The organism is Bradyrhizobium sp., from assembly GCF_050014615.1.
GTDB lineage: Bacteria > Pseudomonadota > Alphaproteobacteria > Rhizobiales > Xanthobacteraceae > Bradyrhizobium.
Genome location: NZ_JBEKCZ010000010.1, coordinates 1 through 48,254, shown reverse-complemented (window position 1 = coordinate 48,254; position 48,254 = coordinate 1). Strand labels below are relative to the sequence as shown.

Annotated in this window: 52 protein-coding genes; 28 read left to right on the top strand and 24 right to left on the bottom strand. The window is 62.1% G+C overall.

The window, feature by feature from the left end:
• The 5 genes from ABR948_RS03190 to ABR948_RS03170 form a co-directional block, all read left to right on the top strand.
• A partial coding sequence (locus tag ABR948_RS03190; protein ID WP_428113991.1) for an amino acid ABC transporter substrate-binding protein occupies positions 1-630 on the top strand: 630 nt, incomplete at its 5' end.
• A 110-nt stretch (positions 631-740) separates the two neighbouring features.
• Positions 741-1,472 carry an amino acid ABC transporter permease gene (locus ABR948_RS03185; protein WP_428113990.1) on the top strand — a complete coding sequence of 244 codons (732 nt, stop codon included), beginning with the start codon at positions 741-743 and terminating at the stop codon, positions 1,470-1,472.
• 6 nt (positions 1,473-1,478) lie between these two features.
• On the top strand, positions 1,479-2,171 hold the full coding sequence (locus ABR948_RS03180; protein ID WP_428113989.1) for an amino acid ABC transporter permease: 693 nt from the start codon (positions 1,479-1,481) through the stop codon (positions 2,169-2,171).
• A gap of 9 nt (positions 2,172-2,180) precedes the next feature.
• The gene (locus tag ABR948_RS03175; protein WP_428113988.1) at positions 2,181-2,912 is read left to right on the top strand and encodes an amino acid ABC transporter ATP-binding protein; all 732 of its coding nucleotides are present in this window, start codon (positions 2,181-2,183) and stop codon (positions 2,910-2,912) included.
• 200 nt (positions 2,913-3,112) lie between these two features.
• The gene (locus tag ABR948_RS03170) at positions 3,113-3,970 is read left to right on the top strand and encodes a D-amino-acid transaminase (RefSeq protein ID WP_428113987.1); all 858 of its coding nucleotides are present in this window, start codon (positions 3,113-3,115) and stop codon (positions 3,968-3,970) included.
• Between the two features lie 150 nt (positions 3,971-4,120).
• Here the strand turns inward: ABR948_RS03170 and ABR948_RS03165 are convergent, their stop codons facing one another.
• Complete coding sequence (locus ABR948_RS03165) at positions 4,121-5,191, bottom strand: peptidyl-alpha-hydroxyglycine alpha-amidating lyase family protein (RefSeq protein ID WP_428113986.1); 1,071 nt, start codon at positions 5,189-5,191, stop codon at positions 4,121-4,123.
• 187 nt (positions 5,192-5,378) lie between these two features.
• On the opposite strand from ABR948_RS03165, the gene ABR948_RS03160 reads away from it, so the two are divergent.
• From ABR948_RS03160 to mctP, 5 genes are all read left to right on the top strand, one after another.
• Positions 5,379-6,368: a tripartite tricarboxylate transporter substrate binding protein gene (locus ABR948_RS03160; protein WP_428113985.1), complete on the top strand. Its 990-nt coding sequence runs from the start codon at positions 5,379-5,381 to the stop codon at positions 6,366-6,368.
• 203 nt (positions 6,369-6,571) lie between these two features.
• Positions 6,572-7,186, top strand: a complete 615-nt coding sequence (locus ABR948_RS03155) for a hypothetical protein (RefSeq protein ID WP_428113984.1) — start codon at positions 6,572-6,574, stop codon at positions 7,184-7,186.
• 62 nt (positions 7,187-7,248) lie between these two features.
• Positions 7,249-7,794: a GlcG/HbpS family heme-binding protein gene (locus ABR948_RS03150; protein WP_428113983.1), complete on the top strand. Its 546-nt coding sequence runs from the start codon at positions 7,249-7,251 to the stop codon at positions 7,792-7,794.
• A 194-nt stretch (positions 7,795-7,988) separates the two neighbouring features.
• On the top strand, positions 7,989-8,168 hold the full coding sequence (locus ABR948_RS03145) for a DUF3311 domain-containing protein (protein WP_428113982.1): 180 nt from the start codon (positions 7,989-7,991) through the stop codon (positions 8,166-8,168).
• Positions 8,169-8,211: 43 nt separating this feature from the next.
• Positions 8,212-9,702: a monocarboxylate uptake permease MctP gene (gene mctP / locus ABR948_RS03140; protein WP_428113981.1), complete on the top strand. Its 1,491-nt coding sequence runs from the start codon at positions 8,212-8,214 to the stop codon at positions 9,700-9,702.
• Between the two features lie 75 nt (positions 9,703-9,777).
• On the opposite strand, the gene ABR948_RS03135 is transcribed toward mctP, so the two are convergent.
• The 8 genes from ABR948_RS03135 to ABR948_RS03100 all read right to left on the bottom strand — a co-directional run bounded on the left by ABR948_RS03135 (position 9,778) and on the right by ABR948_RS03100 (position 18,745).
• Positions 9,778-10,578: a fumarylacetoacetate hydrolase family protein gene (locus ABR948_RS03135; RefSeq protein ID WP_428113980.1), complete on the bottom strand. Its 801-nt coding sequence runs from the start codon at positions 10,576-10,578 to the stop codon at positions 9,778-9,780.
• 3 nt (positions 10,579-10,581) lie between these two features.
• Entirely contained in the window at positions 10,582-10,863 is a 282-nt protein-coding gene (locus ABR948_RS03130) for a hypothetical protein (RefSeq protein WP_428113979.1), read from the bottom strand.
• 55 nt (positions 10,864-10,918) lie between these two features.
• Positions 10,919-11,386, bottom strand: a complete 468-nt coding sequence (locus ABR948_RS03125) for a cupin domain-containing protein (protein WP_428113978.1) — start codon at positions 11,384-11,386, stop codon at positions 10,919-10,921.
• Between the two features lie 227 nt (positions 11,387-11,613).
• Positions 11,614-12,618 carry a UDP-glucose 4-epimerase GalE gene (galE, locus tag ABR948_RS03120; RefSeq protein WP_428113977.1) on the bottom strand — a complete coding sequence of 335 codons (1,005 nt, stop codon included), beginning with the start codon at positions 12,616-12,618 and terminating at the stop codon, positions 11,614-11,616.
• 10 nt (positions 12,619-12,628) lie between these two features.
• A complete protein-coding gene (locus tag ABR948_RS03115; RefSeq protein WP_428113976.1) occupies positions 12,629-13,441 on the bottom strand; it encodes a WecB/TagA/CpsF family glycosyltransferase in 813 nt (270 codons plus the stop codon).
• Positions 13,434-15,728 (bottom strand): exopolysaccharide transport family protein, encoded by a 2,295-nt coding sequence (locus ABR948_RS03110; RefSeq protein ID WP_428113975.1) that lies wholly within the window; start codon positions 15,726-15,728, stop codon positions 13,434-13,436. Before ABR948_RS03110 ends, ABR948_RS03115 begins: the two co-directional genes overlap by 8 nt.
• A 423-nt stretch (positions 15,729-16,151) precedes the next feature.
• A complete protein-coding gene (locus ABR948_RS03105) occupies positions 16,152-17,603 on the bottom strand; it encodes a lipopolysaccharide biosynthesis protein (RefSeq protein WP_428113974.1) in 1,452 nt (483 codons plus the stop codon).
• Complete coding sequence (locus tag ABR948_RS03100) at positions 17,597-18,745, bottom strand: DUF6492 family protein (protein WP_428113973.1); 1,149 nt, start codon at positions 18,743-18,745, stop codon at positions 17,597-17,599. The genes ABR948_RS03105 and ABR948_RS03100 overlap by 7 nt, the downstream gene beginning before the upstream one ends.
• A gap of 45 nt (positions 18,746-18,790) precedes the next feature.
• Between ABR948_RS03100 and ABR948_RS03095 the strand changes: the two genes are divergently transcribed.
• Both ABR948_RS03095 and ABR948_RS03090 read left to right on the top strand, forming a co-directional pair.
• Complete coding sequence (locus ABR948_RS03095; protein ID WP_428113972.1) at positions 18,791-19,900, top strand: endo-1,4-beta-xylanase; 1,110 nt, start codon at positions 18,791-18,793, stop codon at positions 19,898-19,900.
• Positions 19,901-19,950: 50 nt separating this feature from the next.
• On the top strand, positions 19,951-20,934 hold the full coding sequence (locus ABR948_RS03090; protein ID WP_428113971.1) for a glycosyltransferase family 2 protein: 984 nt from the start codon (positions 19,951-19,953) through the stop codon (positions 20,932-20,934).
• Between the two features lie 25 nt (positions 20,935-20,959).
• On the opposite strand, the gene ABR948_RS03085 is transcribed toward ABR948_RS03090, so the two are convergent.
• The gene (locus ABR948_RS03085; RefSeq protein WP_428113970.1) at positions 20,960-22,057 is read right to left on the bottom strand and encodes a glycosyltransferase; all 1,098 of its coding nucleotides are present in this window, start codon (positions 22,055-22,057) and stop codon (positions 20,960-20,962) included.
• 370 nt (positions 22,058-22,427) lie between these two features.
• On the opposite strand from ABR948_RS03085, the gene ABR948_RS03080 reads away from it, so the two are divergent.
• Complete coding sequence (locus ABR948_RS03080; RefSeq protein ID WP_428113969.1) at positions 22,428-23,591, top strand: GNAT family N-acetyltransferase; 1,164 nt, start codon at positions 22,428-22,430, stop codon at positions 23,589-23,591.
• A gap of 207 nt (positions 23,592-23,798) precedes the next feature.
• Positions 23,799-25,148 carry an O-antigen ligase family protein gene (locus ABR948_RS03075; RefSeq protein WP_428113968.1) on the top strand — a complete coding sequence of 450 codons (1,350 nt, stop codon included), beginning with the start codon at positions 23,799-23,801 and terminating at the stop codon, positions 25,146-25,148.
• Here ABR948_RS03075 and ABR948_RS03070 read toward each other — a convergent pair.
• The 6 genes from ABR948_RS03070 to ABR948_RS03045 all read right to left on the bottom strand — a co-directional run bounded on the left by ABR948_RS03070 (position 25,145) and on the right by ABR948_RS03045 (position 30,697).
• Positions 25,145-26,350, bottom strand: coding sequence for an SGNH/GDSL hydrolase family protein (locus ABR948_RS03070; protein WP_428113967.1), 1,206 nt, complete (start codon positions 26,348-26,350; stop codon positions 25,145-25,147). The genes ABR948_RS03075 and ABR948_RS03070 overlap by 4 nt on opposite strands.
• Positions 26,351-26,354: 4 nt before the next feature.
• Positions 26,355-27,440 carry an acyltransferase family protein gene (locus ABR948_RS03065; protein WP_428113966.1) on the bottom strand — a complete coding sequence of 362 codons (1,086 nt, stop codon included), beginning with the start codon at positions 27,438-27,440 and terminating at the stop codon, positions 26,355-26,357.
• 252 nt (positions 27,441-27,692) lie between these two features.
• Positions 27,693-28,640: a DUF5996 family protein gene (locus ABR948_RS03060; protein WP_428113965.1), complete on the bottom strand. Its 948-nt coding sequence runs from the start codon at positions 28,638-28,640 to the stop codon at positions 27,693-27,695.
• Positions 28,641-28,752: 112 nt separating this feature from the next.
• Positions 28,753-28,923 (bottom strand): hypothetical protein, encoded by a 171-nt coding sequence (locus ABR948_RS03055; RefSeq protein WP_428113964.1) that lies wholly within the window; start codon positions 28,921-28,923, stop codon positions 28,753-28,755.
• 309 nt (positions 28,924-29,232) lie between these two features.
• A complete protein-coding gene (wrbA, locus tag ABR948_RS03050; RefSeq protein WP_428113963.1) occupies positions 29,233-29,832 on the bottom strand; it encodes an NAD(P)H:quinone oxidoreductase in 600 nt (199 codons plus the stop codon).
• 166 nt (positions 29,833-29,998) lie between these two features.
• Positions 29,999-30,697, bottom strand: a complete 699-nt coding sequence (locus tag ABR948_RS03045) for a pirin family protein (protein ID WP_428113962.1) — start codon at positions 30,695-30,697, stop codon at positions 29,999-30,001.
• A 110-nt stretch (positions 30,698-30,807) separates the two neighbouring features.
• Between ABR948_RS03045 and ABR948_RS03040 the strand changes: the two genes are divergently transcribed.
• The 3 genes from ABR948_RS03040 (at position 30,808) to ABR948_RS03030 (ending at position 33,392) form a co-directional block, all read left to right on the top strand.
• The gene (locus ABR948_RS03040) at positions 30,808-31,725 is read left to right on the top strand and encodes a LysR family transcriptional regulator (protein WP_428113961.1); all 918 of its coding nucleotides are present in this window, start codon (positions 30,808-30,810) and stop codon (positions 31,723-31,725) included.
• 196 nt (positions 31,726-31,921) lie between these two features.
• Positions 31,922-32,908, top strand: coding sequence for a Bug family tripartite tricarboxylate transporter substrate binding protein (locus tag ABR948_RS03035; protein WP_428113960.1), 987 nt, complete (start codon positions 31,922-31,924; stop codon positions 32,906-32,908).
• 163 nt (positions 32,909-33,071) lie between these two features.
• On the top strand, positions 33,072-33,392 hold the full coding sequence (locus ABR948_RS03030; RefSeq protein ID WP_428113959.1) for a hypothetical protein: 321 nt from the start codon (positions 33,072-33,074) through the stop codon (positions 33,390-33,392).
• 6 nt (positions 33,393-33,398) lie between these two features.
• Here the strand turns inward: ABR948_RS03030 and ABR948_RS03025 are convergent, their stop codons facing one another.
• A complete protein-coding gene (locus ABR948_RS03025; RefSeq protein ID WP_428113958.1) occupies positions 33,399-33,872 on the bottom strand; it encodes a YbaK/EbsC family protein in 474 nt (157 codons plus the stop codon).
• A complete protein-coding gene (locus ABR948_RS03020) occupies positions 33,862-34,608 on the bottom strand; it encodes a haloacid dehalogenase type II (protein WP_428113957.1) in 747 nt (248 codons plus the stop codon). Before ABR948_RS03020 ends, ABR948_RS03025 begins: the two co-directional genes overlap by 11 nt.
• A gap of 120 nt (positions 34,609-34,728) precedes the next feature.
• Between ABR948_RS03020 and ABR948_RS03015 the strand changes: the two genes are divergently transcribed.
• Complete coding sequence (locus tag ABR948_RS03015; RefSeq protein ID WP_428113956.1) at positions 34,729-35,796, top strand: quinone oxidoreductase family protein; 1,068 nt, start codon at positions 34,729-34,731, stop codon at positions 35,794-35,796.
• 33 nt (positions 35,797-35,829) lie between these two features.
• Here the strand turns inward: ABR948_RS03015 and ABR948_RS03010 are convergent, their stop codons facing one another.
• The gene (locus ABR948_RS03010) at positions 35,830-36,714 is read right to left on the bottom strand and encodes an amidohydrolase family protein (RefSeq protein WP_428113955.1); all 885 of its coding nucleotides are present in this window, start codon (positions 36,712-36,714) and stop codon (positions 35,830-35,832) included.
• Between the two features lie 109 nt (positions 36,715-36,823).
• On the opposite strand from ABR948_RS03010, the gene ABR948_RS03005 reads away from it, so the two are divergent.
• The 4 genes from ABR948_RS03005 (at position 36,824) to ABR948_RS02990 (ending at position 38,885) form a co-directional block, all read left to right on the top strand.
• Complete coding sequence (locus ABR948_RS03005) at positions 36,824-37,300, top strand: MaoC family dehydratase (RefSeq protein ID WP_428113954.1); 477 nt, start codon at positions 36,824-36,826, stop codon at positions 37,298-37,300.
• Between the two features lie 12 nt (positions 37,301-37,312).
• Positions 37,313-37,750 carry a MaoC family dehydratase gene (locus ABR948_RS03000; RefSeq protein WP_428113953.1) on the top strand — a complete coding sequence of 146 codons (438 nt, stop codon included), beginning with the start codon at positions 37,313-37,315 and terminating at the stop codon, positions 37,748-37,750.
• Positions 37,751-37,986: 236 nt separating this feature from the next.
• On the top strand, positions 37,987-38,112 hold the full coding sequence (ykgO, locus tag ABR948_RS02995; RefSeq protein ID WP_002718645.1) for a type B 50S ribosomal protein L36: 126 nt from the start codon (positions 37,987-37,989) through the stop codon (positions 38,110-38,112).
• A 119-nt stretch (positions 38,113-38,231) separates the two neighbouring features.
• Entirely contained in the window at positions 38,232-38,885 is a 654-nt protein-coding gene (locus ABR948_RS02990) for a tetratricopeptide repeat protein (protein WP_428113952.1), read from the top strand.
• A 20-nt stretch (positions 38,886-38,905) separates the two neighbouring features.
• Here ABR948_RS02990 and ABR948_RS02985 read toward each other — a convergent pair whose 3' ends face one another.
• The gene (locus ABR948_RS02985; protein WP_428113951.1) at positions 38,906-39,088 is read right to left on the bottom strand and encodes a hypothetical protein; all 183 of its coding nucleotides are present in this window, start codon (positions 39,086-39,088) and stop codon (positions 38,906-38,908) included.
• 289 nt (positions 39,089-39,377) lie between these two features.
• On the opposite strand from ABR948_RS02985, the gene ABR948_RS02980 reads away from it, so the two are divergent.
• Entirely contained in the window at positions 39,378-40,340 is a 963-nt protein-coding gene (locus ABR948_RS02980) for an alpha/beta fold hydrolase (RefSeq protein WP_428113950.1), read from the top strand.
• A gap of 132 nt (positions 40,341-40,472) precedes the next feature.
• Here the strand turns inward: ABR948_RS02980 and cycA are convergent, their stop codons facing one another.
• A complete protein-coding gene (gene cycA / locus ABR948_RS02975; protein ID WP_428113949.1) occupies positions 40,473-40,865 on the bottom strand; it encodes a cytochrome c-550 CycA in 393 nt (130 codons plus the stop codon).
• Between the two features lie 248 nt (positions 40,866-41,113).
• Here cycA and ABR948_RS02970 point away from each other — a divergent pair, with 248 nt between their 5' ends.
• The gene (locus ABR948_RS02970) at positions 41,114-42,607 is read left to right on the top strand and encodes an FAD-linked oxidase C-terminal domain-containing protein (RefSeq protein ID WP_428113948.1); all 1,494 of its coding nucleotides are present in this window, start codon (positions 41,114-41,116) and stop codon (positions 42,605-42,607) included.
• 29 nt (positions 42,608-42,636) lie between these two features.
• Here the strand turns inward: ABR948_RS02970 and ABR948_RS02965 are convergent, their stop codons facing one another.
• From ABR948_RS02965 to ABR948_RS02955, 3 genes are all read right to left on the bottom strand, one after another.
• Complete coding sequence (locus tag ABR948_RS02965) at positions 42,637-43,350, bottom strand: antibiotic biosynthesis monooxygenase family protein (protein ID WP_428113947.1); 714 nt, start codon at positions 43,348-43,350, stop codon at positions 42,637-42,639.
• A 22-nt stretch (positions 43,351-43,372) separates the two neighbouring features.
• Positions 43,373-44,365, bottom strand: coding sequence for an alpha/beta hydrolase (locus tag ABR948_RS02960; protein WP_428113946.1), 993 nt, complete (start codon positions 44,363-44,365; stop codon positions 43,373-43,375).
• 98 nt (positions 44,366-44,463) lie between these two features.
• Positions 44,464-44,802, bottom strand: a complete 339-nt coding sequence (locus ABR948_RS02955) for a putative quinol monooxygenase (RefSeq protein ID WP_428113945.1) — start codon at positions 44,800-44,802, stop codon at positions 44,464-44,466.
• A 40-nt stretch (positions 44,803-44,842) separates the two neighbouring features.
• Here ABR948_RS02955 and ABR948_RS02950 point away from each other — a divergent pair, with 40 nt between their 5' ends.
• The 4 genes from ABR948_RS02950 to ABR948_RS02935 all read left to right on the top strand — a co-directional run.
• Positions 44,843-45,022: a hypothetical protein gene (locus tag ABR948_RS02950; protein ID WP_428113944.1), complete on the top strand. Its 180-nt coding sequence runs from the start codon at positions 44,843-44,845 to the stop codon at positions 45,020-45,022.
• A gap of 199 nt (positions 45,023-45,221) precedes the next feature.
• Positions 45,222-45,908: an ArsR/SmtB family transcription factor gene (locus tag ABR948_RS02945; protein WP_428113943.1), complete on the top strand. Its 687-nt coding sequence runs from the start codon at positions 45,222-45,224 to the stop codon at positions 45,906-45,908.
• Positions 45,909-46,025: 117 nt separating this feature from the next.
• On the top strand, positions 46,026-47,264 hold the full coding sequence (locus ABR948_RS02940; protein WP_428113942.1) for an FAD-binding protein: 1,239 nt from the start codon (positions 46,026-46,028) through the stop codon (positions 47,262-47,264).
• Positions 47,261-48,254 (top strand): 4Fe-4S dicluster domain-containing protein (locus ABR948_RS02935; protein WP_428113941.1); only part of this gene is annotated, 994 nt, incomplete at its 3' end. The genes ABR948_RS02940 and ABR948_RS02935, both read left to right, overlap by 4 nt.

Genomic DNA, 48,254 nt, shown 5'->3' with positions numbered 1-48,254 from the left:
TTGCTGGCCAACGGGACCATCGATCTCGAATGCGGATCGACCACCAACAATCCCGACCGCCTGAAGCAGGTTGCCTTCGCCAACACCCACTTCCTGACCGCAACCCGCTTCGTCTCGAAGAAATCCAGCAAGCTCGGCTCGATCGAAGACCTCAGGGGCAAGACGGTGGCCTCGACCTCGGGCACCACCAACATCAAGCAACTCACCGAGACCAATGCCGCCCGCAACCTCGGCATCAACATCATCCCGGCCAAGGAACATGCCGAATCGTTCCTGATGGTGGAGACCGATCGCGCGGTGGCCGCGGTGCTGGACGACATTCTGCTCGCCAGCTTCGTCGCCGGATCGAAGGATCCGGATGCCTATGTCATTTCCACCGACGCGTTTTCGAAGCCGGAGCCCTACGGCATCATGCTGCGCAAGGACGATCCGGCCTTCAAGAAGGTGGCCGACGAGGCCACCGCCGCGCTCTACCAGAGCCCGGAAGGCGAGAGGCTGTACGACAAATGGTTCATGCAGAAGATTCCGCCCAAGGGTTTGAATCTCAACGTGCCGATCGGAGCGGAGCTGAAAAAGGCATTCGCCAGGCCTTCCGATTCGCCCGATCCCGATTCCTATAAGGCGATGTAGGGATATCCGGTTCATCCGATGGCCCGGTCATTGCATATCCGATCATTGCATACGCTGGTTGGCGCGGGCGCGGCTGGCGGCGGCGCGGCTGTCACAGGTGGGGAGCCGTAGTGAATTATCACTGGAACTGGCGCATCTTCTGGGAGCCGGCCCCCAACGGGACCGGGACCTATCTCGACATGCTGTTATCAGGACTGCTGTTGACGGTCGAGACCGCGATCTGCGCCTGGATCATTGCGCTGATCACCGGATCCATCGTCGGCGTGTTGCGTACCCTGCCATCGAAGACCGCGTCCCGGATCGGTTTCGCTTACGTCGAATTCTTCCGCAACATGCCTCTGTTGGTGCAGCTGTTTCTCTGGTTCTTCGTGGTGCCGGAAATCCTGCCGCATGCGTGGGGGCTGTGGCTGAAGCAAATGCCCAACGCGCCGTTCCTGACTGCGACCATCGGGCTTGGCCTGTTCATGTCGGCACGGGTCGCCGAGCAATTGCGATCGGGTATCGGCGCGTTGCCGCGCGGCCAGATGCTCGCCGCGACCGCGCTCGGATTGACCACGGCGCAAGCCTATCGCTACGTGCTGTTGCCGATGGCATTCCGCATCATCCTGCCGCCGCTGACCTCGGAATTCCTCAGCACCATCAAGAATACATCGGTGGCCATCACCATCGGTCTGATCGAACTGACCGCGGAAGCGCGCGCGATGCAGGAATTTTCCTTTCAGGTGTTCGAAGCCTTTACCGCCGCGACGGTGCTGTATCTCCTGGTCAATGTCGTCGTCGTCATCGCCATGCGCTTTGTCGAGCGCGGATTGGCGGTCCCCGGCTACATCACGGGGAAGTAGCCAGCCATGTTCGCCAATTTCGACTTCGACGTCATCCGCCGCTCGTTGGCCTATCTGTTTTTCGACGGCATGACGTTCACGCTGACGCTGACGGGATTGGCCACCGTCGGCGCGCTCGTGTTCGGAACTCTGCTGGCGTTGATGCGGCTGTCGAATTCGAGGCTGATGGGGCGGATTGCAGGCGTCTATGTCGACCTGATGCGGTCGCTGCCGCTGGTGCTGGTGATCTTCTGGTTCTATTTCCTGGTGCCCTATATCGGGCAGTGGCTGACGGGATCGTCGCGGCCGGTTCGCGTCGGAGCGTTTACTTCCTCGCTCGTCACCTTCATCCTGTTCGAAGCGGCGTACTTCTCCGAAATCATGCGCGCCGGCATCCAGTCGATCTCGAAAGGGCAGCCTGCCGCGGCGCAGGCGCTCGGCCTCACCTACAGCCAGACCATGCGCTACGTCGTGCTGCCGCAGGCCTTCCGCAACATGCTCCCGGTGCTGCTGACGCAGACCATCGTGCTGTTCCAGGACACCTCGCTGGTCTATGTGCTGTCGATCCCCGACTTCCTCGGCGCAGCGAGCAAGGTGGCGCAGCGTGACGGACGGCTGGTCGAAATGTATCTGTTTGCGGCTGTGGTTTATTTCGCGATTTCCTGTGTCGCGTCGTTCGGCGTCCGGCGCCTTCAGACGCGCATCGCCTTTGTCCACTAGCGAGGCTTCATGATCGAGATCAGCCATGTCGATAAATGGTACGGCCCCGGCTTCCAGGCGCTGAAGGACTGCACGACCAGCGTCGCCAAGGGTGAGGTGGTGGTGGTGTGCGGCCCCTCGGGTTCCGGAAAGTCCACGCTGATCAAATGCGTCAACGCGCTGGAGCCATTCCAGAGCGGCGAGATCATCCTCGACGGCATCAAGGTCAATGATCCCAAAACCGATCTGCCGAAACTGCGGGCCCGCGTCGGCATGGTGTTCCAGCATTTCGAATTGTTCCCGCATCTGAAGATCATCGAGAATCTCTGCCTGGCGCAGGAAAAGGTGCTGGGGCGATCGCATGATGAGGCGATGGCCAAGGGCGCCAAGCTGCTCGACCGCGTCGGCCTCAAGGACCACGCGCGCAAATATCCTGCCGAATTATCCGGCGGACAGCAGCAGCGCGTCGCGATCGCACGGGCACTGGCGATGGATCCGATCGCCATGCTGTTCGATGAGCCGACCTCGGCGCTCGACCCCGAAATGATCAGCGAAGTGCTTGACGTGATGGTCGACCTCGCCCGCGACGGCATGACCATGATGGTCGTCACCCACGAGATGGGCTTCGCCAGCAAGGTGGCGCATCGGGTCATCTTCATGGACCAGGGCGAGATCGTCGAAGATGCGCCCAAGACCGAATTTTTCGGCAGTCCACGCAGCGACCGCGCCCAAAAGTTTCTGTCCAAGATTCTGTCGCATTAGACACCCGTCATTCCGGAGCGCGTCGAAGACGCGAACCCGGAATCTCGAGATTCCGGGTCTGGTCCTTCGGACCATCCCGGAATGACATCCAGTCTGAAGATGGCCTATCGTAAATTCCATTTTCCAATTCGTCGATCAGGCTTTAAGAACGCGCCTGTGCTATTCGACAAAATCACTTCACTGCCTCCTGGAGAATTCGCGTGGATCAGATCGCCTACGTCAACGGTTCGTTCGTGCCACTGGCCGAGGCCAAGATCTCGGTGCTCGACCGCGGGTTTCTGTTTGCCGACGGCATCTATGAAGTCTCGGCGGTGCTGGACGGCAAACTGATCGACAATGCTTCGCATCTGGCGCGGCTGGAGCGTTCGGTCGGCGAGATCGCACTGGCGTTGCCGGAAACGCTCGACCGTATCAGGGAGATCCAGAAGGAGCTGATCGCGCGCAACGGGATCGAGAACGGCCTGGTCTATCTGCAGGTAACGCGCGGCGCCGCCGCCGGGCGGGACTTTGCGTTCCCAAAGGGCGTCAAGCCGACGCTGATTTTGTTCACCTCGGTCAAAGACATCGTCAACGCGCCGTCGGCCAAGTCGGGTATCGGCGTCATTACCGTGCCGGATATCCGGTGGGCGCGGCGCGACATCAAGAGCGTGGCGCTGCTGGCGCAGGTGCTGGCCAAGCAGGCCGCGGCGGAAGCGGGCGCCGGCGAAGCGTGGATGATCGAGGATGGCAAGGTCACCGAAGGCGGATCGTCGTCGGCCTTCATCCTGACGCAGGACGACGTGCTGGTGACGCGGCAGAATTCCAGCGCGATTCTGCCAGGCTGCACCCGCAAGGCGGTGATCGCGCTCGCCGAAGAGCGTCAGCTGCGCGTCGAGGAGCGGCCGTTTTCGATTGAGGAAGCCCTGGTTGCGAAAGAAGCCTTCATCACCAGCGCGAGTTCGTTCGTGCAGGCGGTCGTCACCATCGACGGCAAGACCGTCGCCGATGGCAGACCCGGCCCGATGGCCAACCGCCTGCGCGAGATTTACATCGACTTCGCGCGCAAGACCGCGGAGTAAATCTTGCGGTGCTGAGCCGTCATTGCGAGCCAACGGGTCGCGCGAACGCGCGCCCGATGACAAGCTCCGCGAAGCAATCCATTTCGTCGCGCAAAGAAAGAATGGATTGCTTCGTCGCTTTCGCTCCTCGCAATGACGAGCAATGGGCGGCTACGGCTTCAGGATCAGCTTCTGCACCCGCCAGTTCAGCAATTCCGCGGCGTAGATCACGTTCTCGGAGGGACACGCCATCGCGTGAATCCAGCCGAACTGCTTCAATTGCTTGCCGGATTGTCCGAGCACGCCGAGCACTTTGCCATCGAGGCTGAGCTTGTAGATGCGGCCGGGCCAGGAGTCCGAGCTGTAGAGCACTTGATGGGGGGGTGGCGTGATGCAGATCGCCCATGGCGATCCCGGCACGAAAGTACCGCTCGCCATGCCGGCTTCGTCGGGAATCTTGCCGATCGCGGGCCTGGCGTCCGGCGGCACCGGCACGTCGATGGTAAATTGGCGCAGAAATTTCCCATCGCGGTCGAATACCTGAATCCGGTGGTTGCCGCGATCGGCGACGTAGACATTGTCGTTGGCGTCGGTTGCGATCGAATGCGGGGTGTTGAATTGACCGGGTTCCTTGCCGCGGTCACCCCATGATTTCAGCCAGTTGCCGTCCTTGTCCACCTTGGCGACGCGGGAGTTGATATAGCCATCGCTGATGAAGGTATCGCCGGCCTTGTCCCACGCCACGTCGGTGACCTGACGAAACCGGCCGTCCTCGGCGGGCAGCGGCGGCTTGGGATGTTTGAGCGGCGCGGTGTCTTCATCGGATGCTTCCTGCTTGCGGCCGAACACCATGACGACGCGGCCCTCGGGATCGAACTTGATCACCATGTCGGAGCCCTTGTCGGTCACCCAGATGTTATCCTGGGGATCGACCTTGACGGTGTGGCCGAACGACCAGGCATAAAGGTTCTTGCCGATTTCTCTGACGTATTGGCCCTTGGCATCGAATTCCATGAGTTGCGTCGCCGCTGCCGCATAGGCCGGCCCGCTGGTATTGCCGCGCGACACCACGAAGATATGGCCTTTCGAATTGACCGCGACGCCCGACACTTCGCCGAAATACATGTTGGGAGGCAGCCGAAGCGGATTAGGAACGGAGTCAAAGGCGATCGAGGGCACGGCCTGCTGCGCAAGGGCAGGCGATCCGGTCAACAACAGCAGTCCGATCAGCCAATGCCGCATAGTATCCTCCCGAAAACATTCATTGTGTTGATGTGTTTCGAGCGGATGCTAGTCTATGGAAAGTCCCGGCGTCCATATTCGCGCATGCATTCCAGATCCCGTTCGCAATCGCCCAGCGCATGGCACTATGCTGGCAACGTCAATCTGCTACTGCATTCTCACAAACGCCGGTCGCAAGCGGATGCTCATGCACTTGGTACCCAACACGAGAAGGCGAACTTTTCTGACGGCGCTGGCGGCATTGTCGCTCGCGGTGTTTTCGGCCGGCGTCGCCATGGCTGTGTATCCGGAAAGGATCGTCAGGATCGTGGTTCCCTTTGCGCCAGGTGGCGGCACCGACGTGGTGGCGCGCACGCTGGCGCAGGACATGGCGAAGGATCTGGGCGTTACGGTCATGATCGAGAACAAGCCTGGGGCGGGTACCATTATCGGGACCCAGGCCGTCGCCACCAGCGCGCCGGATGGCTATACGCTGCTGATGGGAACCTTCTCGCACGCGGTCAATCCAAGTCTCAATGCAAAGCTGCCTTATGATCCGCACAGGGATTTCGCACCGGTCGCCCTGATCGCGTGTTCCTTCAATGTCGTCGTGGTCAGCCCCAAATCGCCGATCAAGTCGATTGCGGACCTGATCGCGGCGGCGAAGGCCAGTCCGGGCAGATTGTCCTATGGAACGTTCGGCATCGGCACGTCGGCGCATCTCGCCGGCGAACTGTTCAAGGACATGGCCAAGGTCGACCTGACCACGGTGCCCTACAAAGGCGCCGCGCCCGCCATCACCGACCTGCTTGGCGGCCAGATCGACGTGATGTTCACGACGGTGGCGAGCGCAGCCTCGCTGGTCGAGAGCGGGCAGTTGCGGGCGATCGCGGTGACGTCGGCGCAGCGCTCGCCGGCCTTTCCGCAATTGCCGACCGTCGCGGAAGCCGGCGTTCCCGGCTATGCCGCGGAGAGCTGGTACGGCCTGTTTGCGCCGGCCGGGACTCCGGCCGGTGTCATCGATCGCCTCAACCAGTCGGCGGCCTCGGCGGTTCAATCCGAAGCTTTCAAAAGGCTCGGCGTGAACGAGGGGCTGGTCATGATCGCGCGTCCTCCGGAAGAGCTCGATCGATATGTCCGCGACGAGGAGGAGCGCTGGCGCCGGGTGATCCGGGATGCCGGGATCAAGGTCGAATAGGATGCCGCTTGCTGCAGTGCGGTAGCGTCAGCACGCTGCCGGCCTCAAGCAGGAATAATCGCGCACCACCGGGGTTGCCGAAGAAGCGCCTTTGACGGCATTTGTTCGAGGGCCCTTGGCGGGACGGGCTGCGTCCCGCTAGTAATCCTGCGTCCCGCTAGTAATAACGTCAGTCGGCAATCCAGAACCCACGGAGAATGACAATGTCCAGTACGCTCCAGCGCATGCTCGCTGCTGCCGGTTTTGCCTTGGTCTGTATCGCCTTGCCGGCATCGGCGCAGGAAACCGTCCGCATTCGCGGCACCATCGAAAGCGTCGATGGTGACGTTTACGTGATCAAGAATCGCGACGGCGCGGAAATGAAGCTGACGATGACCGACAAGCCGCTTTTTGTGGCCATCGTGAAGGCGACGATGGCCGACATCAAGCCGGGCATGTTCGTCGGCTCGACCGGAATGACGCAGCCCGACGGCAGCCAGAAGGCGATCGAGGTCCATATCTTCCCGGAATCGATGCGCGGCACCGGCGAAGGCCACTATGACTGGGACCTCAAGCCGAACACCAAAATGACCAATGCCAATGTCGAGCAGACCGTCGGCGGCGTCGACGGACAGATGCTGTCGGTCAAATACAAGGATGGCGAGAAGAAGCTGCTGGTGACCCCGGAGACCGCTGTTGTCACCTACGTCGTTGGCGACAAGAGTGATCTCAAGCCGGGCATCAAGATCTTCGTCGGTGCCGGGAAAAAGCAGCCTGACGGTAGCGTGCAAACCCCGCGCATTACCTATGGCAAGGACGGGTTGACGCCGCCGATGTGACGCGGCATCGATTTTGGCGGAACTAAAAACGAAAACTTCAACCGGAGGATGTTATGCGTTCAATGCGTTCAATCGTTTCGATGACACTGGCGGCTTGCGCCGTTGCGGCACTGGGCTCGTCAGCTCTTGCACAAACACCGGCACCGGCGACCCCGCCTGCGCCGCCCTCGGCGGGCGGCACGCCCGATGCGATGCCATTCGATATTCCCTATGGCATGTCGATCGGGCTTGAGCGTGCCAAGCAGGTCATGGCCGCGGCTGAGGCTGAAGCCAAAAAGCGAAACTGGAAGATGAATATCGCTGTGGTCGATACCAACGGCGAACTCGTGCAATTCGAGCGAATGGAGGGGGCGCAGATTGCATCCGGCTCGATTTCGATCGGCAAGGCCCGCACCGCGGCACGCTTTCGCCGTGAATCCCGTCTGTTCTACAATGCCTATGAGACCGGCCACACCTTTGCCGCCACGCTCGATCCCACCCTGGTCGCAAGCCCGGGTGGATTTCCGCTTGTCGAAAATGGCAAGCTGATCGGCGCGGTGGGTTGCAGCGGCGGCACCGGCGATCAGGACGCCGCGATCTGCAAGGTTGGCGCTGAAATCGTAAAGTAACGCCGTTGTTCCGCTCCGGCGCCGGCTCTGGTCGGCGCCGCGGCGGAATACCGCATGCGGCGCTGACGCGATAACACGAATGCGCTCCATTGAGTGCAGTGCAGCAGCGCAATTTGCTGGACGACGCAACAATCCGACCGTAGATCGTTTATCGAAAGAAATCAGCCCAATATATTGGCCTGTGGAGGTTGCCCATGTGGGTGCTGTTGCTGTTGCCCTTTGTCGGCCTGTTGTGGGTGCCGTTCTATAATTTCCAGGAGCCGGCGCTGCTCGGGTTTCCGTTTTTCTATTGGTACCAGCTCGCATGGGTGCCGATCAGCTCCTTGCTGATCTGGCTGGTGTACCGGCGCCGCACGCCCGACGAAACCCCATAGATCTGCAAGAGACCCGCAAGACACATTCCTGGAAAACATCATCATGTCCGATCAGATCGACTGGATCGCCCTCGCGGTTTTTCTCTTCTTCTTCCTCCTCGTCACCGTGATGGGGTTCTTCGCGGCGCGCTGGAAATCCGGCCCGGTCAGCGAACATCTCGACGAATGGGGGTTGGGCGGACGGCAGTTCGGTACCTGGATCACCTGGTTTCTGGTCGGCGGTGATTTCTATACCGCCTATACGGTGATCGCGGTGCCGGCCCTGGTCTACGCGGTCGGCGCCTACGGCTTCTTCGCGCTGCCCTACACCATCATCGTCTATCCCTTTGTGTTCGCGGTGATGCCGCTGCTTTGGAAGGTGGCGCACGCCAATGGCCACGTTACCGCGGCCGATGTGGTCCATGGCACCTACAATTCACGCGGCCTCGAATTGGCGGTCGCGATCACCGGCCTGATCGCGACCATGCCCTATATTGCCCTGCAGCTGATCGGGATGGGCGTGGTGATCAAGGCGATTGGCCTGACCGGCGAGCTGCCGATCGTCGCCGCCTTCGTCGTTCTGGCGTTGTATACCTATAGCTCCGGCTTGCGCGCGCCGGCTTTGATCGCCTTCGTCAAGGACATCATGATCTATATCGTGGTGCTGGTGGCGGTGGTGGTGGTGCCGTCGAAGCTCGGCGGATATGGCGCGGTGTTCGCCGCCGCCAACGATGCGTTCGCGGCGAAGGGCGGCGCGACCGGACTGATATTGAAGCCGGCGCAGATGCTGCCTTATGCGACGCTCGCGCTCGGTTCGGCACTGGCTGCGTTCATGTATCCACACACACTAACCGGGATCTTCGCCTCGAAGTCAGCCGATACCATCCGCAAGAATGCGATCCTGCTGCCGGCGTATACGCTGCTGCTCGGGTTGATCGCGCTGCTCGGCTACATGGCCTATGCGGCCCATCTCACGGTGACGTCGAACAACGATGTGGTGCCGACGTTGTTCAAGGTGCTGTTCCCGTCATGGTTCGCCGGGTTTGCGTTTTCGGCGATCGCGATCGGCGCGCTGGTGCCGGCCGCGGTGATGAGCATCGGCGCGGCCAATCTGTTTACCCGCAACGTCTGGAAAGCCTATATCGATCCGAACATCAGCCACGCCGGCGAGGCGTCGGTGGCCAAGATTACCTCGCTCGCCGTCAAGGTCGGTGCGCTGGCATTCACGATCTTCCTGCCGACCCAGTATGCGCTCGACCTGCAATTGCTGGGCGGCTTGTGGATTCTGCAAACCTTCCCGGCACTGGTATTTGGATTGTTCACGCGCTGGTTTCGCGCCGAGGGCCTGCTGCTCGGCTGGGCCGTGGGGATCGCGTGGGGCTCGTGGACGGCGTGGGGCAACGGATTGAAGCCGCTCGCGACCATCGATCTCGGCGGGACCAGCTACGTGTTCTACGTCGGACTAGGCGCGCTGATCCTCAACGTCGCCGTCGCGGCCGTGGCAACGGTGGTCGTAAGACTGCTCTCGCCGCGCCGGGCTGTTGCTCCATCCTGATATTGCCGGTTCTGACGAGCCCGGTGACCAGCTCGAACACGACGGGTCGACCAGACCTTCGCGGCGCGTGGCGGCCTACGTCCTGCTTCCGGGAGCCGTCTCGGCGACAAACCGGTTGCGCAGGGTGCCGATGCCGGTGATCTCGATCTCGACGATGTCGCCCGCTTTGAGGTCGGGTGACGCGCCGTCGGTTCCCATCCAGATCACGTCACCCGGCGACAACGTGAAATATTTTGTCAGTTCCACGATGAACGGCTTGATACCGAAGATCATATCGTTGGTGCGGAAGCGGTTGCTCTCCTTGCCGTTCACTTTGACGATGGTCTCCATCTTGTCGAGATCGACCGAGGTTTCGATCCACGGCCCCATCGGCTTGAAAGTATCGGCATTCTTGGCCCGCCAGAGTCCGCGGTCGGCCTTCTGCCAGGTGCGCTCGCTGACATCATTGCCGATGGTGTAGCCGAACACGCAGGACATCGCATCGGCCTCAGTGAGATGCTTGGCCTTCTTGCCGATGACGACGACCAACTCGCCCTCGTAGTGAATCTTCTCGGTGGCGCTTGCCGGAATGACGACATCTTCGTCGTGCGCGATCAGCGCGTTCTGCGCGCGATAGCCGATCTCGGGTCTGTCAGGGACGCTGGGAACTTCGCCGCGCTTGTCGGCCGCTTCCTTGAGATGCTTGAGATAGTTCAGGCCGACGCAATAGAACGTGCGCGGTACCAGCGGCAGTTCGATCTTGACGTCCGCGAGTGAATGCGAGTGTGGCGTGCGCCGCCATTCGCCGAAGGGATCGCCGCTGACCGCGATCACACGATCGCCTTCGACGATGCCCCATGATGTCTGTTGGTTCGCGGTGAATTTCAGCCAACGCATGCGCTATTCCTGGGCATGGCCCGGAAAACCGCCGGGCCACGGCAGCGACGTCTGGCCGGCGAGGGATTCAAGAAAGATCGCCGCGCCGTCGGCGTAGGTCGCGCGATCCGGCAATTCCAGACTTTCGCACCACGCCTCCGGCATCGGCTGCCGCACATCGCGCAGTTCAAAGGCCGATCCCCACCACCATGCCGGGGCCGGCGATCTCGTCTGCTCCGGGACCGCGCGCCAGCGGACGAATTCGTGCACGGCGCGTTCGAATTGTACGTTCGCTGCTTGATGCATGGCCTTGGCTTTCGTCCATTATTCCTGATTCGTGGAATGGATCATGTGGTCAGGGTTACTTTTCTTCCGCGGCGGTCGCGGTTGCCGGACCTTCTCCCATGATCAGCAGAACGGCATCCTCGTCCTTGGCGCCATCCCAATGCACTTGTTTTCCGAAATGCGTGACAAAACTTCCGGCGGGCATCGGGGTGGTGTTGGCGGGATCGAATTTCGGCCCCGAGCCGACCCACCAGGTACCCTGCAGCACAACAATATACCGGTCGTTGGGATGGAAGTGGGGTCGGCTGAAATGATTGCCCTTGGTCCATTTGTTATAAACCATATAGAAGCCGGGCTTGTTCGGATCGCCGACCACGACGGCGCTTTGCGCGCCACGGGCATCGACCGGACTCCATGGAATCTGGTCCGGCAATTTGTAGATCACCGCGGCAGGATTGAGTTCGGCCGCGGAACTGATGCTCAGCATGCCGGCCAGCGATATCGGCAACAGCAGAAATCGCCAAAACCGGTGTGTGATTTTCATGGTTTCCTCCATTCAATTCCGCGCGCCGAAGAGCTGCCGCGCGCTCGTCTCTTTGTTGTTTCCATGCTAGCCGGTCTCGCGGCTGCCGTGCAAGCCGTGGACCTGCATGCGTGTCAGGCGTGAACGTATGCGGGGCTGTTGCAGATCAAAAGTGAGTTACAGCATGGCCGAGTGTTCGGCTGCGGGCGGCCGGTGCGCGGTCCAAGAGCGTCCCGGGGGCTGACAGTTCAGAGGGGCTTGCTTGTTTTCAGCGGATGCGCTGTCCGGTGCCACGCCCAGGCGGTGCGGATGATGGTCGCAAGATCCGAATGCGCCGGCTGAAATTTCAAGGTCTCGCGCGCGGCGGCGGGGTCGGCGACCAGGTAGGTCGGATCGCCGGCGCGGCGCGGCTTGACGACATGGGGAACCTCGCGGCCGGTTTCGGCCGCGATCGCGCCGAGAATCTCCCGCACCGAAAAGCCCGTGCCGGTGCCGAGATTGAAGGCGCCGCCGGAATGTCCCTGCAGCAGCAGTTTCAGCGCCAGCAAATGGGCCGCCGCCAGATCGGTGACATGGATATAGTCGCGGATCGCGGTGCCGTCGGGCGTGTCATAATCGTCGCCGAACACCGCGAAATCGGCGACATGGCCCTGCAGCGCCATCATCGCGCGGGGAATGAGATGGGTTTCGTTGTCGCGCAATTCGCCGATTCCGCCGGCCGCATCGGCGCCGCTGGCATTGAAATAGCGCAGGCAGAAGGATCCCAGCCCATAGGCGCTGCGATAGTCGGCGAGCATCCGCTCGATCATCCATTTCGAAGCGCCGTAGGGATTGATCGGCACGCAGGGATAGGTTTCGGGCAGCGCCCGGCTGTCGGCGTTGCCATAGACCGCGCCGGTCGAGGAAAACACCAGTCGATTGCATCCGGCTTCGCGCATCGCCTCCAGCAGCGACAGCGTGCCGGCGACGTTGTTGCGGTAATATTTCTGCGGATCGACGACGGACTCCCCGACCAGGCTTGCCGCCGCGAAATGCATGACCGCGACGATATCGTGCTGCGTGAAGGCGTTTGCCAGCGCGGCCCTGTCCAACAGGTCGCCGGTCACCAGCGAGCCGGTAACGAAGGCGCGGTGGCCGGTCGAAAAATTGTCGTAAGTGACCGGATGATAGCCGGCGGCGGCGAGCGCGCGGCAGCAGTGCGAGCCGATATAGCCCGCGCCGCCGGTGACCAGAATGGCCGGAGGATTACTCATGTCAGCGGCCTCATGGCGTTCGATCGGTCGGTGTTTTTTTGTTGAACAGCAGATAGAGCGCGCGGGGGTTGGTGGTCAGATAGCGCCAGAACAGCCGGCGCGGCTCGAGCCAGATTCGCCAGGCCCATTCGAGCCCCACATCCTGCATCCATTGCGGCGCTCGGGCGCGGCTGCCGGACAGGAAGTTGAACAACCCGCCTGCGGTCTTGATGACGCCGACATTGGACAGCTGCGGCGTGAAATCCTCGACGAACGCCTGCTCGTAGGGAACGCCGAGGGCGACCCAAAGATAGTCCGGCGCCAGTTGATTGATTTCGTCGACCTTGGCCCGCAGCGCGTTGCCCCTGAGATAGCCGTGGGAGCGCCCGACGATCCGCAAATCCGGATACATTTTCCGGACGTTGGCGACGGCGGCGGCATTTTCGGCTTCGTCGGCGCCGAACATGTAGAACGTCAGCCCCGCCGCCTCTGCCTTGCGGGCGACGACGTGAAACAGGTCGGTGGTCGCGACCCGTTCCGGCAGCGGCGTCGATGAATTCAGCCGCGACACCGTGACCAGCGGTTGCCCGTCGGCGTTGATGAGATCGGCGGCGCGGAACAGCCGGCCGGTCATCGGCTCGGTCGAGCAACGCGCCAGCACTTCGCCATTGGCGGAGGTCAGATACAGCGGGCGGGTTACCCGGCGCCGCGGGAACACCACGTCGATCATGAAATTCGCTGTCTGCTCGATATCGAGCACGGCCAGCCGCAGCCCGCCCAGCGAGATTCTGGGCACATTGGCTGTCGCAGCCCTTCCTACGGGATTGGCGCGGCGTTCACGCATATTCTTGGTTCCGCTGACGAATATTGGTCGTCGGATGAAGTTCGTCGATGATGACGCCGATCAGCTTGCGCTCGGTGTCGCCAAGCGCCGCGATGATGCCGTCCATGCAGTCGTTGATGTCGAGATCCGCCGGCAGGATCGCCGCGAGGCCGTCCGCGACATCGAGCAGTGCGCGGTCGGCGGCGCTGCAGGGCAACGCCGGGCCGTCGAAGATCACCAGATCGTAGTCGCCCGAGGCGCGCGCCTGCGCGACCGCCTCGCGGATGGCGTCACTTGTCCTGGCCGTTGTCTTGGCCGCCTTGATCGCTGGCAGGATCGTGATCCCGTTCGCGGTCCTGATCGTGTGGGAAGCCTTTGTGCCGATGCTGAGCCAGTTGAGACGGCTGACCTCGGGCTTGCCGGGGCCATTCACCTTGTCGGAAAGGGCGTGAGTGGCGTGATCGGCATCGATCATCAGCACCCTGGCGCCGTCACGGGCGGCCGCCAGCGCGACATTCAGCGCCGCGATGGCGCGGTCCTGTCCGGCGCCTGCGCCGATCACGGCCAGCACTGGCGTTCCGTTCCCGGCCGACCGCCTCGCCAGCGTGTCGCGCATCTCGCGCATGGCGTTGAGGAAGGTTGTCAATGGCAGGCTCGCCCGCAGCGTCGGCCAACCCATCCGTGTCACGTCGGGGATGCTGCCAGCCGCCAGGATTCCGCTCAGCGTCCGCATCACGTCGGATTCCTGCAGCCGGGTGACCCGCGGCTTCTCGATCGATGCGCCCGCCGCGCGCTGCGAAGGCTGATTTTCCGGCCGCGGTCCTGATGGCGAGGTGGGTGTCCGGATTGCCGCTGACGCCGGTGTTCTGGCGCGGGGTTCGGCGGGATCGGATGCCAGCCGGTCGGCTGCAACCACCCACGCTGCTGCGCCAAGCGTGCCGAGCAGGAGGCCGATCATCGCGAGCAGGCTCGAAGCCGGCGGGAAGGCACGCCGCTGTGGCACGGTGGCTTCACCGATGATACGCGCGTTCGAGGTGTTGAGGCTCTCTTGTTCCTCGGTTTCGCGCGATCGCTTGAGAAATGATTGATAGACGTCGCGGCTGGCCTCGACGTCCCGCTCGAGTTCGCGAAGCCGTACCGAAGCCTGGCTTAGCTGGACGCTTTGGCGTTTTTGCGACTCGAGCGCCTTGTTCAGCGAGGCTTCGAAGTCGCGGGCGCGGGTCAGATCGTTTTTCGCCGACTGGGCGACGCGTTCGACCTCTTCATTGATGGTGCGGCGCAGATCTTCGACCTGCTTTTCCATCTGGCGCAACGAGGGATGCAGCGGTCCCAATTCGCCGGTCAATTCGGCATACCGCTTGCGAGCTTCGGCGTATTGCGCGCGCAAATTGCCAATGGTCTGGGACTGCAGCGCCTCGGGAATGGCGCCGGCATCGGTCGAGGCGCGCCGGCTCGATTCGATCTGGTCGTACTTCGCCTGCGCGTCGAGCGTCAGCGCCCGTGCCGCGGCGAGCCGCTGGTTGCTTGCCGAGAGCTGCTGGTCGCTGATCAGCGCATCCTGGGTGCCGACGAAATTATTCTGCGCCTTGTAGACGGCAAGCGTGTTTTCGGCATTACGAAGCCGTTCCTGCAATTCCTTGAGCCGGCCCGACAGGTCGGTGGTCGCCCGTCGCGCGGCGGTGGCTTGTGAATTTCGTGATTCCGCCAGATAGGCGTTGGAGATCGCGTTGGCGAGCATCGCCGCCTTCGCCGGATCGTACGACCAGACGTCGATGTCGACGATGAAGGTGCGGTCGGTCTTCTTGACGCTGATGTGGCGGTTCAGTGCGTCCAGTGCCGCCATCTGGCCGAGCTTGATCTCGCCGGCGGAGTGGATATCGAGCCCGAACAGGCCGAGCAGCGTTGCCATGACACCCTTGGCGTCGCCGCCGAACTCCGGATCCCTTTCGAGATGGGCATCCTGGATTACCTGCAGCAGCACGTTGTTCGAGGTGATCAGGCGCGCCTGGCTTTCCACCACCATCGCCAGGCCCGAAATGTCCTGGGAGCGCGGCGTGAGTTCGCGATCGACCAGCTGCAATTCGCGGGGATCGATATAAAGCTGGGCGGTCGCGGAATATTTCGGCGTCAGGCTCTTGCCGATCATGACGGCGGCGCAGGCGCAGATCAGCCCGGCGGTCGCGATCGCGGCTTTTCGCTGCCAGAGCAACCGCGCCAGCTGAAGCACGTTGAACCCGGCAAGCGCACGCGTCGGCTCTTGCCGGGCATCCGGTTTGGACGGATTGATCGGTTGATCATACGCAAACATGGGCCCCAGCTTCCATTCGAAGTGCCGCACGCGTCGGCTGAGGGGTTACTCTTCGGGTCACGCCAGACGCACAGGACTTTTGCGCGGAACAAACGCAACAGGAAAAATTAACCATACTCATTGAGGGACTATTCACCGAAATAGCAAAAAAAGCGTTTAAGCGGGCGTGCATGGCGGCGCCTGCGTGAGGTCTAAAACCGGAATTTGCCGGCTCAACGGCAGGGTCCATGAACGCCGGAGCGCAATCGCAGGGAACCGGCCCGTCCGCGACATTGCGGTGTGCCAAAGTTAACGATTCATTATAGGCCTGCGCGGCGTCGGCGCCCGCCGTCAGAGAAGTGTGGCGCAGCCGAGAGCCACCGGCGCGCAGGTTCGCCGACCGATGAGGGGCCTTCGCTTCGATATGGGGCTGCGTCGCGTTCATCAAGCCGCCGATCCAGTACCGATGCTGGCCAATTTGGCCCTGAAAAACGTCAGGCAGACTTTCACGCGCCTGCGCGCATGGGAGATGTCGAGCAGCCAGCAGATAGCCAGGTAGCTGGCCGAACCGGCGCCAACCAGGACAAGGCATGCGACCGGGTCCGAGACGTGCAGGCCTTTGTCGATCGTTGCGACCGTAAGCGCCATGATCAATCCGGCAATCGTCGTGAGCGCCAGCCGGCCAAGCGGCATCGGGATCGAAAAGGCCTGGCGACTGAGGATCAGCGCGCAGATAAATCCAAGGATATCGGCGCCGAGCCGAGCCCAGGCCGCACCCACCGTGCCGTACTTGCTGACGAACAGATACGACAGGATCACATTGGCTGCGATGATCGAGGCTGTATTGATCAGATAGAACGAACTGCGTCCCGACAGCAAAAAGCTCGCATGCAGGTACTGCTGGGTGAGGATCTGGAAAATCACGGCGACGGCCACGATAGGCATCGTCAGCGCGGCGACCTCGCGAAAATCAACGCCGAGAATGACGTTGGCGACATGGGAAGAGATCACGGCGAATCCCAGGCATGCCGGCAGCGTGATGCCGAGCAACAGTTCCACGCACTCGCCAAGGTGCGATCGCACGGCAGTGCGGCCCTGACTGGCGTAGATCTTTACAGCAAGCGGGAAGAAAACCGCCGCGGCGCTCATCGCGGGCATCATCAGCGTTTGCCGAACCAGATCGAGCCCCGCGATATATTTTCCGGCTTCGGCAGAGCCAACGAGGTTGGCGATCATGAAGCGATCGGTGACGCTGGAGATGGCGAGCAAGGTGAGAGACAGCGTCAGCGGTAGGCCATGTCTTGCCGCGGCCAGCAGGCTGGAACGGTCGAATTTGACGATCGTTCCCCGCCAGGCTGCGGGAGACTGAACCAGTACCGCGAGCAGGCAGGCCAGCGCTGCCGAAATCAGCAGAAGAAATCCCGCGGGCGCGAAGATCGCAACCGCGACGCCCAGACAAAGCGCTGATATCGCACGAACCAGCGTGGCCCTCATGGCCACCATGGCCCGAAGCCGCGCGCGAACCAGATCCTGGGTCAATTCGAACAGGCCGACCGCGACCGCAAGCACCACCGCGGCCGCCGCCGCGAACCCATCCAGTCCGACCAGACGGCCCAATCCGTACGCGGCAGGCGCCGTGAGGCAGCAAACCAGATAGCCCGAGATCACCAGACCGCGAACATCGGTGCCGTCGTTTCGAGCGTGCTTGCTCAGAATCAGATTGCGAAACCAGCCCGCCAGAAAGGTGCTGACGACGGAGGCAAATCCAACTCCGAGAAGATAGACGCCATAGTCATGAGGCGAAAAAAGCCTCGTGAAAATGAAGACGCTCAACAGCCCCAGCAATGCGGAGAGGATGTTCGCGGACAGATTGATGCTGGCTTGCCCTATCAGCATAGCGCCTCAAGTCCGGCAGGTTGTTTTGCCGCAGCGCGAGGCGCGAGGAGAGCCCGCGTTTCCTCGATCGCCGAGCGGATGATTTGCACCGGCGTCCCCGAGAACGACGCGGCGGAGAATGCGACGTCATCCTGATCCGCGCCGCCGAGCAGCCGGTTCAACTCGGTCTTGCCGAGCTTTGGCGAATCCCAATAGCTGACGCACCCCGTGCGGGAACCGGGCGAATGCCTGCGGGCAAATTGCGCGTCGCTCTGCACGAAATAGCCGTACAACATGTATTCGGAAAACTCCCGGGTCCGGCACAGCGCCTCGATCCAGTCGCGCTTGGCGATGGCTGCGATCTTCGCGGCCATGGCGCGCGTGGTCTCCTGGTCCCAGAATATGATGTGGCCGATGAAATCGGATGCCGGGAGCGACGGTCTGGGCAATCCAAGAAGCTGGTGGCTGGTGTCGACCCAGCGCGAGTGGTTGACTTGATCGGGTGTAACCATGCCGGGCATGCTCAGAAGCGGAATGGAATTCGGATATTCAAAACGCGACAGGTCGAAATCCCGAAAGAACACGACGTCGGAATCGAGGATGCAGTATCGCCGGTGAGGCAGCGCGATGGCCGCAGCTATCTTGAGGATCTGCTGCACATGCCAGCCGCTCGCCGGCTTGGCGCGCAACGACCACCAATATTGGCGTCGCTTGCGCTGAAAGATAGAGGGCAGCGGCCGCAGCCATCCGGGCAGGAACTGGGATGCCGGAAGGACGGTTCTGCGTTCGCTCTCGAAGCGCGAAAACAGCGGCAGGTCGGAATCCGGAACCAGCAGATAGTGCTTTGAAAATGAACTGACGTGACGGTCAACACTCTCGCAAAGCAGAGTGCACAGTTCCAGGTCGCGTCCGTAGGTTGGGGTTAACAACGCTACCGGATTCATCTCGTCTGGGTCTCTGACGGCATTTGGAATCATTACGGAATCATCGGTTTCAGGCGGGCCTTGTTTCTTCGTGTTTAGAAACAGCAAGATCGGTGCCGAATAGGCCCAGCGCCACCGCAGCATCTCGAAGTTGGTTAACTTGCGATGCGGTAACCATGTCAGGCACATTCGTCGCTGTTGCACGGCTCTGGACCGGATATTGCACGAGCGAACGCGCAACGAATTCCGGCTCTTGATGCAAGCCTTCGATGATCGTGTGGACGCATGACGATAACGGCGCACTCCCGGCGTGATTTTCTGGTTCGTGCCACCCATGCCACGGCGCTCGGCATGGCCGGACTGTCCGGGCCGTCCGCTTTTGCGACACCGCGGACGCAGACCTCTGCTGCCGGAGCCAATGCAAGGCCAATTCCATACGGCGCCGCCGTACGCGTGGATGCGTTGACGTCGGATCTGTCCTATCGCGGGGCGATCATTGCGAATTGCCAGATCATCGTCCCGGAAGGCGAGATGAAATGGCCTGACATTCACCCGGCGCGGGGCGAGTACCGGTTTGAAAAAGCCGACGCGCTGATGGACTTTGCCAGGCAGAACAAGATCGAGGTTCGCGGCCATACGCTCGCCTGGTATGGCGGGATGCCGGCGTGGACCGCCGCCATCGATGGCCGCGCCGAGGCCGAGCGGGAACTGGTAGATCATATTGAAACGGTTGTGTCCCGATATCGCGGCGCCATCCCGTCCTGGGACGTGGTGAACGAGCCGCTGGTGGATTGGCCGGAGGGCCCGACATCGCTGCGCCCGTCGATCTGGACCCGGCAGTTGGGGCCGGACTACCTGCCGATCGCACTGCGCGCGACCGCGGCGGTAGACCCTGACGCGCAGCTTGTGCTCAATGAATACGATATCGAGTTCAAGGGGCCGCGTTTCGCGGCGCGGCGCCAGGCGCTGCTTCAACTGCTGCGCTCGTTACGCGAGCGGGATGTGCCGCTTCATGCCGTCGGCCTGCAGTCCCATTTGTTCGCCGACCGCGCCATCGATCGCGACGGGTTGCAGGCCTTTCTCAACGAGATCAAGGCGCTCAAGCTCGATGTGTTGATCACCGAACTCGATGTGATCGATTATGAGCTTCCCGGCAAGATCAGCGAGCGCGACGCATTGGTCGCGGGCCTGGCGGGCCAGTTTCTCGAAACGGTCTGCGACGTCGTCCGTCCGAAGGCGATCCTGACCTGGGGCCTGAGCGATCGATATAGCTGGGTGCCAATCTATTTTAAACGTCCGGATGGTATGCCCAATCGGCCGCTGCCACTCGATGCCGACCTCAAGCGCAAGCCTCTGTTCGACGTCATCGAGGAATACCGACGCAAGACGGTCTAGATCAAGGCAGATTGCCCGCAGATTGCATGTAGATGGAAGATTCTAACGCCATGCTGAACGCTTCCCGCGCCATAGCAGCCGCATCGAATTCGCTCGATCCCCGGATCGGCATCGTGGTTTGCATTCCCTCCTTCCGCCGTCCGCAGCATCTGCGACGAACGCTGGAATCACTGGCCAATCAGAGGACCGATCGCCGCTTTGCGGTTGTTGTCGTCGAAAACGATGCTTCGGCGTGCGGCAGCGTGCCCGTCGCCGCCGAGTTCCTCCAGGCCGGCAGGTTTCCCGGGCTTTGCGTGGTTGAACCGCGACAGGGCAATTGCCACGCCATCAATGCGGCGTTCGAGACCGCGCTGGCGACGTTTCCGGCCGCCACCCATTTCCTGATGATCGACGACGACGAGATTGCTGCGACGGACTGGCTTGAGCTGATGGTGCGAGCCGCGGAGACCACGGGAGCGGATGTGGTCGGCGGGCCGGTGCTGCAGCATTTCGATGACGATACCAAGCGCGGACTTCAGCGCCATCCGGCATTTCTTCCAGCCTACCAGTCGAGCGGGCCGGTACCGATCATCTACGGCTGCGGCAATTGCCTGATCAGGCGGCCGGTGTTTGAAAGACTGGCCAGCCCGGCCTTCGATCCGCGCTTCAATTTCCTTGGCGGCGGTGACGTCGATTTCTTCACCCGCGGCCGGCGCGGCGGCATGAAATTCCACTGGGTCGCGGAGGCGGTTATCATTGAAACCGTGCCGGAGGTACGGACCCATCCCAGCTGGCTTGCGCTGCGTGGCCTGCGCATCGGCGCGATCAACTATCACGTCCAGCGCAAGGCGGCACGGACGCCATGGCTGCGCGTCAAGCTGCTTGCCAAGATTCTGGCGCTGCTGCCGCTGTCGCTGCTTCGCGCCGTCCGGTTGTTCCTGACCGAGCACAAGGCCCTCATCGCCCTGCATCCGATGATCGTCGCGGCCGGCGGCGTTCTGGCGGCGATTGGAATCGAACCGCAACCCTACAAAGCGCAAAAGATCGCGTCTTAAGCCGGCTCGGGCTGGCCTGTCGAGTTCAACTTACGAGCTGTTGGCGTACCGCCTGCGCGACATCCTGCCACCAGCCGTCGAAATCGAACGGCACCTGCACCGATGGCGCTTCAAGCGCCGACACGATGCGGTCGGCGTAAGCCTCGTCATTCGATCCCCGGGCAACCAGCATGATGGCGCCGCGGCCGATCAGTTCCTTGAAGCGCGGATGATGATCGAACTCGTCCGCTTCGGCGGGGCCGGTGACGATCACGGGCTGACCCGACTGCACGCTGGTGAGAACACTGGAGCGCCGCGCCGTGAGGCCCTCTTCCAGCGGGTAACAGAATGCGTCGATCTCGTTGAACAACCCGAACACCTCGTGGTTGGACGCGACGTAGCCGCTGACGAGGACATCGTCTGATATGCCGAGCTCGTCCGCGCGGGCATAAAACTCCTGCTCGACCCTGTCGATGCCGCGGATGAACGATCCGATATAGATCGTCAGCGGCTCTAACCCGCGCTGCTTGAGGACCGCGCATATGTCGAGCAGCGCATTCGGCTGCTTGCCCGGATAAATCGATCCGAAATGGCCGATCACCGGCCTTCCATCTCTTCGCGCGGCGGCAAGCCGCTGCCGCAATTTGGAATCGGCAATCCCGGCGGGTGCTGCGATATTCGGCGGCAACGGTGCCAGCACGCATTTTCGCGCGGTCCAGCCGACCAAGAGATCGCTGGCCAGCTCGCGCCGCACCAGGGGCGAGAACATGATGATCGTGTCGGCGAGCAGCAGCGCCGGAATATAGGTGATGCGTCGGAGCCAGTTCAGGCTGGACCATTCATGCTGGATCAGAACGACACGCCGCCGGCGCAGCCGCGCGATCGCCAGCGCCAGCAGCGGCCGTAATATGACGCGCTTCCAGGCCACCAGCGGGAAGTTGCAGACCACGCTGCGCGCCGATCCTGTCGCGCGCCAGACGTCGGCCACGGTGCCTTCCGACCGCGTCAAGGTTAACGTGGTCGAGCTGCCGGGATCGAGCTTCTCGATTGTCTCGCACAAAAGCCGGGTAAATTGCCCGACGCCGCACCTCATCTGCGGGCCCGCACCGAGGAACAGCGCCTGATATTCGGGTTCTGAAGTCATCGTGCGGCCACTGAAGCCTTCATAAATGCTTTTCGAGCGACGGGTCCGCGTCAAGAAGGCGCGCAGGATAGCGTCCAAGAGCTTACTCGATTCTAATTCAGCCAGAACCAGACGCGCTTCGAAAACGTCCGCGTTAGCCATATAAATCAGAGTTATCTTAACGCGAACGTCCGCCGTTGCCTTGGGCCCCTTTCTTGCCAGATAACAGGCAAAGACCGGGCAGGCGTCTCATGGCGGGACAGCATTGACGGCTGGCCCGGACAAGGTGACAGCGAACTTTCGGTGACCAACGAACAAGTCCCCAAAGTGGAATGATGCGACCGACCGTCGGGCGATCGGCTCGAGGCAGGTCGAGGGAAGTTGACGGACCATGGCGATTTTGGAAGTCGGGCGGCTTGGCGGACGTGCATTATCCCGTGCGCCCGGATTCCGAATCGATTTCGTGCGGGACTGGAAACTGGCGGAAGCATGCTGGGCCGGCGGGGGCCACAGAACAGCCTTCCAGCACCGCCATTGGCTCGAAGCCTGGTACGGCGCTTTCGCTGAATCATCTCCGCTGATTGCAATCATTACCGATGCCGCGACCGACCAGCAGGTTGTCCTGCTGCCGCTGATCCGACGTGTGAACGGCGGCATCCGTATTGTCGAGTTCGCCGACCTCGGTGTTACCGATTACAATGCCCCCGTGCTGGGCTTCGCAGCCCCGCACGACCGCATCGAGGCGCGTGCATTGTGTCAGGCGTTGCTGGCCGGATTGCGCAACTTGCCTGACGGTGTCGATCTTCTCCGCTTGCAGAAGATGCCGGCAAATGTCGGTGGAATGCCGAACCCGCTGGCGTCGCTGGGACGCATGGGTTCCTGCGGGTTGAACGGCAACCTTGTCGTGGTGGGTGATGATTTCGATGCTTACCGCGCCTCACTCAAGCGAATGGAGCTGCCGCGAAGCTGGCGCGTGTTTAATCGCTATCCGGGTGCGAAATTCCAGATAGTTACGGATATTGACGAGGCGCTGACGCTGCTCGACACCATGGATGCGCAGCAGAACGGCCGCATGAAGCAGCTGGGATTGAAGTTTGTCCTGGACGACGATTGCCATGCGCGGTTCTACCGCGACATCGTCAGGCGAGGCGTTGGCGAGGGATATGCGATCGTATCGGCGCTGACATGCGACGACGAGGTGGTTGCCACCACGCTCGGCATCAGACGAGGGTCTGATTACACTCTGTTGCGCATCAGCAATGCGGGAAAACGATGGTCGAACTGTTCCCCGGGTTTGCTGGTCATTGAGCGAACGATGGACGCCTTGCATAGGGACGGCGTCCGGCAGTTTGACCTCAGCATCGGCAATTATGGCTACAAGCGCCGGTTCGGCGCGGCACAGCTTCCGCTGGCGGATGTGAGTATCGCAATCGGCTGGCGGGGGCTTCCTTATGTGCTGCGCGATTACGCCGCGCAGCGGTTGCGGCGCTATCCCCGGCTGCACGAGCGGATACGTCGCGCGCTGGGCAGGCCGCCGACGGGGGACGAAAAATGACGGTGCCAATCGCGGTCTGATTGCAGCCGTCCGATTCCCATTGATCGTGGCGCGCAATCGGACGCCGAAGTACGCGCAATGGTTAGAAAAGCATTAACTTGGAAGCGGGTACAATCGATAGCGGCCAATGCCCATTCTTCAACGGGCCCATCCTTGTGGACGAACAGGCAGACCCAATCCGGGGCTGATCGGCCTTGAAAGGCTGAAGTGAACGAGCAGCTGTCATTCCCGCACTTTCCGGCCATCGTTCGGACCGCCGGATATACCGACGTGCTGCACGTGGCGCGTTGCGCGGGCTTTGTCGCCACGGTGTTGTTCATCTGGGTATCACTTCGGCCGTTCCCCGACCTCAGCGATCCCGGCGTCGGCGATCTGGACAAGGGCAAGCTGGCTTCGACCTATGTCACGCTCGGAATATTTTCCGTTGCCGCCCTGGCGCTGACGGTGTTCCGGCATGCGACAGCCCTGCGCAGCCTCATGACGCCAACGTTCATGATCCTGTGCTGCTGGGTTTGCATCAACACTGTTTTCTCGCATGACTTCGGATTATCGTTTCAGCGCGTGATCCTGACCTGCAGCGTTCTCGCCATGGCCGCGTGCCTGCTCCTGCTGCCCGATACCCAGGACGAACTGGACCTCTGGCTGGGCGCGGCGGTGCTGTTATTCCTGGCGCTGTGTTACCTCGGCGTGGTGCTGGCGCCCTCGCTCTCGATACATACGGCGCGCGATACGCTCGAACCCCAACTTGCGGGTGATTGGCGCGGACCTTTCGGGCACAAGAATGTGGCCGCACCGATCATGGCCATGCTTGTCTTCGTCGGACTATATCTTGCGGGCAGGCGAGCCATCATTCCGGGTGTTGCGATCCTGTTCCTGTCCGGCTTTTTCCTGATCATGGCCGGCGGAAAGAGCGCGATGGCGCTTTGCGTTCTGGCTCTGGTGCTGAGCCTTCTGGTCGCTGCGGTCAAAAGTATGGCATTGCGCGCGTGTCTGGTCTTCCTGCCGCTGCTCGGTCTGAACCTGGTGACCGTCGGCTCGGTTTTTGACGAGCGCGTCGCCGCCATCGTCAAACTATTGCCGTTGGACACCACCTTCACCGGCCGTACCGATATCTGGGAATTCGCGCTTTCCTCGCTGGCTCTGCACCCCTGGCTTGGGTATGGCTTCGCGGCGTTTTGGGGAACCGACTCGATCCAGGCCTTGGTTCAGGACGACCAGATCGAATGGACGATCACTGCCGCCCACAGTCACAACGGCTACCTCGATAACGCGCTGACGCTGGGTATCCCGGGTCTCGCCTTGATCGTTGCGATTTTCGTCATTGCGCCGCTGCGCAATTTCTCGGTTGCGACCCGGTCCGGCAATGACGACCCGTTGGCGAAGTTGTTTCTTCGGATCTGGCTGTTTGGAATCTATCTGTCTTCGATGGAGAGTTTCTTGCTGGATCGCGCCGACCCGATCTGGTTCACGTTTCTGATCAGTGTTGTTGGGCTGCATTACATCGCGCGGTTCCGGTTGACATCAGAACCGGCAAGTTCCGGCGGGCAGCTTTCCTAGCGCTGATCGTCCGTTACGCCGATGCTGGCGATGCCGAGCAGGCGCACCGTTGCTGCGGCGTTGCTCGCGCCTTCATCGTTGGCGCATGCAAGCTCGACGGTGTGGCGTCCTGGTGCGAGATTCCGGGCGAGGACGAAGAGCTGGCGTTTGGGCTGCTTCAGGGCATCGAGCGTCTGAAAAGCCGCCCCGTCGATGCAAAACTGAATGCGGCGAAGGTCGCCGGGAGGCTCCGCGAACACCACGACAATGCCGGAACCGGACCAGTCGAAGGAGACGCGGCCCGCAGCGCGGGGACAATCCCAGGCGGGAACATTTTTGTCGTCGACAACCCGGCGCCAGCCCTGGTTTTCGATGGGATCAAGTTCAGTCGCGTCACGCCAGCCGACGTGCTGGAATGCAGCCGAATATAACGGGGGCGGCAATGGGCTTATCGTGCCGGACTTGCCGGCGAGTGCTGCATTCAATGCGGTGTCACACATGGTCGTTATGAAGCGCGCCGCCGCGGCATGACCAGCATCGGTCGGGTGTACATCGTCGACGATGCAGTCGGACCATTTGAGATGCCCGGCCGCCATTTCCGGCCAAAGTGCGTCGCGAAAGCTAACCATCGGCAGGCGATAATGCGCGCCGACCTTTGCCTGCATTTCCTGGTCGTTGCCTCCCTTCTCCCACATCATGAACAGCAGCAGAACGGCTGGAAAGTTGGGCTGGTCGAGGATCTGTCGCACAAGGCCCTCGAAAGCCTCTGCGTCGGTCCAGTTGTCGTTGACGGCGAACTCGACCACGACGAAGTCCGGCAGATTTGAAAGCAGGTCTTTTTGCGCGCGCAATGCGCCGTACATCGAGCCGGTGCCGCCGAGGCCGGCATTGATCAATTTGATGTCGCAGCGTGGGAAACGTTCTCGCCACCAGGCCAGCAGGCGGCCAGAATAGCTGTTTTGCGCGGTCGTGGCGAAAGCTCCGACCGTGATCGATCCGCCGATGACCCCAAGCGTGATCGGCTCACCCCGGCGTGCCTTGGCAAAGACATTCGAGAGCCGAGCCAGATCTCCCGTCGATAGCTGCGATCGCGCGACGATCTCGTCGGTCAGAGGACGGTTTGAAGCAAAGACTTCGGCGGGCCCAACCAGACAAGACCCGAGCAGAAACGCCGCCGTGCGGCGGGACAACAACATTTTTCGGCTGGTCGCGGGAACCACCATTGCGCTATGTCGCCGGCACCGCGCGGCTTCGCTTCGGACCACCGGCCAGGAACGGCTTTTCTATGAACTGATAGCACACCAGACCGGTCGCAAGGCCTGCCAGGATCGCAAGCGTGGCGCAGCTCAAATACACCAGCGGCTGGTAGACGTCGAACAGCCGCTTCGATATCGCCCAGATCGCGCCGACGGAAAACAAATGGAATAGATAAACCGAATAGGAGATGTCGCCGATATACTTCAACGCCTTGACGTGGGTCATTTCGCCGGTGGCTTCATGATTGAGCCCGAACAGGACAATGCTGAGCGCGGTCGACGACATCAGAACATGCTTCCATAAAGCTATCTCCTCGGCGCCGTTCCAATCGACCGCGTAAAACGCGATCAACAGAACGCCCGGCGCGACAATCGTCGCCCATCGCAGCCGCGCGCAAAAGCGCGTGAACAATCCATGCCGATAGGCCTGCGCCAGAATGGTTCCAAGGCTGAATCCGATCAGGCTTGGGCTGGTGTAGACCGCCTCGACATGACTGAGGCCGGGTACCAACTGACCAATGCCGACCAGCAAGGTGAATATCCCGAGCAGAACCAGCGTCCGCGCCTCGGATCTCAGGAAGAACAGGCTGGCGAACAGCACATAAAAGAACACTTCGAAATTCAGACTCCAGCCCAGCAGCAGCAGCGGCGCCTTTGGTTCAAGCGAAGGTATGAACAGCAACGATTTTATCAGACCCTCAATCGTGGGAATGGTGGTCCTGAACTGCGTCGGAATCACAACGGCGAGAATGGTGATCAGGAAAGTTGCCGCCCAATAGGCCGGCACGATCCGGAAGGCGCGGCGGACCAGAAACTGCTTCGGATTGATCCGGCCGTCACCGGCAATGGTGGTAATGATGAAACCGCTGATGACAAAGAACACCTCGACGCCCAGCCGGCCGGTTTTCAGCAGCACCATGTTCATGTCGGCAAGCGGCCACTGCAGCGCATGCGTGACCAGAACGCTCAGCGCGGCCAGGCCTCGCAAATACTGAATGGAAAGAAGCTGCGTCCGTGGCGTCCCGGAGTGAGCTAGCGACCGCGCAATCTGCGCCATAATGAGACACCCTTGGTGGTGAAGTTCGGCCCGTACGCCATTTTAGCAAGACCCGCGCCAGCGCTGGGGATCGCAGGTCTGGCGCCGCGCCGTTGTATTGGGGGCACGGGCGAGCCGGCGTTAACGATGAACGCGATGGCAGGAAACGGGTGAAAGCCCACGACGTCGGCGCGCGATCCGCCGCGGCTAATCTTCGAGGGTGCGGCCACCTCGGCCGTGCGTTCGGCCAGCGGCCCGATGGCACCAATAACGCTAAACCACCCGCACCACGCCGGGCTGGCCCAGCGCGCATTCCAGCGCATCGCGATCCCATTTGGCGGCGTTGGCGGCGGCCTCATAGGTGCTTTGCAGGAATTCGAGCAACGCCTGGTCCGGATCGGCCGTGGTGCGGACGGTGTCATAGGGCAGGATGAATTCGCCCAGCGTCTCGCTGAAGAAGGCCGCGTCGGGTCGTACCCGCGTGGACCGGAAGCCGGCCGGTTCGGGATAGGCATAGGAATAGAACGCGGGGTAATCGATCGCGCCGCTGCCGGGCCAGAAGCCGGCGCTGCTTTCCTCGTGAGAATAGGCCTCGCACGCCACGGCGTCGGATAGATGCGGCACGCCGCCCGGATGGCGCGGCGCGCGTCGGCCTGAAAAACGGGTCACGGCGAGATCGAAACTGCCCCAGAAGAAATGCACCGGGCTGGCCTTGCCGAGGAAGCCGGTGCGGAATTGCTTGAACACCCGGTCGGCACTGACGAGAATTTGCAAAAAGCGCTGCACGGCCTGCGGATCGTAGGACGCATGCTGGTCATCCTCCGAAAACCGGATCGGATCCGGCAATTCGTTCGGCATGTCGTCGATGGCGATGTGGATGCCGAGTTCGGCGAGCGCGGCCATGACCTCCGTGTAGAACCTCGCAACGGACAGTCCGGGCAGCGCCAGCCGCCGTGTTGCGCCGTCGCTGGTCGAAATTCGCAAGGTATGATCGATGAAGTCGAGGTTGATCTGAAATGTCCTGACGCCGTCGGGGATCGGCGAGGTGGTGAGGCCGCGCGCGGTGACATACAGCGCCACGTGCCAGGAATGATTGAGCCAGGGTGAGCGTACCAGACGAATTTTGCCGATGATCTGGGTCCACAGATGCAGCGTCGCGTAGGTCTCGCGCCACGCCGCGGTCGGCAATTCCGGCCATGGGATTGTTGCGGTTCTGCTCATGCGTCACCGTTACAGGATGTCATTGGTATCCCGGTGCGTGAAAGCCGGGCGTTGTCTGGCCCGGCTTTCTTATCCTATTCCAATTTGCAGCGATTGTAGGACGGGGGGCGGCTCAGATTTTCTTCGCGCCCTTGGCGAAGGCAGCGTCCACTTCATCTTTCTTGATGCGGGCCGCCGGTGTGCCGGGTTGACCGAGATTCTGTTCCTCAGTGCCGTCTCCCATCATACCGGGATGCGGCGCGGCAGGTTTCTTGACTTCCTTGGGATCGGGCTTGCTGGTCATTTCGAAGTCTCCACGCGCGGATGCGCGTGACCCAACTTCACAAACGCCGTCTGGTTCCGCCGCGCAGGATTACCGCCGATCAAACGTCAGGCGACCCAAACGTCAGGGGTCACGAATTCGTGCATCCCGGGCACCGGCGTCGTCCGCGCGAAGCGCGGAACAGGCTGCGGCACCACCAGCGCCGCGCAACCGCCTGCAGCGGATTGCGTGCGAGTTGGTAAATAAAGAACATTTCGATCATGGCGAAGCCTATCGTCCCCACCATGAAATAGGGCGGCATTCTCCGAAGAGAATGCCGCCTCTATCGCATCAGCCATGCAGTTTTTTGGCGGTCTCCGCGATCACGCGTCCCTGGTAGCGCGCGCCCGCGAGCTCGTTGGCGCTGGGCTGTCGGCTGCCGTCGCCGCCGGTGATCGTGGTCGCGCCGTAGGGCGAGCCGCCGGTGACCTCGTCGAGCTTCATCTGGCCCGCGAAACCGTAATTCAGGCCGACGATGGTCATGCCGAAATGCAGGAGATTGGTGACGATGGAAAACAGCGTGGTTTCCTGTCCGCCGTGCTGGGTCGCGGTCGCGGTGAAGGCGCCGCCTACCTTGCCGTGCAGCGCGCCCTTGGCCCACAGGCCGCCGGCCTGATCGAGGAAGTTCGCCATCTGCGACGCCATCCGGCCGAAGCGGGTGCCGGTGCCGACGATGATCGCGTCGTAATTGGCAAGGTCGTCGATTTTCGCCACCGGCGCCGTCTGATCGACCTTGTAATATGACGCCTTCGCGACCTCGGGCGGCACCAGTTCGGGCACGCGCTTGATATCAACGGTCGCACCGGCCTCGCGGGCGCCTTCGGCGACGGCGTTCGCCATCGTCTCGATGTGGCCGTAGGCGGAATAATAGAGAACGAGAACTTTCGTCATGGTTAGTCTCCGGGAGGTGAGGGTTTGGTTTGATTTATGGAGGAGGTGTCATTGCCGGGCTTGATCCGGCAATCCATCCTCTTCGAAGGAGTCTTGGGAAGAAGGATGGATGCCCGGGTCAAGCCCGGGCATGACGATCATTGTGGGCTGTTTCCGTGCAAACAAATTATGCCGCGTCGACCAGCACCAGTTCGGAATCTTCCAGCGCCGTGATCTTCAGCTGGGCCTCGTCGCGGATCGCAACACCGTCGCGCGCGTTGACGCGGACGCCGTTGATCTCGACCGAACCGGCCGCCGGCACCAGATAGAGGTTGCGCGTCTTGCCCGGCGCATATTGCGCGCTCTCGCCGGCCTTCAGCGTGGTGGCGAGCACCCGCGCGTCGGCACGGATCGGCAGCGCGTCCTTGTCATCGGCAAACCCGCTGGCGATAGTGACGAAATTGCCGGAGCGATCCGACTTCGGAAACGGCTTCGCGCCCCAGGTCGGCTGGCCGCCCTGCGCGGTCGGCTCGATCCAGATCTGGAAGATCTTGGTCTTGGTCGGCTCGAGATTGTATTCGGAGTGCCGCACGCCGGAGCCCGCGCTCATTACCTGGACGTCGCCGGCTTCGGTGCGGCCCTTGTTGCCGAGACTGTCCTGATGGGTAATCGCGCCCTCGCGTACATAGGTGATGATTTCCATGTTGGCGTGGGGATGGGCGGGAAATCCGGTGTTGGGTGCGATCTCGTCATCGTTCCACACCCGCAGGGCGCCGTGACCCATATTGCCGGCATCGTAGTGACTGCCGAAGGAGAAGTGGTGTTTGGCTTTGAGCCAGCCGTGGTCGGCGGCGCCAAGCTGGTTGAAGGGTCTGAGTTCGATCATGGGATGTTCCTCACATTCTGATGGGCTCTGGATATGTATTTCCGCTTGATGCATAAATAGAAACAATGGAAACATATTGTTTCCATTTACGTGCTTGTGAGGGGGTCTCGATGGCCAAGCTGCCCGATTTTGAAGGCCTTGCGATTTTCGCAAAAGTCGTGGAATTGCAGTCATTTGCGGCGGCCGCCGCCGAGCTGGCGCTGTCCAAGGCGACGGTTTCGAAAGCCGTCACCCGGCTGGAGCAGCGGCTCGGCGCCCGGCTGTTCAACCGCACCTCGCGGCGGCTGGCCTTGACCGACACCGGGCAGAAATTATCCGCGCGGGCCGCGCGCCTGCTGTCGGACGGCGAGGCGGTGGAGAACGAGGCACTGGCGCAATCGGCGGCGCCGCGCGGGCTGGTCCGTCTCGCGGTGCCGATGACGTTCGGGGTCAGGGAAGTGGCGCCGATCCTGCCTGAGTTTCTGGAAAAATATCCCGATGTCGCGATCGACCTCCATTTGAGTGATGCCATGGTGGATCTGATCGGCGAGGGCTTCGATGCGGGCTTGCGGATCGCAAGCCTGCCGGATTCATCGCTGATCGCGCGGCGGCTATGCGCGATGCCGCGCTATACGGTGGCGTCGCCGGCCTATCTCAAGCGCCATGGCCGGCCGACGCATCCGATGCACCTCGCGGAGCACAAATGTTTCGGCTACGCGTATTTATCGACGCCCGAAGTCTGGCATTACACCAATGCGAAAGGTGAGCAGGCCAGCGTACGGCCGGGCGGGCCGCTGCGCGTCAACAACGGGGAAGCCGTGATGCCGGCGCTGCTCGCGGGGCTCGGCATCGCCGATCTGCCCGACTTCCTCGTCGGCGACGCCATTGCGTCGGGCAAGGTCGAAGTGATCCTGGAAGGCTGGAAGCAGACCGAGGGCGCGGTGCATCTGGTGATGCCTCCCGGGGGCCCGCGCCCCGCGCGCGTCGAAGTACTGGCGGATTTCCTGACCAGGCATTTTGCGAAGGCCAGGAAATTGCCGCGGGGCTAGAGCATGATCCGGAAAAGTGGAAACCGGTTTTCCGAAAAGATCATGCTCAAACAAGAAAATGGATGATGAGCATGATTCAACCCGGTTGAATCATGCTCATAGGACGGGCATGGCGCCCAGTGGTGCCCTTGCCCATCCTGCGGTTCGCGCTAGTTTGCGAATCAAACCAACGGAAACCTCGAGGGAAAAACTGCCGATGGATCGACGTGACGTTCTCAAGGTCGCCGCAGCGCTGCCGCTGCTGGTTGCGCGCCCCAAATCCGTTGTCGCGCAAGCGGCGTGGCCGGCGCGCACCATCAGCATGATCGTGCCGTTTCCCGCCGGTGGCCAGGCCGATCTCGCGGCCCGGCCGGTGGCGCTGGCGCTGGAGCGGATTCTCGGCAAGTCCGTGATCGTCGACAACCGTGCCGGCGGCGCCGGCGGCGCGATCGGCAACGCCGCGGCGGCGCGCGCCGACGCCGATGGCTACACCTTGCTGATGACGCTGTCGTCGCTGGCGGTGCTGCCGGAAGCCGACCGCCTGTTCGATCGTCCCCCGGTCTACGAAGTCGCGCAATTCGCGCCGGTGGCGCGCGTGCTCGCCGATCCCACTCTGCTCGCGGTGCCGGCATCGGCGCCATGGAAGACGCTGCAGGATTTTGTCGACGACGCCAAACAGCGCCCCGGCCAGATTCCCTATGGCTCGTCGGGCCCCTACGGCACGCTGCATGTGGCGATGGAAATGTTCGCCGCCTCCGCCGGCATCAAATTGCTGCACATTCCGTTTCGCGGCGCCGGCCCCGCGCTCAACGCGATCCTGACTGGGACGGTACAGGCGCTGGCATCGGCGCCGGGCACGCTGAAGCAGCAGGTTGATGACGGCAAGATGCGCGTGCTGGCCAATTGGGGCGCGGAGCGGATCGCGAGCTTTCCCGACCTGCCGACCTTCAAGGAACTCGGCTACAAGGATGTCGAGTTCTACATCTGGGCGGGGCTGTTCGCGCAAGCCGCGCTGCCGGCGCCGATCATAACGCGGCTGCGCGAGGCGATGGCGCAGGCCGTGATCAGCCCGGAGGTGATCAAGACCTTCGAGACCGCGGGCAGCCCGGTCGCTTACATGGACGCGCCGGAATTCTCAAAATTCGTCGAAATCGACAGCGCGCGCCTGGTCGCGGCGGTGAAGAAAATCGGCAAGGTGGAGTAGGGATCGCGTTATTCTGGAAGGCCGATTTCACATTTTGTTGTTCGGCGCGAACCTTCCTTTGTCTCATTTATTTTGAACCCTGGGGCGGACCAGTTTGTCCCATTGACCAAGCACGCCCCCAGAATCCGAAAGATGAATCGGAAAAGAAGGATCGGACATGCGAGTGTATCGATTACCCCTGAGCCATCGAATTCTTTTCAGTCTTGCAATACCGATCGCGTTCGGCATCGCGGTTCAAACGCCGGCCTTTTCCGACGAATACCGGGGAACGCTGGAGCAGCAAATGGCCTGCACGCCGGATGTGTTCCGGCTGTGTGGCGCCGCGATGCCTGACGTCAATCGGATCGTGGCGTGCCTGCGACAAAATACCCCGCAGCTCTCGGGGGCGTGCCGCGCGGTATTCGATTCAAGCGCCAGCGTACCTCAGCAGATTGTGCCGGCTCCCCAGCAGCCCGTGCCCGGGCGACGCTACGACGATCAATAAACCACTTTACTGCTGCGAGCGTATTTCGCAGACGTCGACCCATTCGGCGGCGACCAGTTCGGCCATCCGCGATGGCGTGATCCGAACCGCGCTGTGGATCGAGCCCGCCGCCGGCACCACCTCGTCGAACGCCTTCAACGAGACGTCGCAGTAAACCGGCAGCGGTATCTTCAGTCCGAACGGGCAAACGCCACCGACCTCATGGCCGGTGATGTCGGCGACCTCGTCGACGCCGAGCATCTTCGGCTTGCCGCCGAACAACGCTTTTACCTTCTTGTTGTCCATTCGCGCGGTACCGCTGGTGACGAGCAGCACCACCCGATCGCCGATCCGCAAGCTCAGCGTCTTGGCAATCCGCGCCGGCTCGACGCCGAAGGCCTCGGCAGCCAGCGCCACCGTCGCCGAACTCATCGGGGATTCGATCACGGTGATGTCAGGCGCCTTTTCGGCGAAAAACGCGTGGACCGATTCAAGGCTCACGGGCGGCAACCAGATCGGGCAGTTCCGACAGCGCATGGATGCGATGGTCAGGTGTGACCCCTAATTCGTCCACCTGCGTCCGAAGCGCCTTGAACATCGTGAGCGGCGCGACGAGATCGCTCTTGACGCAAGCCAGCGCCATCGCCTGCGGCGTCACCCGCTCGATCCAGGCGACGTTGAGGCCGAAGGCCTTGGCGCCGCAGGCGTCCCATGGATTCGACGATACGAACAGCACCTCCGCGGGCGCTATCCCAAGGCGGGCTTCGATCAGGGTGTAGGCATCCGGCGCAGGCTTGAAGATCTTTTTGCTGTCGATGCTGATGGTGGCGTCCAGCACGCGGTCGAGGCCGCTATTGTGCACCAGCGCGTTGAGCATGTCGGTAGAGCCGTTGGAAAGTATCGCCAGTTTGCGGTCCTTCATTGCTATGAGCGTAGCCATCGCATCCGGATAGAGATCCAGATGCAGATATTTGTCCATGATGCGCTCGAAGGCGGCGGCGTCATGTTTCAGGCCGAGCACGTTGAGGGTATAGACCAGCGAATCCCGGGTGATGACGGAGAAATCCTCGTAACGCCGCATCAGCGAGCGCAGCCAGGTGTATTCGAGCTGCTTGATGCGCCATATCTGCGTGACGATCTCGCCATAGCCGGGAAAGGCCTCCTCGGTGACGGCCGCCACCGACTGAATGTCGTAGAGCGTGCCATAGGCATCGAACACAACGGCTTTGATGGTCACGGGGAACTCGCTGGATGGTGGAAGATGGCTGTGTGGCGGGAGGCTTGAATTTGCGGCGCCATGCTAGCGAATATGCGATCACCACGCCATATCAAGCCTTCGGCATCAAGGGAGTCCCGCATGAAGGCATGGCAGTTGGATCGGCTCGGCGGCGAATTGCGGTTCAATGATGTGCGCACCCCGGAGCCGCGCCCCGGCAGTGTGTTGGTACGGATCGAGGCGTCGGCGTTGATGTCGTACCTCAAGGCCTATGTGGAAGGAAAACTGCCGGTCTATAATCCGCCTCCAGGTCCCTTCACGATCGGAACCAACGGCGTCGGCGTCATCGCGGCGGTGGGTCGGGACGTTTGGCATCTGAAGCCCGGCCAGCGCGTGGTGCTGTCGTCGCATTTTGTCGCGCCGGAGAATGTCGAAGACCCCGCGCAGATCCTGATCGGGCTAACCTCGAGCCCGGACGCGGCGGCGGTGCTTGCCGACTGGCCGGACGGCACGCTGGCCGAATACGCGCTGATGCCGGTCGCGGCGGTCACGCCGGCGGATGGGTTGGAGAAATTCGATGCCACCGAACTCGTCACCATCGGCCGCTGCATCATCCCGTTCGGCGGCCTGCTTCGAGGCCGGCTCGCGGCCGGCGAGACGCTGGTCGTCAACGGTGCCACCGGCGCCTACGGCACGGCGGCGGTGTTGCTCGGGGTCGCCATGGGTGCGACCAGCGTGATCGCAGCCGGCCGCAATCGCAGCGCGCTGGAGGCGGTGGCGGATGCCGGCGGCCCGCGCGTTGTGCCGGTGACGCTGGCGGGCGAGGTGCAGAAAGATGCGCGTGCGCTTCGCGATGCATCCGGCGGTGGAGCGCATATGGCGTTCGACATGGTGGGGCAGGCGCGCGATCCGAACTCGACGCTTTCGGCTCTCCACAGCCTTCGCCGCGGCGGCAGGCTGGTGCTGATGGGGAGCATGACGACCGAGCTTCCGTTGCCCTACACCGCCGTGATGCTCAACAGCTGGGAGATACTCGGCCAGTTCATGTATCCGGTCAGCGCCTACCGGCGGCTGCTGGACCTGTTGCGCAGCGGGCTGCTCGACATCAGCGCCATTCGTCCCCGCGTTTTCCCGCTCGCGGATTTGCGGCAGGCGATGGAAGCCGCGGCCACGGCCGGAAATCTCGAATGCATCGTGATACAGCCGTAAAGCTGAACGGACGTCGCGCCGAATTTCGAGGCTTCAGATGCCGAGAATCTTGCGCGCGTTGGCCTTCAGCACCTTGGGCCGGATATCGTCGCGAATGTCGAGCTTGGCGAAATCCGCCAGCCAGCGATCCGGCGTGATCACCGGCCAGTCCGAACCGAACAGCATCTTGTCCTGCAGCATGGAGTTGATGTAGCGCACCAGGATCGGCGGAAAATATTTCGGCGACCAGCCGGAGAGGTCGATATAGACGTTCGGCTTGTGGGTCGCGACCGAGAGCGCCTCTTCCTGCCAGGGGAAGGACGGGTGTGCCAGAATGATCTTGAGGTCGAGGAAATCCGCGGCCACATCGTCCATGTACATCGGATTGGAATATTTCAGTCGCATCCCCATGCCGCCGGGCATGCCGGAGCCGACGCCGGTCTGTCCGGTGTGAAACAGTGCGATGGCGCCGCCGTCGTTGATGGCCTCGTACAGCGGATAGGCCATGCGGTCGTTCGGATAGAAGCCCTGCATGGTCGGATGGAACTTGAAGCCCCTGACGCCGTATTCCTCGATCAGCTTCTTCGCCTCGCGAACGCCGAGCTTGCCCTTATGCGGATCGATGCTGGCGAACGGGATCAGCACGTCCAAATGATCGGCGGCGACTTCCAGCATTTCGTAATTGTTGTAGCGGCGAAATCCGGTCTCGCGCTCGGCATCGACCGGGAAGATCACGGCCGCGATCTTTTTGGCGCGGTAATAGGCCGCAGTTTCCGGCACTGTCGGCGGATGCTTGTTCGGTGACTTGAAATACTCGGCCATCTGCGCCTGGAAGTCGTCATAGCCGTCGTCGCCATGCATGCCGCAGGGCTCTTCGGCGTGGGTGTGGATGTCGATCGCGATGACGTCTTCGATATTGGGCAACTTCAGCTTGGACATTGTATCTTCCCGGAACTTCGCCTTGATTTTTCAGCGTGGCAAATTGATTATACCATATAACAAATTCCGCAAGACGGAACAAACAAGACGACCGAGCGGGGAGGATGGCATGGCACAGGCGGAGGCCTTCGAGACCGATTTCTGGAAAGACGCCAATCTGCGAAAACTGTGGGACGACATCGTTCCCGGTGAGCCGCGCAAGACCATCCCCTATACCCTGACGCGCGAGGCCATCGCGCTCTACTGCAAATCAGTCGGTGAGGATCATCCGATTTATTTTGACGAGGCCTATGCCCGGACCACGCGCTATGGCGGGCTGATCGCGCCGCCGTCGATCCACATCCTGCTGATGTTCTCCTGCACGCCGGCGGATGACTGGATGCGCAGCCCCGGCACCGTCAATGCCGGCCAATCATGGAGCTACCATGTTCCGGCGCGTCCCGGCGACGTCATCACGCTGCAGGCCCGCGCGCTCGACAAGTTCATCAAGCGCGAACGGTTGTTTGTGGTGCACGACAATGTCTTCTTCAACCAGCATGGCGAGGTGATCTGCTCGGGCCGTGGCTGGACCATCCGGCCGCAGTGAGGGGTGAACATCATGACAACCAGCTTCGATAACCTTGCCGCCGGCGACACCATCGACGGACCGAAATTCGCGGTCAGCCGCGAATCGATCCGCCTGTTCTGCGACGCCTCGCTCGACTACAACCCGCTGCATCTCGACGACGATTACATGAAGGGCAATTTCGGCAAGACCAATTTCGGCGGCATCATCATGCACGGCATGAACAATTTCGGGCTGATCTCGCGGATGATTACCGACTGGGCCTATCCTGCCGGCGCCATTTACCGCCGCCTCGAAACAAGATGGGTCAAGCCGGTCAGGCCGGGCGACACCATCCAGCCGACCGGTATCGTGAAGTCCAAACAGGCCACGGCGAACTCGCGCTGGGTCCTGATCGACGTCATGGTCCGCAACCAGAACGACGAGAAAGTCGCCACCGGCGAGGCTATGGTCGAGTTCCCCCTGCACTAGACTTCCCTTGGCACTGGATTTGTGTGCAATTTCAATCGGGACGGCTGGGCCGAGGTTGCCCCCGATGGCTTGGCCAAGGCTGCGAAAACGGCCTTGAACACCCCGTCTGGATTGACATTCGACCACCCGATGGCTTAGAAACCGCGCGTCCTGGGCGGCGCAGCCGCCGGCGGGATAAATCAGATTTTGCCACTTTCGGCCTGTCCCACGGCCTTTCAACGCATCAGGATTGTCCCATGAAGGTCCGTAACTCGCTGAAATCGTTGCGTGGTCGCCATCGCAACAACCGTCTGGTCCGCCGCAAGGGCCGGGTTTATGTGATCAACAAGGTTCAGCGCCGTTTCAAGGCGCGCCAGGGTTGATTCAGGGTTGATTACGGCCTGAATCCGGCAGTCCTGGCCGGCACGCGGTCCACAGTCATCACGGCTCTTTGACGCTTTTGCTGCTTTGCAGCGCGGTTTACTGCGTCTAGACTTTGCCCATGGCATTGAGATTCCCTGCTGCGCGCAGCTGCCGGATAGCGATCTTGCTCACCGCGATCACCGCCGTGATGCCGCTTCCGGTGCTGGCGCAGGATCCAGGAACCACGCCGTCGAAGCAGCAGAAGAAATTGCCGGAAGCCCCGGCCAAGCTGCCGAAGACCGGCGCCGATCGCACGCGAGGCCTGGACTTTCTGTTCGGGGCACTGAAGGCAGCCCCCGATGAGGCCAGCGCCAAGCATGTCGAGGCCCGGATCTGGGCGCTGTGGATGCAGACCCCGAGCGACACCACCGCCCTTCTGATGATGCGCGCCAAGGCCGCGATGGACGCCCAGCAGATGGACGTCGCGCTCAAGCTGCTCGATGCCGTGGTCAAGCTGCGTCCCGATTATGTCGAGGGCTGGAACCGGCGCGCGACGCTGTATTATCTGCAGAACGATTACGCCCATTCGCTGCAGGACATCGAGCAGGTATTGGTGCGCGAGCCGCGCCATTTCGGCGCGCTGGCGGGCCTCGGCATGATCATGCAGGATCTCGGCGACGAAAAGCGCGCGCTCGACGCCTTCCGCAAGGCGCTCGCGCTCAATCCGCATCTCGAGAAGGTGCCGGAACTGGTCAAGACCCTGACCGAGAAGGTCGAAGGCCGCGACATCTGATCGCGCGAGGCTATTCTGACCTAATGCAGAACGTTGCCGCCGGATCCTGCCAGCCCGCCATGTGCCACCACCGCATGGAGCTGCTGAAGTTCCGCTTCCAGCTGCTCGTTGACCAGCAGCAGTGCTCTTAGCGCGCCGCGAATATCTCCATCGCAGCTGGCGACAATTTCGTCGATGGCGGCTTCGTTTGGTGTGGAAGTCATCGAAAATCCTCCAATTACCGGTGAGATAATGCTTTGGCGCCCCGCGCGTTGCTGTGGATTGTGTGGATAAGCCAGGTTGCGGAAATTTCGACGGGCACGCTAATCAGACCGCAAAACTATTGCCAAGGGTTATAGAAAGCTGCCGATGACGGTTGTATGAAGACCGGCGTCGTGTCAGCGCCGTACGGTGGAAAACCCGCATGGCGAAGTTGAAACGCCCCGGTCCGGCGAAACCGGACCGCCGTCAAACCGTAACTCATGTGTGCTCAAACCCATCCGGACCCTCGCAATGATAGCGGTCGTTTTCGTGGCGGCGCTGGTGATCCTGGCGCTGATCACACAGGCCGGCGTCGTTGTGCTGCAGCGCAGCTATCCCGCGCAGGGCGAGATGGTCGAGGTGACCGGCGCGACCCTCAACGTCGTCGATATCGGGCCGCGCGACGCGGCCGGTCCGCCGATTGTGCTGATCCATGGCGCCAGCTCGAATCTGAAGGCCATGCAGCAACCGCTCGGTGATCTGCTCGCCGGCAGGCATCGGGTCATTCTGATCGACCGTCCCGGCCATGGCTGGAGCGCGCGCGCGCGCGAGGCTGATTCGACGCCAGCCATCCAGGGCCAAATGATCGATGCGGCGCTGGAAAGACTGGGCATCGGTCCGGCGATCCTCGTGGTCCACTCCTGGGCCGGTGCGTTGGGTGCGCGGATGGCGCTCGATTATCCCGCGCGCGTCGCGGGTCTGGTGCTGCTGGCGCCGGCCCTCTATCCGTGGTCCGGCGGCGTCGGATGGTACAATGACGTCGTCACCACCCCCGTGATCGGTCCGTTGCTGGCCTATACGATCACGCTGCCGCTCGGTTACTTCCTGACCGCGCCCGGCGCCCGCAATGCGTTCCTGCCGCAGACCATGCCGGAAAATTTCGTCAGCGACACCGCGACGGCATTATTGCTGCGTCCGCGCGAGTTCCTCGCCAATGCCCGCGATCTCGTGACGTTGAAGGCGGCGGTCAGGGAGCAGTCCCCGCGCTACGCAGAAATCAAGGTGCCGGCGGTGGTGATCGCCGGCGACGCCGACACCACCGTGTGGCCGAGCATCCACTCCCGGCCCTTCGCCGCCGCGGTGCCGAACGCCAAACTGATCATGCTGCCTGGTGTTGGTCACCTCGTGCAAAATGCCGCGCCCGAACTTGTGATGGGTGAGATCGACGCCATGATCAGCGGAATTGCGCAGGGAACGCGGGCTGCCGCCAATTAGAGCGGTTTCGGGCGAAGGCCTGTCCCGCGCCCGATGCGGGATGGATGCCGGTTCGCGCTGGGAAAATACATCAAAATAAACGATTAAGGCCCCGGTTCTGATTCAATCAGAACCGGGGCCCAGCCGGCTACGTTATTTGGTTTTTCCGTCCTTGTCGTATTGCGAGATGAAGGCCCAGAGATCGTTGACCTCTTTCTCGTTCTTGACACCGGCGAAGGCCATCTTGGTGCCTGGGACCTTTGCCTTTGGGTCCTTGATGTATTCCTTGAACTGGGCCTCGTTCCAGGTGATGCCGGAATTCTTGTTGGCATCGGAGTAGTTGTAGTCCGGCGCGGTGCCGGACTTGCGGCCGTCGAGCCCGTTGAGCTGCGGTCCGACCTTGTTCTTGGCGTCTTCGCCGATCGCGTGACAGGCCAGGCATTTGTTGAAAGACGTCTTGCCGGCCGCGGCGTCCTGCGCCAGTGCCGCGGATGCGGCGGCCGACGATACGATGATGACCAGCGCGCTCAATGTCAGTTTTTTCATACTCTGCTCTTCGTTGCTTCGGGGGTTTCTCGGCGGTCGTTTGTGGCACGGCGCGCTTGTCATGGACAAGCCACGAAATGCTTATCGGGTTTCATCCCTCTCGGTTGCACCTTTCGGGTAGCCGATATTCGCGGCCCGCTTATCTCGCGGCGGCCTACCCAAACCGATCCAGACGTGCTTGATTTGTCATGACAAATCAAGCCATGCCGTGAATCTGCCTGGGTTCGACGGCGGTTGGAGAAATTCAGATGACCATCATGATGCCCGCGCCGGATCAGGCGGTTCTGGGGCGCCGTGACGCCATCGTGATGGCGTTGCGCGCCATCGTGCCGGGCGAAGGCGTGATCGACAGCGCGGCCGAAATGCTGCCTTACGAGTCCGATGGCCTGATGGCGTATCGTCAGCCGCCGATGGTCGTGGTGCTTCCGGACACCACCGAACAGGTCTCGCAGGTTCTGAAATATTGCTTCGAGCAGGGCATCAAGGTCGTGCCGCGTGGCTCCGGCACCTCGCTGTCCGGCGGTGCGCTGCCGCTCGCCGATGCCGTGCTGCTGGGGCTGGGCAAATTCAAGCGCATCCGCGAGATCGATTTCGACAACCGCGTGGTCGTGACCGAGCCGGGGGTGACCAATCTCGCCATCAGCCAGGCGGTCGCCCATGCCGGGTTCTATTATGCGCCCGATCCGTCGTCGCAGATTGCCTGCTCGATCGGCGGCAACGTGGCCGAGAATTCCGGCGGCGTGCATTGCCTGAAATACGGCATGACCACCAACAACGTGTTGGGGTGCGAAATCGTGCTGATATCCGGCGAAATCATCAGGGTCGGCGGCAAGTCCGCCGAGACCAGCGGCTACGATGTGATGGGAATTATTACCGGCTCCGAAGGCCTGCTCGGCGTCATTACCGAGGTCACGGTGCGGATTCTGCAGAAGCCGGAAACCGCGCGCGCGCTGATGGTCGGCTTCGCGCAGGTCGAGGCGGCCGGCGAGTGCGTGGCACGAATTATCGGCGCCGGGATCATTCCGGGCGGCATGGAAATGATGGACAAGCCCGCGATTCACGCCGCCGAGGCCTTCGTCCATGCCGGCTATCCGCTCGACGTCGAGGCGCTTTTGATCATCGAACTCGATGGTCCCGGTATCGAGGTCGATGAACTGATCAAGCGGGTCGAGGCGATCGCGCAGGGTTGCGGTTCGACCACCTGCCAAATCTCGACTTCGGAAACGGAGCGCAATCTGTTCTGGGCCGGCCGCAAGGCGGCGTTTCCGGCCGTCGGGCGGATTTCGCCGGATTATCTGTGCATGGACGGCACCATCCCGCGCGGCGCGCTGCCGAAAGCTCTGGCCCGGATTCGCGATCTCTCCGAAAAATACGGGCTTCGCGTCGCCAATGTATTTCATGCCGGCGACGGCAATCTGCATCCGCTGATCCTGTACGATGCCAATATGCCGGGCGAGATGGAGCGGGCCGAAGCGTTCGGCGCCGATATCCTTCGCTGCTGCGTCGAACTCGGCGGCGTCCTGACCGGCGAACATGGGGTCGGGATCGAAAAACGCGACCTGATGCCGGAGATGTTCAGCGAAATCGATCTCAACCAGCAGCAGCGGCTGAAATGCGCGTTCGACGCCCAGGGCCTGCTCAATCCCGGCAAGGTATTTCCGACCCTGCATCGCTGCGCCGAGCTTGGCCGCGTGCATGTCCACGGCGGCAAGCTGGCCTTCCCTGAACTGCCGCGGTTCTAGTCTAGACTGGGCATGATGACCGGTTGCGTTTACGCGCCCTTGCGGTGCGCGGGTTCGGGATGCCTGGTCTGTGCCCCCTCGATATCCGGATAGAACTGCGGCGCCTCGCGCCGATCGAATCGACCGTAGTCGCGCACGACGCGGATTTTGCGGTGCCGGAGCGTCCCGATGGCGTCGACCTTCCTGGGCGACCACGCGTTGGCCGCTTTCGGGTCTTTCCAGCCCACCAGCAGTGCCAGCTTTCCCGGATTATAGATACTGGCGAACACATCGTGCTCAATGACGCCGCCGTTCTTGAGATCAAGGCCAAGATCGGCCAGCAGCAGGTCCGTTTGGGTTACAAACGCGGCGCCCCTGGCCGGCGTGATCTCCGTAAAGGTCACGATTTTGGCGGCCCCGACTTCGGTCTCATCGAAGCGCCGTTCGTCTATCGGCGCTTCCTTCGGCGGGTCGGTGTCGGCGGTCACATCGCCGACGCGCAGATGATAATCCCTGAATATCTCGAACCGGCCCTTGCCCTGCACGACATGATGTTCGCCTTCGGTACGCCAGCGGACCACCGACTTCTCGTCACGCCAGGTCGAGTGCGACAGCACCCATCCCGGCCGGAGCCGGCTTTCAAAGCGCTCATTATCGACGAAGCCGTCGATCTTCTCCAGGATCGGCTTCAAGTGCTTGGCGAGCTCAAGATAGTCGTCCTTGCGACCGTCATTGGGGCGAACTTCGAAAATCACGGAAAACATCGTCTTTCCTTTCGAGCTTGTTTCAGGCCGGGATCGGTGCGGTATCGTTGGCGAGCAGGAAGTTGATGCTTTCCTGCCAAAGCGCCGGCCGCATCGTCTCAAAATGCATCAAATGGGTACCGCGGCCGATCTTGATGTCGCGCTTGACGGGCGATTGCGTGAAGGCGTCGAAAAGCCAGCGCGCATCGTCATCCTGCATCAGCCCATCCCATTCGCCGCGGATGATGGCGACCGGCGCTCGGACCAGCGCCGGGTCGTAGGCCAGTTGGCCATGCCACGCCTTGATGATCTCGCTAAAGGGGCCGAGCGGAGTCTTGACACCAGCGGGATCGCGCGAACGGCTGTCGGGATCGCTGTCGAGATAATGCTGGCTCCATTGCTCGAAATGGATCCGCGACAGAACCGGTGGCTCATGCGCCGGAACGTCTTCGACGAACCGGTTCCACTGGTCTTGCGGGGTCACGATGCGCCACGCCGGAAACGAGGGCGGCATCTCATAGCGCCGTGGTCCGCGACGTCCGATCGGGGCAAACAACACCAGCCGGTCGACCAGCGCGGAATGCGCGCCGGCGAAGCGACCCACGGGCATCGAGCCCCAGGAATGCGAGATCAGGGATAGTTTGTCGAGCTTCTGGTGCCCGAGGATGAAGCGGATGGCGGCCTCCAGCTGCTTTGCGGCATCCTCCGCCACGCATAGCGGCGAATGGTCGGTCGCGGGCTGGTCCATTTCCGGATAGCGGTCGGAATGACCGAAGCCATAAAAGTCCAACGCCCAGACGTCGAAGCCGGCTTCGCCCAATGCATCGCGCCACGACTTTCCGTCAAATCGATGCGCAATCGAAAGTGCCGACGGGAAGGTTGCACCGTGAACATAAAGCACCGCACGCCGCGGTTCAAACCCGGTGTCGAGCGCCGGCAGAAACCGCAGGAACAGTGACAATCCCTGACGTGGACCGCGAATGCGAAAATGCTGCTCGCGGGGATCGAGCTGCGGTGCGATTGGAAAATCGGTCATTCAAACTCCAGTTTCTGCGGGCGAAAGGAAGCCGGGGCAAAAATCCCTCGACCCGGCTCCTTTGCCTCGCCGTCAATTTTGGAAATCGCGCGGACCGGTTACAGCAGCGCGTATTGCGCGCGCTCGCGCTTGGCGAGAAGCGGCAGCGCCTGACCCGCGATATAGGTCTTGAAATACGCACTTTCCTGATGCGCTTTCAAAGCGGCCTCGTCGACAAACAATTCATAGAACATGAATTGCGCGGGATTTTCCTTGTTCCGGCTGATCAGGAACAGCTTGGCTCCCGGATCGTTCTGGGCCTCGGGCAGAAAATGGCGCAGAATCTCCGCAACCTTGTCGGCCTGTCCTTCTTTGGCTTCCCATTGGGCGACCACCAACAGGCCGCCAACGCCGACGGCGTCGCTCAAGGTTTTTTCGCTCATTGCATATTGACCCATGGTCGTTGTTCCTTCGATTGGCTGAGGTCGGGATTGTGAAATGGCCGATGATGACAGATTGACCATCATCATCGCCACGCCGAACGCCGTGATGGCCGTCCGTCTCGTAACCGGGCCGGTAGACCACGGTTGGGGTGTCGTGATTTTCAAATGCCGCACGATTTTCTCCATTCGTTTGTTGTCGATCATTGGTAACGCAGCTTCGCGCCGAAGGTTGTGAGGTTTTAGTTCGACCGCGGTCGAAGTGTCGCATTGAGGTTCCATCGCCGTGCAGCAGGGCTGAGCGCTCGCGGCCGCTGTGCGGCAGAGCGGCGCGGGCGGGTCGGTCGTTGCGAGCAAATTTCGATCGCGATCGAAGCGTTGGCGGGGAACGCCGTGCCAGACCGTGCATTGTTCCAACCGAACGAGGGAGGTCCGCAATGCCGGTCGTACCGCAACTGGCGGAGGTCGCCCAACTGGTGGGGGATCCCGGACGCGCCAACATTCTATCGACCTTGATGGACGGACGGGCGCTCACCGCCAAGGAACTGGCAATCGTCGCCGGCGTAACGGCCCAGACCGCCAGTTCGCATCTGGCCAAACTGGTCGAGCGCGAGCTTCTGAGCGTGGAAAAGCGCGGGCCGCGCCGGTTCTACCGGCTGGCAACCCCGCTTGTCGCCCGGATGCTCGAGGGCATCATGAATGTTGCGGTGACGGGTCCGCCCCGGTTTCGGCCGCCGTCCAGGATCGATAGCGAGATGCGGCGAGCGCGAACCTGCTATGATCATCTGGCCGGGGAGCTTGGCGTCGCGGTCACCGACGCGATGATTGAACGTCGATACCTCATTCTCGATGCCGATGCCGGGGAATTGACCGCGGAAGGATCGTGCTTCCTGGTCGATATTGGCGTCGACCTTACGGCACCCGTTCGCAGCCGCCGCGCGTTCTGCCGGCCCTGCCTCGACTGGAGCGAACGGCGCCCGCATCTGGCCGGCCGGGTCGGCGCTGCCATCGCCCATCTTGGCTTCGAGCGGGACTGGATCCGCAGACGGCGTTTGGGACGATCGGTCGAGATTACCGAAGGCGGCGTCGTGGCATTCAAGGAAATGTTCGGCGCTCGAATTTGATTTCGTGCGTTCTTCACATCCGGCCTTGTATCCGGCATCCACGCCTTTAGAACATATCCGGGATACGCCGGCTGCGATAAGCCGGCGTGGGCGTATCATGAAGGCGAGGCTGTTGGCGTGGATACCCCTAAAGTACGTGATGCGGGGGATGTCGAGCAGGTGGTGCGTGCGGCGCTCGCCAGCGAGCAGCCGCTGGAAATCATAGGTCATGGCAGCAAGCGGCTGATCGGCCAGCCGATGGCGACCAACGCGCTGCTCGATCTATCGGCGCTGAACGCGGTGACGGCCTATGAGCCGAATGAGCTGATCATCACCGTGCAGGCCGGCGCGCCGCTCGCCGACGTCAAGTCGCTGATCGACTCCAAAAATCAGCAGTTCGCCTTTGAGCCGATCAACACCTCGGTGCTGCTGGGCACGCCAGACGTCGGAACCATCGGCGGCATGATCGGCGCGGGTCTCGCCGGCCCCCGCCGCATCAAGGCCGGCGGCGTCCGCGACCATCTGTTGGGCGCGCATGCGGTGTCCGGCTTTGGCGACAGTTTCAAGGCCGGCGGCCGGGTGGTGAAGAACGTCACCGGCTACGATCTGTGCAAATTGCTGGCGGGGTCCTGGGGCACGCTCGCGGTCATGACCGAGGTGACGCTGAAGGTGATGCCGAGGCCCGAGAGCGAGCGCACGCTGGTGCTGCGCGGACTGGACGATATCACCGCCAACAAGGCCATGACCGCGGCTCTGGGCTCGCCGTTCGATGTATCCGCTGCCGCGCATGTGCCGAATTCGGCGTTTCGAGGCTTGGTGAGCGGGCTTGGCGATCTCGGATCTCCGCACGAGGCGGTCACGCTGTTGCGGCTGGAGGGCATTACCGCGTCCGCCGCCCATCGCGCCGCCGCGCTAGGCAGGGCGCTGGCGCTGTTCGGGATCGCGGAGATTATTGAAGATGCGGCCTCGGCGGTGATCTGGAGCTCGATTCGCGATGTTCAACCGTTCGCGGCCAGCGGCGCGCTCGGCGCGTGGCCGGTGTGGCGGATCGTCTGTCCACCGGCTTCCGGCGGTGCGCTCGGTCAGGCGCTGGCGCGGGACACCGGTGGCGACGTGATCTACGATTGGGGCGGTGGCTTGATCTGGGCGGCGCTGCCTCCCAAAGCCGACGCCCAGGCGGCGCTGGTGCGCACGCGCGTCGATGCCGCCGGTGGCCACGCCACGCTGCTGCGCGCGTCCGACGAGGTGCGGCGCCATGTCGATGTGTTTCACCCCCAGAAGAGCGGTCTCGCCGCGCTTGGCGAACGCGTCCGCCACAGCTTCGATCCGAAAAACATCCTCAATCGCGGCCGGATGATACGGGGGACCGCGGCATGAAGACCGAATTCAGCCTCGCCCAGCTCGCCGACCCCGATATTGCGGAAGCCGACAAGATTTTGCGGGCCTGCGTGCATTGCGGATTTTGCACGGCGACCTGTCCGACCTATGTGCTGCTCGGAGACGAACTCGATAGCCCGCGCGGCAGAATCTATCTCATCAAGGAGATGCTGGAAAAGGACAAGCCGCCGACACAGGAAGTGGTCAAGCATATCGACCGCTGTCTTTCCTGCCTCGCCTGCATGACCACCTGTCCATCGGGCGTGAATTACATGCACCTGGTCGATCAGGCGCGGGTGAAGATCGAACGGGATTATGCCAGGCCGCTGACCGAGCGGGCGTTGCGGGCGGTGCTCGCCTTCGTGCTGCCGCGACCAGGATTGTTCCGCGCCGGCATGATCCTGGCACGGTTGGGCCGGCCGCTGACCGCGTTGCTGCCGACGCCCGAAGCGGGCTCGAAGTCGGTTTCGGCCTCACCGACTTTATTGAGGCGAATCAAGGCGATGCTGGCGCTCGCGCCGCGCCGCCTGTCGCCGCGCGGGGCGGCCGGCGGAAGCGTTTTTGCGGCGGAGGGGACGAGGCGGGGACGCGTCGCCCTGCTGCAAGGCTGTGCCCAGCAGGTGCTGGCGCCGCGCATCAATCAGGCCGCCATCAATCTGTTGACGCGTCATGGCATCGAGGTGGTGCTGGTCAAGGACGAGCAATGTTGCGGTGCGCTGACCCATCACCTCGGCCGCGATGCCGATGCGCTGGCGCGGGCCCGCGCCAACATCACGGTCTGGCTCGCGGAGGCCGAGCGAAACGGTCTCGACGCCATCCTGATGACGACGTCGGGCTGCGGCACCGTGATCAAGGACTATGGTTTCATGCTGCGCGAGGACCGCGATTTTGCCGCCGCCGCGGCGAAGGTTTCAGCGCTTGCGAAGGATATCACCGAGTATCTCGGCGGCATCGATTTGCAGCCGCGCCAGCAGCACCGCGACATTGTCG

Bases quoted from the DNA above. Each gene is read 5' to 3' on its own strand.
- ABR948_RS03090 (WP_428113971.1), top strand. From the start codon at position 19,951: ATGCTGAACGCTTCCCGCGCCATAGCAGCCGCATCGAATTCGCTCGAT.
- galE (WP_428113977.1), bottom strand. From the start codon at position 12,618: ATGAGTAATCCTCCGGCCATTCTGGTCACCGGCGGCGCGGGCTATATC.
- ykgO (WP_002718645.1), top strand. From the start codon at position 37,987: ATGAAGGTCCGTAACTCGCTGAAATCGTTGCGTGGTCGCCATCGCAAC.
- ABR948_RS02985 (WP_428113951.1), bottom strand. From the start codon at position 39,088: ATGACTTCCACACCAAACGAAGCCGCCATCGACGAAATTGTCGCCAGC.
- ABR948_RS03010 (WP_428113955.1), bottom strand. From the start codon at position 36,714: ATGTCCAAGCTGAAGTTGCCCAATATCGAAGACGTCATCGCGATCGAC.
- ABR948_RS03035 (WP_428113960.1), top strand. From the start codon at position 31,922: ATGGATCGACGTGACGTTCTCAAGGTCGCCGCAGCGCTGCCGCTGCTG.
- ABR948_RS02990 (WP_428113952.1), top strand. From the start codon at position 38,232: ATGGCATTGAGATTCCCTGCTGCGCGCAGCTGCCGGATAGCGATCTTG.
- ABR948_RS03130 (WP_428113979.1), bottom strand. From the start codon at position 10,863: ATGCATCAAGCAGCGAACGTACAATTCGAACGCGCCGTGCACGAATTC.
- ABR948_RS03065 (WP_428113966.1), bottom strand. From the start codon at position 27,440: ATGGCGCAGATTGCGCGGTCGCTAGCTCACTCCGGGACGCCACGGACG.
- ABR948_RS03155 (WP_428113984.1), top strand. From the start codon at position 6,572: ATGTCCAGTACGCTCCAGCGCATGCTCGCTGCTGCCGGTTTTGCCTTG.
- ABR948_RS02960 (WP_428113946.1), bottom strand. From the start codon at position 44,365: ATGACCGATTTTCCAATCGCACCGCAGCTCGATCCCCGCGAGCAGCAT.
- ABR948_RS03060 (WP_428113965.1), bottom strand. From the start codon at position 28,640: ATGAGCAGAACCGCAACAATCCCATGGCCGGAATTGCCGACCGCGGCG.
- ABR948_RS03115 (WP_428113976.1), bottom strand. From the start codon at position 13,441: ATGCGTGAACGCCGCGCCAATCCCGTAGGAAGGGCTGCGACAGCCAAT.
- ABR948_RS03045 (WP_428113962.1), bottom strand. From the start codon at position 30,697: ATGATCGAACTCAGACCCTTCAACCAGCTTGGCGCCGCCGACCACGGC.
- wrbA (WP_428113963.1), bottom strand. From the start codon at position 29,832: ATGACGAAAGTTCTCGTTCTCTATTATTCCGCCTACGGCCACATCGAG.
- ABR948_RS03150 (WP_428113983.1), top strand. From the start codon at position 7,249: ATGCGTTCAATCGTTTCGATGACACTGGCGGCTTGCGCCGTTGCGGCA.
- ABR948_RS03005 (WP_428113954.1), top strand. From the start codon at position 36,824: ATGGCACAGGCGGAGGCCTTCGAGACCGATTTCTGGAAAGACGCCAAT.
- ABR948_RS02980 (WP_428113950.1), top strand. From the start codon at position 39,378: ATGATAGCGGTCGTTTTCGTGGCGGCGCTGGTGATCCTGGCGCTGATC.
- ABR948_RS02950 (WP_428113944.1), top strand. From the start codon at position 44,843: ATGGCCGATGATGACAGATTGACCATCATCATCGCCACGCCGAACGCC.
- ABR948_RS03095 (WP_428113972.1), top strand. From the start codon at position 18,791: ATGACGATAACGGCGCACTCCCGGCGTGATTTTCTGGTTCGTGCCACC.
- ABR948_RS03110 (WP_428113975.1), bottom strand. From the start codon at position 15,728: ATGTTTGCGTATGATCAACCGATCAATCCGTCCAAACCGGATGCCCGG.
- ABR948_RS03145 (WP_428113982.1), top strand. From the start codon at position 7,989: ATGTGGGTGCTGTTGCTGTTGCCCTTTGTCGGCCTGTTGTGGGTGCCG.
- ABR948_RS03135 (WP_428113980.1), bottom strand. From the start codon at position 10,578: ATGCGTTGGCTGAAATTCACCGCGAACCAACAGACATCATGGGGCATC.
- ABR948_RS02945 (WP_428113943.1), top strand. From the start codon at position 45,222: ATGCCGGTCGTACCGCAACTGGCGGAGGTCGCCCAACTGGTGGGGGAT.
- ABR948_RS03125 (WP_428113978.1), bottom strand. From the start codon at position 11,386: ATGAAAATCACACACCGGTTTTGGCGATTTCTGCTGTTGCCGATATCG.
- ABR948_RS02970 (WP_428113948.1), top strand. From the start codon at position 41,114: ATGACCATCATGATGCCCGCGCCGGATCAGGCGGTTCTGGGGCGCCGT.
- ABR948_RS03085 (WP_428113970.1), bottom strand. From the start codon at position 22,057: ATGACTTCAGAACCCGAATATCAGGCGCTGTTCCTCGGTGCGGGCCCG.
- ABR948_RS02965 (WP_428113947.1), bottom strand. From the start codon at position 43,350: ATGTTTTCCGTGATTTTCGAAGTTCGCCCCAATGACGGTCGCAAGGAC.
- ABR948_RS03040 (WP_428113961.1), top strand. From the start codon at position 30,808: ATGGCCAAGCTGCCCGATTTTGAAGGCCTTGCGATTTTCGCAAAAGTC.
- ABR948_RS03160 (WP_428113985.1), top strand. From the start codon at position 5,379: ATGCACTTGGTACCCAACACGAGAAGGCGAACTTTTCTGACGGCGCTG.
- ABR948_RS03070 (WP_428113967.1), bottom strand. From the start codon at position 26,350: ATGGTGGTTCCCGCGACCAGCCGAAAAATGTTGTTGTCCCGCCGCACG.
- ABR948_RS03180 (WP_428113989.1), top strand. From the start codon at position 1,479: ATGTTCGCCAATTTCGACTTCGACGTCATCCGCCGCTCGTTGGCCTAT.
- ABR948_RS03000 (WP_428113953.1), top strand. From the start codon at position 37,313: ATGACAACCAGCTTCGATAACCTTGCCGCCGGCGACACCATCGACGGA.
- ABR948_RS03080 (WP_428113969.1), top strand. From the start codon at position 22,428: ATGGCGATTTTGGAAGTCGGGCGGCTTGGCGGACGTGCATTATCCCGT.
- mctP (WP_428113981.1), top strand. From the start codon at position 8,212: ATGTCCGATCAGATCGACTGGATCGCCCTCGCGGTTTTTCTCTTCTTC.
- ABR948_RS02955 (WP_428113945.1), bottom strand. From the start codon at position 44,802: ATGGGTCAATATGCAATGAGCGAAAAAACCTTGAGCGACGCCGTCGGC.
- ABR948_RS03015 (WP_428113956.1), top strand. From the start codon at position 34,729: ATGAAGGCATGGCAGTTGGATCGGCTCGGCGGCGAATTGCGGTTCAAT.
- ABR948_RS03165 (WP_428113986.1), bottom strand. From the start codon at position 5,191: ATGCGGCATTGGCTGATCGGACTGCTGTTGTTGACCGGATCGCCTGCC.
- ABR948_RS03175 (WP_428113988.1), top strand. From the start codon at position 2,181: ATGATCGAGATCAGCCATGTCGATAAATGGTACGGCCCCGGCTTCCAG.
- cycA (WP_428113949.1), bottom strand. From the start codon at position 40,865: ATGAAAAAACTGACATTGAGCGCGCTGGTCATCATCGTATCGTCGGCC.
- ABR948_RS03055 (WP_428113964.1), bottom strand. From the start codon at position 28,923: ATGACCAGCAAGCCCGATCCCAAGGAAGTCAAGAAACCTGCCGCGCCG.
- ABR948_RS03105 (WP_428113974.1), bottom strand. From the start codon at position 17,603: ATGCTGATAGGGCAAGCCAGCATCAATCTGTCCGCGAACATCCTCTCC.